Annotated in this window: 59 protein-coding genes and 1 pseudogene (1 of these 60 only partly in view); 28 read left to right on the plus strand and 32 right to left on the minus strand. The window is 72.1% G+C overall.

Translation table 11 applies throughout. The features are described from left to right. Positions 1–958 precede the first annotated feature (958 nt). Both AB0947_RS36445 and AB0947_RS36450 read left to right on the plus strand, forming a co-directional pair. Positions 959–1,405: a hypothetical protein gene (locus tag AB0947_RS36445; protein ID WP_366754671.1), complete on the plus strand. Its 447-nt coding sequence runs from the start codon at positions 959–961 to the stop codon at positions 1,403–1,405. A gap of 714 nt (positions 1,406–2,119) precedes the next feature. Next, entirely contained in the window at positions 2,120–2,605 is a 486-nt protein-coding gene (locus AB0947_RS36450; RefSeq protein ID WP_366754672.1) for a DUF4265 domain-containing protein, read from the plus strand. Between the two features lie 185 nt (positions 2,606–2,790). On the opposite strand, the gene AB0947_RS36455 is transcribed toward AB0947_RS36450, so the two are convergent. Then, positions 2,791–3,087, minus strand: coding sequence for a ribosomal protein L7/L12 (locus AB0947_RS36455; protein ID WP_366754673.1), 297 nt, complete (start codon positions 3,085–3,087; stop codon positions 2,791–2,793). Between the two features lie 29 nt (positions 3,088–3,116). Further along, positions 3,117–3,305, minus strand: a pseudogene (locus AB0947_RS36460) (site-specific integrase); the annotation flags it as partial. Positions 3,306–3,537: 232 nt separating this feature from the next. On the opposite strand from AB0947_RS36460, the gene AB0947_RS36465 reads away from it, so the two are divergent. Both AB0947_RS36465 and AB0947_RS36470 read left to right on the plus strand, forming a co-directional pair. Continuing rightward, on the plus strand, positions 3,538–4,029 hold the full coding sequence (locus AB0947_RS36465; RefSeq protein ID WP_366754674.1) for a GIY-YIG nuclease family protein: 492 nt from the start codon (positions 3,538–3,540) through the stop codon (positions 4,027–4,029). 634 nt (positions 4,030–4,663) lie between these two features. Then, a complete protein-coding gene (locus AB0947_RS36470; RefSeq protein WP_366754675.1) occupies positions 4,664–4,873 on the plus strand; it encodes a hypothetical protein in 210 nt (69 codons plus the stop codon). 83 nt (positions 4,874–4,956) lie between these two features. On the opposite strand, the gene AB0947_RS36475 is transcribed toward AB0947_RS36470, so the two are convergent. Next, positions 4,957–5,328 (minus strand): hypothetical protein, encoded by a 372-nt coding sequence (locus AB0947_RS36475; RefSeq protein ID WP_366754676.1) that lies wholly within the window; start codon positions 5,326–5,328, stop codon positions 4,957–4,959. 336 nt (positions 5,329–5,664) lie between these two features. Here AB0947_RS36475 and AB0947_RS36480 point away from each other — a divergent pair, with 336 nt between their 5' ends. Next, complete coding sequence (locus tag AB0947_RS36480; RefSeq protein ID WP_366754677.1) at positions 5,665–6,138, plus strand: carboxymuconolactone decarboxylase family protein; 474 nt, start codon at positions 5,665–5,667, stop codon at positions 6,136–6,138. A 17-nt stretch (positions 6,139–6,155) separates the two neighbouring features. Here AB0947_RS36480 and AB0947_RS36485 read toward each other — a convergent pair whose 3' ends face one another. Next, on the minus strand, positions 6,156–6,632 hold the full coding sequence (locus tag AB0947_RS36485; RefSeq protein ID WP_366754678.1) for a DUF2000 domain-containing protein: 477 nt from the start codon (positions 6,630–6,632) through the stop codon (positions 6,156–6,158). Between AB0947_RS36485 and AB0947_RS36490 the strand changes: the two genes are divergently transcribed. Continuing rightward, positions 6,631–7,428 (plus strand): AraC family transcriptional regulator, encoded by a 798-nt coding sequence (locus AB0947_RS36490; protein ID WP_366754679.1) that lies wholly within the window; start codon positions 6,631–6,633, stop codon positions 7,426–7,428. The two genes, AB0947_RS36485 and AB0947_RS36490, sit on opposite strands and share 2 nt — an antisense overlap. On the opposite strand, the gene AB0947_RS36495 is transcribed toward AB0947_RS36490, so the two are convergent. The 3 genes from AB0947_RS36495 to mshA all read right to left on the minus strand — a co-directional run bounded on the left by AB0947_RS36495 (position 7,407) and on the right by mshA (position 11,086). Further along, positions 7,407–9,056, minus strand: coding sequence for a glycosyl hydrolase family 28-related protein (locus AB0947_RS36495; protein WP_366754680.1), 1,650 nt, complete (start codon positions 9,054–9,056; stop codon positions 7,407–7,409). The two genes, AB0947_RS36490 and AB0947_RS36495, sit on opposite strands and share 22 nt — an antisense overlap. 154 nt (positions 9,057–9,210) lie before the next feature. Then, positions 9,211–9,711 carry a YbjN domain-containing protein gene (locus AB0947_RS36500; protein WP_366754681.1) on the minus strand — a complete coding sequence of 167 codons (501 nt, stop codon included), beginning with the start codon at positions 9,709–9,711 and terminating at the stop codon, positions 9,211–9,213. Further along, positions 9,704–11,086, minus strand: coding sequence for a D-inositol-3-phosphate glycosyltransferase (mshA, locus tag AB0947_RS36505; protein WP_366754682.1), 1,383 nt, complete (start codon positions 11,084–11,086; stop codon positions 9,704–9,706). The genes AB0947_RS36500 and mshA overlap by 8 nt, the downstream gene beginning before the upstream one ends. A 248-nt stretch (positions 11,087–11,334) precedes the next feature. Between mshA and AB0947_RS36510 the strand changes: the two genes are divergently transcribed. The 3 genes from AB0947_RS36510 (at position 11,335) to AB0947_RS36520 (ending at position 15,519) form a co-directional block, all read left to right on the plus strand. Then, positions 11,335–12,147 (plus strand): class I SAM-dependent methyltransferase, encoded by an 813-nt coding sequence (locus AB0947_RS36510; protein ID WP_366754683.1) that lies wholly within the window; start codon positions 11,335–11,337, stop codon positions 12,145–12,147. Positions 12,148–12,821: 674 nt separating this feature from the next. After that, on the plus strand, positions 12,822–13,925 hold the full coding sequence (locus tag AB0947_RS36515; protein ID WP_366754684.1) for an NlpC/P60 family protein: 1,104 nt from the start codon (positions 12,822–12,824) through the stop codon (positions 13,923–13,925). A 292-nt stretch (positions 13,926–14,217) separates the two neighbouring features. Then, positions 14,218–15,519, plus strand: a complete 1,302-nt coding sequence (locus tag AB0947_RS36520) for a fused response regulator/phosphatase (RefSeq protein WP_366754685.1) — start codon at positions 14,218–14,220, stop codon at positions 15,517–15,519. Positions 15,520–15,615: 96 nt separating this feature from the next. Here the strand turns inward: AB0947_RS36520 and AB0947_RS36525 are convergent, their stop codons facing one another. The 3 genes from AB0947_RS36525 to AB0947_RS36535 all read right to left on the minus strand — a co-directional run bounded on the left by AB0947_RS36525 (position 15,616) and on the right by AB0947_RS36535 (position 17,257). Beyond that, positions 15,616–15,963, minus strand: a complete 348-nt coding sequence (locus AB0947_RS36525; protein ID WP_366754686.1) for a DUF2516 family protein — start codon at positions 15,961–15,963, stop codon at positions 15,616–15,618. 109 nt (positions 15,964–16,072) lie between these two features. Then, positions 16,073–16,687 carry a hypothetical protein gene (locus AB0947_RS36530; RefSeq protein WP_366754687.1) on the minus strand — a complete coding sequence of 205 codons (615 nt, stop codon included), beginning with the start codon at positions 16,685–16,687 and terminating at the stop codon, positions 16,073–16,075. Between the two features lie 81 nt (positions 16,688–16,768). Next, on the minus strand, positions 16,769–17,257 hold the full coding sequence (locus AB0947_RS36535; RefSeq protein ID WP_366754688.1) for a helix-turn-helix transcriptional regulator: 489 nt from the start codon (positions 17,255–17,257) through the stop codon (positions 16,769–16,771). 129 nt (positions 17,258–17,386) lie between these two features. Here AB0947_RS36535 and AB0947_RS36540 point away from each other — a divergent pair, with 129 nt between their 5' ends. Continuing rightward, positions 17,387–19,756: an excinuclease ABC subunit UvrA gene (locus tag AB0947_RS36540; protein WP_366754689.1), complete on the plus strand. Its 2,370-nt coding sequence runs from the start codon at positions 17,387–17,389 to the stop codon at positions 19,754–19,756. A gap of 15 nt (positions 19,757–19,771) precedes the next feature. Here the strand turns inward: AB0947_RS36540 and AB0947_RS36545 are convergent, their stop codons facing one another. The 7 genes from AB0947_RS36545 to AB0947_RS36575 all read right to left on the minus strand — a co-directional run bounded on the left by AB0947_RS36545 (position 19,772) and on the right by AB0947_RS36575 (position 28,368). Beyond that, complete coding sequence (locus tag AB0947_RS36545) at positions 19,772–20,245, minus strand: HAD domain-containing protein (RefSeq protein WP_366754690.1); 474 nt, start codon at positions 20,243–20,245, stop codon at positions 19,772–19,774. A gap of 52 nt (positions 20,246–20,297) precedes the next feature. Beyond that, positions 20,298–22,352: an AAA family ATPase gene (locus tag AB0947_RS36550; protein WP_366754691.1), complete on the minus strand. Its 2,055-nt coding sequence runs from the start codon at positions 22,350–22,352 to the stop codon at positions 20,298–20,300. A gap of 50 nt (positions 22,353–22,402) precedes the next feature. Further along, entirely contained in the window at positions 22,403–23,023 is a 621-nt protein-coding gene (locus AB0947_RS36555; RefSeq protein ID WP_366754692.1) for a TetR family transcriptional regulator, read from the minus strand. A 9-nt stretch (positions 23,024–23,032) separates the two neighbouring features. Continuing rightward, positions 23,033–25,291, minus strand: coding sequence for an aminoglycoside phosphotransferase family protein (locus tag AB0947_RS36560; protein WP_366754693.1), 2,259 nt, complete (start codon positions 25,289–25,291; stop codon positions 23,033–23,035). Positions 25,292–25,480: 189 nt separating this feature from the next. Beyond that, positions 25,481–26,407, minus strand: a complete 927-nt coding sequence (locus tag AB0947_RS36565; protein WP_366754694.1) for a winged helix-turn-helix domain-containing protein — start codon at positions 26,405–26,407, stop codon at positions 25,481–25,483. A 339-nt stretch (positions 26,408–26,746) separates the two neighbouring features. Then, positions 26,747–27,403 carry an HAD-IA family hydrolase gene (locus AB0947_RS36570; protein WP_366754744.1) on the minus strand — a complete coding sequence of 219 codons (657 nt, stop codon included), beginning with the start codon at positions 27,401–27,403 and terminating at the stop codon, positions 26,747–26,749. An 86-nt stretch (positions 27,404–27,489) separates the two neighbouring features. Then, the gene (locus AB0947_RS36575) at positions 27,490–28,368 is read right to left on the minus strand and encodes a winged helix-turn-helix domain-containing protein (protein WP_366754695.1); all 879 of its coding nucleotides are present in this window, start codon (positions 28,366–28,368) and stop codon (positions 27,490–27,492) included. A gap of 130 nt (positions 28,369–28,498) precedes the next feature. Between AB0947_RS36575 and AB0947_RS36580 the strand changes: the two genes are divergently transcribed. After that, on the plus strand, positions 28,499–28,687 hold the full coding sequence (locus AB0947_RS36580) for a hypothetical protein (RefSeq protein WP_366754696.1): 189 nt from the start codon (positions 28,499–28,501) through the stop codon (positions 28,685–28,687). A 42-nt stretch (positions 28,688–28,729) separates the two neighbouring features. Here AB0947_RS36580 and AB0947_RS36585 read toward each other — a convergent pair whose 3' ends face one another. After that, the gene (locus AB0947_RS36585; protein WP_366754697.1) at positions 28,730–29,638 is read right to left on the minus strand and encodes a winged helix-turn-helix domain-containing protein; all 909 of its coding nucleotides are present in this window, start codon (positions 29,636–29,638) and stop codon (positions 28,730–28,732) included. Positions 29,639–29,970: 332 nt separating this feature from the next. Beyond that, on the minus strand, positions 29,971–30,573 hold the full coding sequence (locus tag AB0947_RS36590; protein ID WP_366754698.1) for an aerial mycelium formation protein: 603 nt from the start codon (positions 30,571–30,573) through the stop codon (positions 29,971–29,973). 161 nt (positions 30,574–30,734) lie between these two features. Here AB0947_RS36590 and dtd point away from each other — a divergent pair, with 161 nt between their 5' ends. Then, positions 30,735–31,160 carry a D-aminoacyl-tRNA deacylase gene (dtd, locus tag AB0947_RS36595; protein WP_366754699.1) on the plus strand — a complete coding sequence of 142 codons (426 nt, stop codon included), beginning with the start codon at positions 30,735–30,737 and terminating at the stop codon, positions 31,158–31,160. Here dtd and AB0947_RS36600 read toward each other — a convergent pair. Together AB0947_RS36600 and AB0947_RS36605 are read right to left on the minus strand one after the other, a co-directional pair. Beyond that, positions 31,157–31,357 (minus strand): DUF397 domain-containing protein, encoded by a 201-nt coding sequence (locus AB0947_RS36600; protein ID WP_366754700.1) that lies wholly within the window; start codon positions 31,355–31,357, stop codon positions 31,157–31,159. The genes dtd and AB0947_RS36600 overlap by 4 nt on opposite strands. Further along, on the minus strand, positions 31,339–32,181 hold the full coding sequence (locus tag AB0947_RS36605) for a helix-turn-helix transcriptional regulator (RefSeq protein WP_366754745.1): 843 nt from the start codon (positions 32,179–32,181) through the stop codon (positions 31,339–31,341). Before AB0947_RS36605 ends, AB0947_RS36600 begins: the two co-directional genes overlap by 19 nt. A gap of 167 nt (positions 32,182–32,348) precedes the next feature. On the opposite strand from AB0947_RS36605, the gene AB0947_RS36610 reads away from it, so the two are divergent. Next, complete coding sequence (locus tag AB0947_RS36610; RefSeq protein WP_366754701.1) at positions 32,349–32,750, plus strand: hypothetical protein; 402 nt, start codon at positions 32,349–32,351, stop codon at positions 32,748–32,750. Further along, positions 32,747–33,058: a hypothetical protein gene (locus AB0947_RS36615; protein WP_366754702.1), complete on the plus strand. Its 312-nt coding sequence runs from the start codon at positions 32,747–32,749 to the stop codon at positions 33,056–33,058. Before AB0947_RS36610 ends, AB0947_RS36615 begins: the two co-directional genes overlap by 4 nt. 107 nt (positions 33,059–33,165) lie before the next feature. On the opposite strand, the gene AB0947_RS36620 is transcribed toward AB0947_RS36615, so the two are convergent. The 4 genes from AB0947_RS36620 to AB0947_RS36635 form a co-directional block, all read right to left on the minus strand. Next, positions 33,166–33,453, minus strand: a complete 288-nt coding sequence (locus tag AB0947_RS36620) for a DUF1416 domain-containing protein (protein ID WP_366754703.1) — start codon at positions 33,451–33,453, stop codon at positions 33,166–33,168. A 43-nt stretch (positions 33,454–33,496) separates the two neighbouring features. After that, entirely contained in the window at positions 33,497–34,342 is an 846-nt protein-coding gene (locus tag AB0947_RS36625; protein WP_366754704.1) for a sulfurtransferase, read from the minus strand. Positions 34,343–34,464: 122 nt separating this feature from the next. Beyond that, on the minus strand, positions 34,465–34,545 hold the full coding sequence (locus AB0947_RS36630) for an Ms5788A family Cys-rich leader peptide (RefSeq protein WP_350751515.1): 81 nt from the start codon (positions 34,543–34,545) through the stop codon (positions 34,465–34,467). Positions 34,546–34,774: 229 nt separating this feature from the next. Beyond that, positions 34,775–35,512, minus strand: a complete 738-nt coding sequence (locus tag AB0947_RS36635) for a DUF2993 domain-containing protein (protein ID WP_366754705.1) — start codon at positions 35,510–35,512, stop codon at positions 34,775–34,777. A 132-nt stretch (positions 35,513–35,644) separates the two neighbouring features. Between AB0947_RS36635 and AB0947_RS36640 the strand changes: the two genes are divergently transcribed. After that, positions 35,645–35,908, plus strand: coding sequence for a DUF3099 domain-containing protein (locus AB0947_RS36640; RefSeq protein WP_366754706.1), 264 nt, complete (start codon positions 35,645–35,647; stop codon positions 35,906–35,908). Positions 35,909–35,935: 27 nt separating this feature from the next. Here AB0947_RS36640 and AB0947_RS36645 read toward each other — a convergent pair whose 3' ends face one another. Continuing rightward, the gene (locus tag AB0947_RS36645; RefSeq protein WP_171155039.1) at positions 35,936–36,298 is read right to left on the minus strand and encodes a DsrE family protein; all 363 of its coding nucleotides are present in this window, start codon (positions 36,296–36,298) and stop codon (positions 35,936–35,938) included. Positions 36,299–36,533: 235 nt separating this feature from the next. On the opposite strand from AB0947_RS36645, the gene AB0947_RS36650 reads away from it, so the two are divergent. Genes AB0947_RS36650 through AB0947_RS36660 form a run of 3 tightly spaced genes read left to right on the plus strand, consistent with a single transcriptional unit; the run spans position 36,534 to position 38,571 of the window. Further along, entirely contained in the window at positions 36,534–37,109 is a 576-nt protein-coding gene (locus AB0947_RS36650) for an FABP family protein (protein WP_366754707.1), read from the plus strand. A 49-nt stretch (positions 37,110–37,158) separates the two neighbouring features. Beyond that, positions 37,159–37,596, plus strand: coding sequence for a transcriptional repressor (locus AB0947_RS36655; protein ID WP_366754708.1), 438 nt, complete (start codon positions 37,159–37,161; stop codon positions 37,594–37,596). Positions 37,597–37,605: 9 nt separating this feature from the next. Next, a complete protein-coding gene (locus tag AB0947_RS36660) occupies positions 37,606–38,571 on the plus strand; it encodes a folate-binding protein (RefSeq protein WP_366754709.1) in 966 nt (321 codons plus the stop codon). A 26-nt stretch (positions 38,572–38,597) separates the two neighbouring features. Here AB0947_RS36660 and AB0947_RS36665 read toward each other — a convergent pair whose 3' ends face one another. The 4 genes from AB0947_RS36665 to AB0947_RS36680 all read right to left on the minus strand — a co-directional run bounded on the left by AB0947_RS36665 (position 38,598) and on the right by AB0947_RS36680 (position 42,332). After that, positions 38,598–39,794 (minus strand): serine hydrolase domain-containing protein, encoded by a 1,197-nt coding sequence (locus AB0947_RS36665; RefSeq protein ID WP_366754710.1) that lies wholly within the window; start codon positions 39,792–39,794, stop codon positions 38,598–38,600. A gap of 75 nt (positions 39,795–39,869) precedes the next feature. Continuing rightward, the gene (locus tag AB0947_RS36670) at positions 39,870–41,159 is read right to left on the minus strand and encodes a hypothetical protein (RefSeq protein ID WP_366754711.1); all 1,290 of its coding nucleotides are present in this window, start codon (positions 41,157–41,159) and stop codon (positions 39,870–39,872) included. A gap of 3 nt (positions 41,160–41,162) precedes the next feature. Continuing rightward, positions 41,163–41,417 carry a MoaD/ThiS family protein gene (locus tag AB0947_RS36675; protein WP_171155021.1) on the minus strand — a complete coding sequence of 85 codons (255 nt, stop codon included), beginning with the start codon at positions 41,415–41,417 and terminating at the stop codon, positions 41,163–41,165. Between the two features lie 66 nt (positions 41,418–41,483). Then, positions 41,484–42,332: an alpha/beta fold hydrolase gene (locus AB0947_RS36680; protein WP_366754712.1), complete on the minus strand. Its 849-nt coding sequence runs from the start codon at positions 42,330–42,332 to the stop codon at positions 41,484–41,486. 180 nt (positions 42,333–42,512) lie between these two features. Here AB0947_RS36680 and AB0947_RS36685 point away from each other — a divergent pair, with 180 nt between their 5' ends. From AB0947_RS36685 to AB0947_RS36710, 6 genes are all read left to right on the plus strand, one after another. Then, on the plus strand, positions 42,513–43,292 hold the full coding sequence (locus AB0947_RS36685) for a response regulator transcription factor (protein ID WP_366754713.1): 780 nt from the start codon (positions 42,513–42,515) through the stop codon (positions 43,290–43,292). A gap of 106 nt (positions 43,293–43,398) precedes the next feature. Then, positions 43,399–44,421: a LacI family DNA-binding transcriptional regulator gene (locus tag AB0947_RS36690; protein WP_366754714.1), complete on the plus strand. Its 1,023-nt coding sequence runs from the start codon at positions 43,399–43,401 to the stop codon at positions 44,419–44,421. A gap of 118 nt (positions 44,422–44,539) precedes the next feature. Continuing rightward, the gene (locus AB0947_RS36695) at positions 44,540–45,529 is read left to right on the plus strand and encodes a trypsin-like peptidase domain-containing protein (protein ID WP_366754715.1); all 990 of its coding nucleotides are present in this window, start codon (positions 44,540–44,542) and stop codon (positions 45,527–45,529) included. 25 nt (positions 45,530–45,554) lie between these two features. Next, a complete protein-coding gene (locus AB0947_RS36700) occupies positions 45,555–45,779 on the plus strand; it encodes a hypothetical protein (RefSeq protein WP_030653636.1) in 225 nt (74 codons plus the stop codon). A 127-nt stretch (positions 45,780–45,906) separates the two neighbouring features. Then, entirely contained in the window at positions 45,907–46,641 is a 735-nt protein-coding gene (locus tag AB0947_RS36705; RefSeq protein ID WP_189893656.1) for a response regulator transcription factor, read from the plus strand. Continuing rightward, positions 46,638–48,092, plus strand: a complete 1,455-nt coding sequence (locus tag AB0947_RS36710) for a HAMP domain-containing sensor histidine kinase (protein WP_366754716.1) — start codon at positions 46,638–46,640, stop codon at positions 48,090–48,092. The genes AB0947_RS36705 and AB0947_RS36710 overlap by 4 nt, the downstream gene beginning before the upstream one ends. Before the next feature lie 7 nt (positions 48,093–48,099). Here the strand turns inward: AB0947_RS36710 and AB0947_RS36715 are convergent, their stop codons facing one another. Next, positions 48,100–48,588, minus strand: coding sequence for a MarR family transcriptional regulator (locus AB0947_RS36715; RefSeq protein WP_366754717.1), 489 nt, complete (start codon positions 48,586–48,588; stop codon positions 48,100–48,102). 109 nt (positions 48,589–48,697) lie between these two features. On the opposite strand from AB0947_RS36715, the gene AB0947_RS36720 reads away from it, so the two are divergent. After that, the gene (locus tag AB0947_RS36720) at positions 48,698–49,633 is read left to right on the plus strand and encodes an NmrA/HSCARG family protein (protein ID WP_366754718.1); all 936 of its coding nucleotides are present in this window, start codon (positions 48,698–48,700) and stop codon (positions 49,631–49,633) included. Here AB0947_RS36720 and AB0947_RS36725 read toward each other — a convergent pair. After that, entirely contained in the window at positions 49,617–51,401 is a 1,785-nt protein-coding gene (locus AB0947_RS36725; RefSeq protein WP_366754719.1) for a bifunctional metallophosphatase/5'-nucleotidase, read from the minus strand. The two genes, AB0947_RS36720 and AB0947_RS36725, sit on opposite strands and share 17 nt — an antisense overlap. A 174-nt stretch (positions 51,402–51,575) precedes the next feature. Between AB0947_RS36725 and mshD the strand changes: the two genes are divergently transcribed. The 3 genes from mshD to AB0947_RS36740 all read left to right on the plus strand — a co-directional run. Then, on the plus strand, positions 51,576–52,502 hold the full coding sequence (gene mshD, locus AB0947_RS36730; protein ID WP_366754720.1) for a mycothiol synthase: 927 nt from the start codon (positions 51,576–51,578) through the stop codon (positions 52,500–52,502). 92 nt (positions 52,503–52,594) lie between these two features. Further along, the gene (locus AB0947_RS36735; RefSeq protein ID WP_366754721.1) at positions 52,595–52,981 is read left to right on the plus strand and encodes a GntR family transcriptional regulator; all 387 of its coding nucleotides are present in this window, start codon (positions 52,595–52,597) and stop codon (positions 52,979–52,981) included. Continuing rightward, positions 52,978–53,718, plus strand: partial view of an ABC transporter ATP-binding protein gene (locus AB0947_RS36740; RefSeq protein WP_366754722.1) — the 5' portion only. It continues 171 nt past the right edge of the window; the window shows 741 of its 912 coding nt (coding positions 1–741); the start codon lies at positions 52,978–52,980; its stop codon lies off the right edge, out of view. Before AB0947_RS36735 ends, AB0947_RS36740 begins: the two co-directional genes overlap by 4 nt.

The raw sequence follows: 53,718 nt of genomic DNA on the forward strand, positions 1-53,718 counted from the left end.
GGCGCGTTCGTCTACACGGCGGCCATCTCCGGCCTCGAAGGGAACTCCCCCTCCCCGGCCCCCTACGTCCACGCCTACAACGCAGCGGGCCAGGAGATCTACAACCAGCAGACGGAACCCACCGCCAAGCAGTAACACCCCTCGCCGCAAGCCCTCGCCGCGGCCCCGGCACCCTGCCCGGGCCGCAGCGACCACAACGACCACGCACTCCCCCCAAAACGCGGGCCCGGCACGTCCAGCCCTGCCCCCCATCCCCCTCGGGAGACCACTGCGAAGCTTCGGGCACCATGGCCTGTCACCACGGCGGTGAACCATCACATCCCCACCTCGTGACAACCCGACACCACACCACAAGACGTGGACCAGAACCTCTAACTGCGTGACAACCACGGCGGACAGTGACGAACGACGGCGGACGCATGCGGACTGTCGACACAGGTCAGCGGCACACTGCCCGCCGTTCAGCCCGCTGCCTAAGTTGCTTCGGGACGAAGAGGTCCTCAGCCAAGGCCCCCGCCGCCACGCTGCTACTGACGGGGCTTGCTCTGGTCGACGACATGGCAGCGTCGCTGAGGCCGGCGGGGGCGCGGCGAGGCACACGTGTGCGTAGTCGGTCAGCGCACCCGCCCTCGTGGCTGACTGTCGTCGGCTGAGGCTCAGACACTCCGGGGCTCCCAGCTCTGCCAAGGGACCTTCGAGGCGAAGGGACCGTGCCATACGGGTGCCAGATCGCGCGGGGAACCACGGGGAACAGCGGGAAGCTCCCCCGGTGCGACCAGGGCCCCAACACGGCTCCACCGCAGGTCAGCGCAGCAACCGCGGCCACAGAACCCGAGCTTCCCAAGCTGGGGTCCGATCGCTGCCCGATAGCCTGCTCCCCGTGCCGTTCGCTCAGGCGCCAACGGGCGCCCTCCAGCTGAAGTGGGAACTCCAGGACCATGGGTGGGCGAGGTGCCACATGGCCAATGACTCCCATCAGTCTTCGCTCGCAGTCAGCTACTGCACCGATGCGTTGGCGGATCTCGTGGCAGCTGCAGGAGGGCTGTACGGGCAGCAGCGCACGACCCGATTCTTCTTCGACGCCGAGCCGCAGGAAATCCGCTGGGTGCTCCGTGCAACGGGTGAACTGATCGACGTGACCATCTACGAGTTCCCCGATGTCTCGGTCAGCCCCGACCTACCGGACACCGACGGCACGGCGATCTGGCAGTCGACACACTCGCGTCGCCTGTTCTCCCACGCCGTGTTGAACGCCGCTCAGAATGTGTTCGCAGAGCACGGCGAGGCCGGCTATCAGGCCAAGTGGATGCTCCATCCCTTTCCCGTTGCTCTGGTCCAGGACCTCCGCAGACTGCATCTGCGTGACGACGCCTGCGGCCTGTCGCACGACCTCGCACATCCCTAGGCGAACGAGGGGTTCCTGACTTCCCAGGGCTCCCGCGGTGACACCCGATGTGAAGCCGCCGCTGCCCGAGTGCTGCCTGGAGCTGGTAGCGGGCCATGGCGCGAGGGTAGTGACGTCGATGTGAGCGATGACGCCACTTGGGCGGCGATATCCGTGACGCGCACTACCGACCCGCGTACGACGCAGCCGCGAACGTCTGCTCGGACATTTTCGACGCGATCCCCGTAGACCTTCACGACGTCGTACACGAGGCAGTCACGGCCGGATATGCAGCCGCACTGAGCGATCTCGAAGAAGGCAAGTTGGACGATCAAGTTCGAGAACGGTCCGAGATCAACGAGTGAGGCTCTGTTCCTCGGTTGAGTGGAAGCAGGAGAAGTGCGGTTGGCCGACGGACCGTGGCAGCTGCCGCAACAAGACGATGAAAGGCACGTCGCGTTGCTACCGCCACCAAGGTGACTGGACGAAGCGCGGCCAAGCCGAGCTGAAGAAGAAGGCGAGCAAGCGCCGCAAGAAGTAGGTAGGACTCGCGGGGTGAGTGTCCAACTGCGTGACAACGCCGCCGAACCTCGGTGGACGAGTGCGGACGGTTGCGGACCATCAGCGCAGGTGAGCGGTAGGCCAGCCCAAGGTCAAGGCTCCCTCCGATCGAAGAAGTCGCCGTTGAAAGAGGCCCCTCCGGGCAGCCTCGTTCGACGCGTGCATCCTGGCAGCATGAAGAATCCCGACGGCCCGTACGTGAAGGTGCACTTCCGGCTCGAGATAGAGGACGACTGGCCTCCGGCATCGGTGGAGAGCCTGTGGGCCGTCGACGAGGGAGACGGCACCGCACGGCTCGACAACATCCCCTGGTTCGTCCGAGGCATTGCCTGCGGGGACGTCGTGGCCACGCAACCCGACGAGGACGGGGTGCGATGGGCCGGCGAAGTGGTTCGGCGTTCGGAGAACTGCACCATCCGCCTCATCGTGCTCCGTGACGGCGGCTCGGGCCCGGCCCGGCAGAGCGTGATCAACGCGTTTCAGCAACTTGGCGTCGACGGCGAGGGCATAGAACGGTTCGGCATGGTGGCCCTGGACGTTCCGCCCACCGCTGATCTCGCCAAGGTGCAGAGGCTCCTCAACCACGGCGTGGCCGAGGACTGGTGGGACATGGAAGAGGGGTGTATCACCGCTCAGTGGCGAGCCGCTTCAGTCGGCTGAAGCCGATCACGTGGGCCATGGCTGGGCGACCTCTGGGCCACGGCGGATCGGTGTCCCGACCTGCAAAGGTCCAGCGTCTCAAGATCTCCGGCAACACCCAGGGCAAGAGCAAGTGATCACCCCCAGATAGGCCCCCTGCCTGCGGGTTCTCCGCTGGGAGGTGGCTCGTCGCTGTCTCTGGCCCGTCAGGGCGATGGGGCCGTGCGCCCTCCGGGCTCCGGCTCCTGTCTCCACTCCGCTCTGGCGCCGGCGCTTTGGAGCACAGCGACAGCGGATTGGGCCCTGTACGCCGACAGCCCGCCACGGAGGGTGACGGGCGCCTGGCGCGCCAGGTCCCGGCTGTGCCACAAGCTCTGCCCAGTCACCTTGCGCACCGCCAGGATCACATCCATCGCGCGGGGCCCGCAGTCGATGAGCACCACCTCGTGAGACGGATCGTCGCAGAGCACCGTGTAGTACTCGGTGGATTCCTCGTCGGACATCTCGCCCTCCTGCCTCAGCGAACGGGAGCTTATGCGCCCTCGAAGACGGCAGCCACGGCTTTTCGGGTGCGCTCCTGGCTGGACGGCATGAGGTGTGCGTACACGCGGAGGGTCAGGCCCGGATCCGAGTGGCCGAGGTACTCGGCGAGGGCCTTGATGTTCTCTCCGACATCCAGGAGCACCGAGGCGTAGATGCCGTTCTCACGGGACTCGGCGTACGACCCGCCCGGCTTCGCTCGGTGATCACGCCAGGCCGTTCGCCCAGGTCAGCGCACAGACCGGCCGCAAATAGTCGCAGCCTCCCAAGCTGATGTCGCGCAGTCACGTAGGCGAGGACGTTCTGTCAGCGGCGACCAGTAGCCTGCGACGATCAGTCGTCGCGCGCCTGGAGATGCCGTGGAAGCTACCGCTCTCGTCAGTCCCGATCGGTTGTGGTCGGCGCAGGAGGTCTTGGTTCGTCCGAGTCCTGTCCCGGCGGCGGCGGGAGTCTACGGGTGGCACTTCGAGCAGCCGCCCCACCCCGACCTGAAGGCCGGGCGCCTGCTGTACGTCGGTATAGCCCCGCGGTACATGGCGAACCGGGCCAGCACGCAGAACCTGCGCAAGCGGGTGTCCTATCACTACCGGGGCAACGCGGCCGGCTCGACGCTGCGGCTCACCCTTGGATGCCTGCTCGGACTTGAGCTGCGCCGTGTGGGCAGCGGCAAGCGGATGACCTTCGGCAAGGCCGGCGAAGCCACCCTGAGCCAGTGGATGGCGGACAACGCGCGGGTGTGCTGGATCGAGCGGAGCGAACCATGGGACCTGGAGTCACAGCTCATCACCCAACTCGACGTCCCGCTGAACCTCGACCAGAACCGCCACAACGCGTTTCACAGCCGCCTGAAGGAGCTACGGGCCCAAGCCCGTCAGCGAGCACGGGAGCTGCCCATCAGCTCATAGGCCATCGAACGGGCCACCGGACCGTTCTCTGGGCCGTCCCTGGGCCGCCCGAGGCCGCTCGACAGTGGCGCTCGACAGTGGCCAGGGAGACCAGTGACGACCACCGGCGTACGAGCCCTGGGCCTGACCAGCAAAGCCCAGCTCGCCAAGATCCCCGACAAGACCCAGGGCAAGAAGAAGTAACCCCGTTCGATCAAGCCCCTTGCCCGCGGGTTTCTCGCGGGCAAGGGGCTTGTCCCTGTCCCCGGCCTGCCCTGAGGCCACCCCCGGACCGCTCGGCGGATCCGCCGGACGTGACGGCGCCGGCCCGCCGCGGCTGCCGTCCCGCGACGATCTCCTCGGCCGCACCGAGGACCAGGTGCCACGGGTACTCACGCGGCTCGCCCTCCCCTGGCCGGTTGTCGGACCCCCGCCCCTGCGCATCCACGACGACCTCGCCACGTCGAAAACCGGCGGGCAGCCTTGGCGTCGTCGGCCCGCGTTTCCACAGGTCAACCGGCCAAGAGACCACCCCTCGGCCAGCCCGGCCTCTTCGCTCCATCACCCGAATGGCCCAACCTGGCGTGCCACCCACGTGGGTGAAGATCAGGCTGAGTAGTGCCCCAATCCAGGCAATCCGTGAAAGGGGAACCACATGCGCGTTCGACGCATCCTCGCCGCCGGCATCGCCACGGCGGCCCTCACCGGACTCGGCCTCACGAGCGCTGCCACCGCCATCGCCGCCCCCGCACAGGGTGCCCACTCCTACGTCACCCCTTCCGAGTGCAAGCAGGGCGGCGGGATGGCCGATCTGAAGGACAACCTCTGTAAGGGCGGGACGCACGACGGGGAGAAGGTCGACTAAGCCCCGGACACGGCAGACGGCACGCACCCGGCGCGGTTCCCGGCGCCGGGTGCGTGTTCGGCCTGCCTTCACATCGGTTCGGGTCACTTCAGTTGCGGTACGCAGCCGAACCAGTTCACCGCGTGCTCGTCCTTCGTGTAGCCCAAGCACCTCAGTGTCTTGTCGTGCAGGGTGCTGGTCCCGGCGATGTTCTCGTCCAGGTAGTCGGTCTTGTGGCGGGGCTGGACGAGGGTGTCGATGTCGATGACGTACCAGCGGTGCTTCTGCTCCGGGATGTCGCAGCCGTGGGCGGTGACGTTGCGGCTCGGCCCTTCGCTCCATATCGGGCGTTCGGCACGCTCGCAGTGTGCCTTCCCGGATGCGGCGGCGGTGCCGGCACCGGTGCCGAGCAGCGCCCCGGCACCCATGGCCACCACCGCGGCGGCGCCCAGCAGACGGTGCGGGATGCGGTTCATCAAGTGGTTCTCCCTGGCGGTCACGATGACGGGTCGGATACGGCGGGACAGAGACGGCGGGACAGGTGGGGTTGGACGGATGGGACTGGACAGAGACGGCGGACAGATAACGCGGGACCACGGTCACGGACGCGGGACAAACCGTCCGCTTCTGTGATCGTCACACCGGTTCCGGCGCCCGTCCTGGCGGGGAGCCCGCCCGTCCCACGTCCCGGTGACAAGCGTGGTGCCAATGCAGCAGGGGCAGTGACGCGGGTCACACGGGGGCGCGTCACATGCCCGGCCTCCCCTCCGTCAATGAGGTGCAAGCAGCCGCCATCGACCCCGGAGCACACCATGGACGCTCGGCTCGACCTCTTCGCCAGTCCCGTCGCCGGCAAGGTGTTCAAGCACTTCGCCGCCGCCGGCAAGGCGGTCACGGAGTCCTCGCTGCCCGCCGCCACGCAGGAGCTGGTGAAGATCCGCGCCAGCCAGATCAACGGGTGCGGGCCCTGCCTCGACATGCACACCAAGGAGGCCCTGGCGGCCGGGGAGACCCCGACCCGGCTGCACCTGGTCGCGGCCTGGCGTGAGGCCGGCGTGTTCAGCGACGCCGAGCGGGCCGCGCTGGAGCTGGTGGAGCAGGGCACCCGGATCGCCGACGCGGCCGGCGGGGTGCCGGACGAGGTCTGGGCGAACGCGGCCAAGCACTACGACGAGGAGCAGCTCGCCAACCTGGTCGTCCTCATCGCCGTGATCAACGCCTACAACCGCCTCAACGTCGTCGTCCGGCAGCCCGCCGGCGACTACGTTCCCGGCACGTTCGCCTGACGCACCGGAGGACGGCCTCACGGGTGCATGCGCGCGCCCTTCAGGACCTTGTCCACCGCGTTCCTCGGTCCGTACACCGCCAGGCCCACCAGGTCCAGCTCGGCGGTCGGGACGGCGCGGACGGCCGCGCGGTTGTCGCGGTCGTTGCCCGTGGTGAACAGGTCCGCCGTGAACACCGCGCACGGCAGGGCCCGGGTCAGCGCCCTGCCGTGCGCCGCCTTCAAGGTCTCCTTGGTGCCCTCGAAGACCAGCACCGGCTGGCGGAACATCGGCAGGTACGACACGCCGTCCGCGTCCTCGTACGGGTCGCCGACCACCTCGGGGAGTGTCGGGCCCAGGCCGCTGACCAGGAACGCGGTGACGTTCAGGCGCTGCCAGGGTTCCAGGTCCTCGCGCAGCAGCACGGCGATCTTCGTGTCGAAACGGATGGGTTCAGTGTTCATGGACTGAGACTCGCGGCCGGGTACCGGTCGCGTCTTGTACGTTTTTTGCATGGCCGCCGGTCAGGAACTCGTCAGCGCGTGGCGTCCCCGGGTGCCGGGCGTCACCGAGGTCTTCCACGCGCGCTTCACCGAGTACGCCTATCCGATGCACGTCCACGACGCCTGGACGCTGCTCATCGTGGACGACGGGGCCGTACGGTACGACCTCGACCGGCATGAGCACGGCACCCCGCTCGACACCGTGTCGCTGCTGCCGCCGCACGTGCCGCACAACGGCTCGCCGGCCACGCCCGGCGGTTTCCGCAAGCGGGTCGTCTATCTGGACGGCAGCCGGCTCGGGGAGGAGTTCATCGGGCCCGCCGTGGACTCCCCCGACCTGCGGGACCCCGTGCTGCGGCTGCGCGTCGGGCAGTTGCACGCCTCCCTCGCGCGGCCCGGGGACGAGCTGGAGGCGGAGAGCAGGCTGGCCCTCGTCGCGGAGCAGCTTCGGCTCCGGCTGCGGCGGCGCGCGACCGGGGGACGGCAGCACCGTCCCGTACTCGCCCGCAGGCTGCGGGAGTTGCTGGACGCGCGGGTCGTCGAGGGGGTCTCGCTGGAGGAGGCCGGCCGGTTGCTGCACGCCCATCCGGCGCACCTCATCCGGGCGTTCAGCGGCGCGTACGGCATCGCCCCGCACCAGTACCTGATGTCGCGGCGGGTCGGGCGGGCCCGGCGGCTGCTGCTGGACGGGGTGCCGCCGGGCGAGGTGGCCCCGGTCGCCGGGTTCTACGACCAGGCCCATCTCACCCGGCACTTCAAGAAGCTGGTCGGGGTGACGCCGGGGCGTTACCGGAGCAGGGCGCGCTGAGCCTCGTAGAGGTTGCGCGGGTGTACGGCGTCCGTGGTGCCGTACAGCTCCAGGCGGGAGTGCAGGTCGCCGGTGAAGTCGGGGACGTCGGTCTGGTCGAACTCGCGGACCTCGTTGATGCCGACGGTCGCCGAGTACGGGGCGAGGCCGTCGATCTTCACGAGGCCGGCGCGGCCGTTGGTGACCCGGATGTTCCAGTGGGTGAAGCGGGCGCCGAAGAGCGGGCCGGCGCTGGCGTCCCCGCCGTGGCGGCCGTTGTTGTTCACGGTGATGTCGGTGCGGACGTTGGCGAAGGGCAGGCCGCGGTGGCTGTCGAAGGTGCCCATCCGCATGTCGCCGCGCGACCAGACGTTGTGGGAGGAGAGTCCTTCGACGTTGATGCCGTGCAGTTGGGTGTTCGCGGGCGCGGGGACCGTGCGCTCCTCGATGGTGAAGTCCTCGACCAGGTTGTCGTGGGAGCCCTCGCGGCAGAAGTACGGGTGGTGCGAGCCCCGGCCGGCGACCCGGGTACGGCGCAGGGTGCAGGCGGAGGCGGCGACCAGGCCGAAGCCGTTGTCGACGTGGCGAACCGTGACGTCGTCCACCCAGCAGTCGTAGGCGCACTGGAGGACGACGCCGTTGTAACCCTTGTCGAGGAGGTGGGGGGACTGCGGGGTCTGCACCGCTTCCAGGGTCAGGCCCTCGACGCCCGATCCGGTCAGTTCCGGCACGTGCGTGGTCAGGCGCGGGTCCCACTCCGGGCGGAGGTCGAGGGGCAGGGGGCGTTCCAGGGTGACGCGCCGGCCGTGGACGCGGTGGACGCGGACGGGCCATTCGTAGGGGACGTACGAGGTCAGTTTCGTCTTGTCGTCCCAGACGTACGCCGCCGGGCCGGGGCCGTCGCCCGCCATGTGCCGCAGGAGGGTGTGGGCGGCGTCGTCGGCGAGGCGGAGCAGGACGAGCCGGCCGGGGCGGAGGGCGGAGGGGTCCTCGACCGTGACCGTCCACGAGCCGCGCTTCGCCGGGGCGACGGGGGTGAGGGTCGTCCACTCGTCGCGCCTGTTGCCGGTCCAGCCCTCGAAGGGCCAGGCCCGGTCCCTGATGGCGGCGGTCAGGGATTCCCAACGGGCCCTCGGGGCCAGCCAGATGAGGCCGCCCGCCCAGGACCAGGAGGACTTGTCGCCGCCGTAGCGGGAGCCGTAGACGCCGATCAGTTCGGTGAGGTTCTTCGTCGCGTACAGGGTCGTACGGCCGCTGCCGGCGCCGCGCAGCACGACGCCGGACTCGCCGAGGCGGATGACGTCGTCGATGCGGTAGGTGCCGGGCGGGATGGTGACCGTGCCACCGCCGGCCTTTCCGGCGGCGGCGATGGCACGGTTGATCGCGGGGGCGCAGTCGGTGGTGCCGTCGGGTACGGCGCCGTACGCGGTGACGTCGGCGACGACCCGGGGGCGGGGGAGGCGGCCCGCTCCGGCCCGGCAGCCCGCCCGGCCGATGTACGGGATCTGCGGGTGGGTGAGCGGGGTGTGGGTGAACTCCCGCCAGAGGTCGGGGGGTTCGGCTGCTCGCGCGGTGCCGGTCGCGGCGCCCAGGGCCACCGCGGTGGCGCCGGCGAGCAGGGTCCGTCTGGTGAGGTGCGCGTTGCTCATGTCCACCCGCCCCTTCGTCCTCCGGCGTGCACGCCGGTTGCCGATCCACGAAGTCGATTCATAAATATGAACCATGTTCAGGAATGCGTTGGCGGTGAGCATGCCACTGTGCCCGGCGGGCGGGAAAGGGGTCGTACGGAAGAAAAGCGAGACGTCAGTCCGCCGGGCGGTCGATCAGGTGCATGAACGCCTCCAGGTTGCGCGTGGATTCGCCGCGCGCCACCCGCCAGGCGTACTCCTTGCGGATCGAGGAGGCGAAGCCCAGCTCCAGCAGGGTGTTGAAGGCGCCGTCGGCCGCTTCCAGGACCTGGCCGAGGAGGCGGTCCACCCCGTCCGGGGTGACGGCGGCGAGCGGCAGCCGGGCGGTGACGTAGACGTCGCCGAGGTGGTCCACGGCGTAACTCACGCCGTAGAGCTTGAGGTTGCGCTCCAGCAGCCAGCGGTGGACGCCCGCCTCGTTCTCGTCGGGGTGGCGGATGACGAAGGCGTTGAGCGAGAGGGAGTGGCGGCCGGCGAGGAAGGACACCGTGGTGGACAGCTTGCGCGTGCCGGGGAGCGTGACCACGTAGTTGCCGGGCTCGGGGCTCTCCCACTCCAGTTCCGCGTCCCGGAAGACGCTCTCCAGGACCTGTCCGGCCTTCTCGACATCACCCATGGTGGGAGCGTACGCGACGGCGGTGGGACTGGGTCGCGGCCGTGTAGACGTCGGCGGTGGCGGCGGCGGCCGCGTCCCAGCCGAAGGACTGGGCGTGCCGGGCGGCGGCCCGGCCCATGCGCGCCGAGAGGCCGGGTTCGTCGGCGAACCGGCCCAGTACGCGCGCGTAGTCGGCCGGATCGTGTCCCTCGACGAGGAAGCCGGTCTCGCCGTCCCGCACGGCCACCGGCAGCCCGCCGACCGAGGCCGCGAGCACCGGCGTCCCGGACGCCTGCGCCTCGATGGCGACCAGACCGAAGGACTCGCTGTACGACGGCATGACCAGGACGGACGCGGCCCGGAACCAGTCCGCCAGCTGCTCCTGGCCGACCGGCGGGCGGAACCGTACGACGTCCGCGATGCCCAGCCGGGCCGCGAGCTTCTGGAGTCCCTCCGGCTTGGCGAGCCCGCTGCCGCTGGGGCCGCCGACGACCGGGACGAGGATGCGGGAGCGCAGCTCCGGGCGCTCGTCCAGCAGTACGGCCACGGCGCGCAGCAGGATGTCCGGCGCCTTCAGGGGCTGTATGCGGCCCGCGAAGAGGGGGATCAGGGCGTCCGGTGGGAGGCCGAGACGGGCACGGGCGGCGGCGCGGGCGTCTTCCACGCGGGCGGGCGAGCCGTCCGCCGGGACGTCACCCTTGGAGAAAGGGCGGAAGCGGTCCAGGTTCACACCGGGGTGGACGACGGCGACCTTCGCGGGGTCGGCGGCGTAGTGCTGGACCAGCTCGCCGGCCTCCTCCGCCGTGTTGGCGATCAGCCGGTCGGCGGCGGCCACGATCTGGGTCTCCCCGATGACCCGGGCGGCCGGCTCGGGGGTGTCGCCGTCGGCCAGGTTGGCGTTCTTGACCTTGGCCATGGTGTGCATGGCGTGCACCAGGGGCACGCCCCAGCGCTGGGCGGCGAGCCAGCCGACGTGGCCGGAGAGCCAGTAGTGGGAGTGGACGAGGTCGTAGTGGCCGGGGCGGTGACCGGCCCAGGCCTGCATCACGCCGTGGGTGAAGGCGCACAGCTGGGCCGGGAGGTCCTCCTTGGCCAGGCCCTCGTAGGGGCCCGCGTCGACGTGCCGGACGAGGACGCCGGGGGCGAGTTCGACGGTGGGCGGCAGGCCGCCGGCCGTGGCCCGGGTGAAGATCTCGACCTCGATGTTGATCGCGGCCAGCCGCTGGGCCAGCTCCACGATGTAGACGTTCATGCCGCCCGCGTCACCGGTGCCGGGCTGGTGGAGCGGGGAGGTGTGCACGGACAGCATGGCGACCCGGCGGGGCCTGCGGTACAGCCGCAGTCGCGTGCCGGCCGACGGGGAGCGTCGCCCGAGCCTGCTGACGTACTGGCTCACCTGGCGTTCCTCCTTGTTGCGGGCATGCCTGACGAGGGCCCACCTCGCCCTCCAAGCTGGTCCAACAGCGAGCGGGCGCCCGGCCATTTCCCCCCCCAGACGGCTTTGCCGAATCATTACCCATGATCGATCAACCGTTCGAACACGGTCGACGTCGGCGGCAGCGGGCCCGGCGGGGCGTGCGGAGGGGCCTCGCCCCCGTACAGCCCCGCGTCCCCGCGGGCCCCGGCACGCTTACCCTCGTACCCATGACAGCCCGCACAGCCACCCGGCCCGTCGGAGCCGTGACGCGCGGGACCACCAACCCCAACCGGCTCCGCCGCATGGACCGCTGGATCGCGGCCACGCACGGCGCCGAGCTGCGCCGCGCGAGCGACCCGGTGGCGATCGACCTGGGATACGGCGCCGCCCCCTGGACCGCCGTCGAGCTGCTGACCCGGCTCCGCGCGGCAGCGCCCCGCACGCGCGTCGTCGGCGTGGAGATCGAACCGGAGCGGGTGGCGGCGGCCCGGCCGTACGAGCGGGAGGGGCTGGCCTTCCGGCACGGCGGCTTCGAGGTCCCGGTCCCCGGGCGACCGCTGCTGATCCGGGCCGCCAACGTGCTGCGCCAGTACGACGAGGGCGAGGTCGCGGCGGTGTGGGAGCGGCTGTGCGCGCGGCTCGCCCCGGCGGCCGGCGGCTCGCGCGGCGGGCTGCTGGTGGAGGGGACGTGCGACGAGATCGGGCGGCGGCACGTGTGGGTGGCGCTCGGCCCGGAGGGTCCGCGCACGGTCACCTTCGCCACCCGGCTGGGCTCCCTGGACCGCCCCTCCGACCTCGCCGAGCGCCTGCCGAAGGCGTTGATCCACCGCAACGTCCCGGGCGAGCCGGTGCACGCCTTCCTGCGCGACTTCGACCGCGCCTGGGCCGCCGCCGCGCCCTACGCCTCCTACGGCGCCCGCCAGCGCTGGCTGCGCACCGTGCGGGACCTGAGGGCCGACTGGCCCGTCACCGACACCCCGGCCCGCTGGCGACAGGGCGAAGTGACGGTGGCCTGGACGGCGTTGGCACCCCGCGTCTGATCCCTACGCGACGCCCTGGGGTCGGGTCCGAGACGCCGGCGCGGGCGGTGATGCCCTCGGCGTGACCCGAAGCACCGGCCCCGGCCGTGACGCCCCGCGCTTGAGCCCTGCGCACCAGTCCCGGCGCCGACACCCTGGGGGCGGGTCCCGGCCACCGGCCCCGGCGCCGACACCCCGGACTTGAGTCCCGCGCACCGACCCCGGCCGCAACCCCCGGACGTGACTCCGAAGCACCAGCCCCCGCCATGACGCCCCGCGCTTGAGCCCTGCGCACCGGCCCCGGGGCCCTCCGATGCCCCGAACTTCACATCGACAGGCCCGCCAGTGACACCCCAGGCCCACTCCAACACCCCGACCCCACAGCCACACCCCCGGGGCGCCGGCTACGACGCCCCGAACCCCGCAGCACCACGAACCCGCCCCTCCCGACCCCGCCACCCCGAACCCCGCCCCCCCACCCCGCACCTGACCCCGTGTCGGATTCACCCGTTCGGGGTGCCGTGGGCGGAACGATCCCCGTGCGTCGTTCGTCACACCGGCGAGGAGATCGTCGTATCCGGCGATGAGCGGGGGAATCCCGGTTTCCGACGGCCTCTGTCGCTTTGCGCGCGGCCGTGGCACGATCCCTCAGACGTCCGTAAGTTACTGACGGTAAATCAGTTTGGGGGAGACGTATGGGACCGGGCAAGCGCGGCCTGCTCACGGCCGCCCTGACCGTGATCTGCGCGGTGACCGTCCTGTCGGCGCCCGGCACGGCGTTCGCCGCCCCCGAGCCCCCGCGCACCCCGTCGGGGACCCCCGCCCCCACGGCGTCCCCCGGACCGGCCGCGACTCCCGCGCCCGACAAGGATCTCGAAGAGGTCCGCGCGAAGCTCGACAAGCTCTACCACGACGCGGCCGTGGCCACCGACGCGTACAACGCGGCGGAGGAGAAGGCGGAGAAGCAGTCCGCCGAGATCGCGGCGCTGGCGAAGAAGATCGTCGACGGCCGGCGGAAACTGGAGGAGCTCAAGGACCAGGCGGGCGCCGCCGCCCGCGACCAGTACCGCACGGGCGGCCTGTCCGACACCGCCCGGTTCCTGCTCAGCGACGACCCGGGCCAGTTCCTGGACGGCGCCGGACGGGCGCTCCAGGGCCAGCAGGCGGCGCGGAAGCTGATGGCGGAAAAGGCCCGCACCCAGCAGGAGTTGCAGAACTACGCCGACGACGCCTCCGCCCGCTGGAAGGAGCTGGAGGCGAACCGCAAGGCGAAGGACGCCGCCAAGAAGAAGATCGAGAAGCAGATCGACGCGGCCGAGAAGCTCCAGTCCCGGCTGGAGAAGAAGGAGAAGGAGCGGCTCGCCGAGCTGGAGCGGGAGGCCGCGGCCAGGGCGCAGACCGCCTGGCTGGACACCGGTGCCCTCGGGGACGTCCACGGAAAGGCCTCCACGCAGGGCGAGAAGGCCGTGCAGTACGCCACCCGGCAGCTCGGCAAGCCGTACGTGTGGGGCGCCGAGGGCCCGGACTCCTTCGACTGCTCGGGCCTGACCTCCCAGGCCTGGGCGGCGGCCGGCCACCCCGTCCCGCGCACCTCGCAGGAGCAGTGGAAGCAGCTCAAGCACGTCGCGGTGAAGGACATGCGGCCCGGTGACCTCGTCATCTACTTCGACGACGCCAGCCATGTCGGGATGTACATCGGCGAGGGCTCGATCATCCACGCGCCGCGCCCCGGGCGGACGGTGACGATCGCGGGCGCCGGATCGATGCCGATCCTCGGGGTCGTACGGCCGGACGCGTGACCGGCCGCACACCCGCCGCGGGGCGGGTCATCTCCCCGGTGACGCGCGTCATGTGACCCGTCGCACGCCCGATCTCCCCCAAACTCCCCCAGGACGTGAGCTTCGTCATCCCGTACCGGCCGTCGGCGTGTCCAACTGCGGTACGGAAAGCGGCATATGACAGTGGCGGGCAGCGGAGCGACGCGGCTCACACCATTCCATCGGGGCGGTCCCAGCCGCTATGGTCCCGGTCGGTGGGTCGAGACCCCTCGACGCCGCCGTGCCCTCGGGGGGAGGGAAGGAACCCAGGACAATGCCCGTACCCGTACCGCGGCAGAGAGCGATCCCGGCCGTGGAGAGTGGTCAGGCGCAGGCCGCCCGCGCAGCCGGCGGCCCCCTCAAGGAAGAGGCCCACCGCGACGCCACGGCCGTGAACGGCACCGGCGCCACTCTCACCCTGCTGCTGATCGAGGACGATCCGGCCGGCTCCCCGGTCGTGCCCGACCTGCTGGACCCGGCCGGCAAGCCGATCCGCGTCCGCACCGCCCGCAACCTCACCGAGGCCGGGCGGCTGCTCACCGACGACGTCCACTGCATCCTGCTGGACCTGGCGCTCCCGGCGCCCGGCGGCAGCGACAGCGACGACGAGCTGGCCGTGCTCCGGCACGTCCTCCAGCTCGCGCCCCGGCACGCCGTGCTCGCGCTGACCGCCTCCGGCGACGCCGAGCGCGGCGCCGAGGCCGTGCGCGTGGGCGCCCAGGACTACCTCTTCCGGGACGAGCTGGACGGCCGGCTGCTCAGCCGCGCCATCCGCTACGCGGTGGAGCGGAAGCGGTCCGACACGGCCGAGCGGCGGCTCGCCGAGGGCAAGATGCGCGCGCAGGAGAACCGCCGGCTGGAGCGCGGCCTGCTGCCGACCCCGCTGCTGGAGGGCTCCTCGCTGCGGTTCGCCGCGCGCTACCGCCCCGGCCGGTCCCGGGCCCTGCTCGGCGGTGACTTCTACGACGCCGTCCGCACCCCCGACGGCACCGTGCACGCCATGATCGGCGACGTGTGCGGGCACGGCCCGGACGAGGCCGCGCTCGGTGTGGAGCTGCGCATCGCCTGGCGGGCGCTGACCCTGGCCGGGCTGTGCGGGGACGAGCTGCTGAACACGTTGCAGCAGGTGCTGGAGCACGAGCGCGCCGACGAGGAGATCTTCGCGACGCTGTGCACGGTGGACATCGCCCCCGACGGACGGCGGGCCGGCCTGTGCCTGGCCGGTCATCCGGCCCCGCTGGTCGCCCGCCCGGGCCGGCCGGCGCAACTGCTCCCCTACGAGAACAACGGCCCGGCCCTGGGGCTGCTGCCCGGCGCCCGCTGGCCGCGGATGCAGGTGGAGCTGGGTGCCGAGTGGAGCCTGATGCTCTACACCGACGGGCTGATCGAGGGCCGGGTCGGTGAGGGCGGGGAGCGGCTCGGTCAGGACGGCATGCTGGAGATGATCCGGCGGCAGCTGTCCGAGGGACTGCGGGGCGAGGAGCTGCTGCGGGCCGCGGTGAGCGAGGTGCGGGACCTCAACGGGGGTGAGCTGACCGACGACGTCGCGGTGGTGCTGCTGGACCGGACGCGGTAGGCGCGCTCCCGCCGTCCGGCGGTTCCGCGCCGTCGCCGGGTACGGGCGGCCCGGGGGCCGGCCCTGCGCACCCGGCGCTCCCGCGGCGGGGCGCCGTCAGCGGCCGCCGTTGTACGGGCCGTACGGGCCGTCGCTGCTGCTTCCGCCCCGGCGGCGGCCCCATCCGCGGCCGCCGCCCACCCGCTGGAGGGCGGGGCGGACGTCGACGAGGTAGACGATGCTCGCCACCGCGCCGGCGATGGGGAGGATGGACAGGAGCGAGAACAGGTAGCTGACCACGAGGGTGATGCCGAGGATGATCAGCCAGAAGACCTTGTTCTGCTTGTCGGCGGCACGGAAGGCGTCCTCGCGCCGGAACGCGGCGTCGAACAGCCCGAACGCGGCCAGGGCCATCAGAATGATCTTCAAGATGCCCAGGAAACCCGCGAAGCCCAACATCAGCATGCTGCCCACCGCCCGTTGATGACCGATCCCTGCTACGCCGCCACCGTACCCATAGAACGGGCCGGACACCCCAAAGGTGCCCGGCCCGGATCCGTCTCGTCGGCCATGGTCACTGGGCCGGCGGGATCGTCTTCTTCGCCGTGGTGGACGGGGTGGCGGTGGTCTTGCGGGGGGCCGGGGCCTTCTTCGCCGCGGACTTCCTGTCCGCGACCGGGTCGGCCTTCGCCTCGGCCGGCTTCGGCTGGTCGTCCTTGACGTCGACCGGCTCGGCCTTGCCCTCGACCGCGATCGCCAGGTCCTCGATCTCCTCGGCCGCCTCGCCGCGCCAGGTCTTCACGGCCTGCTCGCCGTGCTCGGCGACCCGCTCGTAGGTCTCGCGGGCCTTGACGGCGTACTCGGCGGCGACGCCGACGCTGCGCAGGGCGAGGTCCTGGGCGGTCTCGCCGAGCTTCTTGAGGTCGACGTCGATGGTTCCGATGAACTCGGTGACCTTGGCCTGAAGGGTCTCCTGCGCCTCCTTGGCGCGGGCGGCGGCCTTCTCCTGCACGGCCTTCGGGTCGGTGTTGCGCACGGCCTCGATGCGCGCCGGGGCCTCGGCGCGCAGCTGGTCGACCAGGGCCGGCACCTTCTTGGCCTGCTGGAACGCCAGGTCGGCGGTGCCGGCGGCGAAGTAGAACGGGGTCGGGTCGCTGAGGGTCTTGCGCAGGTCGTCGGTGATGGCCATGGTGAGGGTCCTCCCGGATCGGATTCGCGTTCGGCTGGGTGGGTGTGGTCCGCGGCGGGCGTCCGGAGCCCTGGTCCGGCGTCAGCCGGCCGTCCGCCGCGGGCCGGCGTCCATGTCACTTCCGGTGGCATCGCCGGAGCCGGCCGCAGGACTGCCGCCGCCGGTCCCCTGGTCCACGGGTCCGTCCCCGGGGCCGTCCTCCTCGGCGCGTTCGCCGATCCCGAAGCCGTTCTCCTTGCGGAACGACTCGTAGATCTGGAGCAGCACCTGCTTCTGCCGCTCGTTGAGCGTGGGGTCGGCGAGGATGACGGCGCGCGTCTCGACCTCGTCCCGGTCCCGTTCGGCGTCGAGGATGCCGGCGCGGACGTACAGCGTCTCGGCGGAGATGCGCAGGGCCTTGGCGACCTGCTGGAGCACCTCCGCGCTGGGCTTGCGCAGCCCGCGCTCGATCTGGCTCAGGTACGGATTGGACACCCCGGCGGCGTCGGCGAGCTGCCGCAGCGACAGCTGGGCGTTCCGCCGCTGTTCGCGCAGGTACTCACCGAGGTTGCCGACGTTCAGCGATGCCATGCCTCCACCTTGCCCACCCTCGCTAACAATTGCAAGCACCCGCTTGCAAGAGTGTGTCGTGTCACGGGTCGAGGAACGCGTCAGGAATGGAGAAGCGCCCCCCGGCGGGGCGCCGCTACGGTGGCCGGCATGGACGACGCCTTCGCACCGCACGCCGCCGACAGTCATGACCTGATCCGTGTGCACGGGGCACGCGAGAACAACCTCAAGGACGTGACCGTCGAGATCCCCAAGCGCCGGCTCACGGTGTTCACCGGGGTCTCCGGCTCGGGCAAGAGCTCGCTGGTGTTCGACACCATCGCCGCCGAGTCGCAGCGGCTGATCAACGAGACGTACAGCGCGTTCGTCCAGGGCTTCATGCCCACGCTGGCGCGGCCCGAGGTCGACGTGCTCGACGGGCTGACCACCGCGATCATCGTCGACCAGCAGCGGATGGGCGCCGACCCGCGCTCCACGGTCGGCACCGCGACCGACGCCCACGCGATGCTGCGCATCCTGTTCAGCCGGCTCGGCACCCCGCACATCGGCTCGCCCAAGGCGTTCTCCTTCAACGTCGCCTCGATCAGCGGGGCGGGCGCGGTCACCGTGGAGCGCGGCGGGAAGACGGTGAAGGAGCGCCGCGCGTTCAGCATCACCGGCGGCATGTGCCCGCGCTGCGAGGGCCGGGGCGCGGTCACGGACATCGACCTGTCCCAGCTCTACGACGAGGACAAGTCGCTCAGCGAGGGCGCGCTCACCATCCCCGGCTACAAGCCCGGCGGCTGGAACCACCGCCTCTACACCGAGTCGGGCCTCTTCGACCCGGACAAGCCGATCCGCACGTTCAGCCGGCGGCAGCTGGACGACTTCCTGTACCGCGAGCCGGTCCGGATGAAGATCGCCGGCATCAACATGACCTACGAGGGCCTGGTGCCGCGCATCCAGAAGTCGATGCTCGCCAAGGACCGGGAGGCGATGCAGCCGCACATCCGGGAGTTCGTGGACCGGGCGGTCACCTTCACCACCTGCCCCGACTGCGACGGCACCCGGCTCAGCGAGGCGGCCCGGTCCTCGAAGATCAAGGGGATCAGCATCGCCGACGCCTGCGCGATGCAGATCAGCGACCTGGCGGCGTGGGTGCGCGGCCTGGCCGAGCCGTCCGTCGCGCCGCTGCTGACCGCGCTGGGCGAGACGCTGGACTCGTTCGTGGAGATCGGTCTCGGCTACCTCTCCCTGGACCGGCCCGCGGGCACGCTCTCGGGCGGCGAGGCGCAGCGGACGAAGATGATCCGCCACCTCGGCTCCTCGCTGACCGACGTCACGTACGTCTTCGACGAGCCGACCACCGGCCTGCACCCGCATGACATCCGGCGGATGAACGACCTGCTGCTGCGGCTGCGCGACAAGGGCAACACGGTGCTGGTGGTGGAGCACAAGCCGGAGGTCATCGCGATCGCCGACCACGTGGTGGACCTCGGTCCGGGCGCCGGCACGGCGGGCGGCACCGTCTGCTTCGAGGGCTCCGTCGCCGGGCTGCGGGCGAGCGGCACGCTCACCGGGCGGCACCTGGACGACCGGGCGGCGCTGAAGAAGACGGTGCGCACGCCGACCGGGGCCCTGGAAATCCGCGGTGCCACCACCCACAACCTGCGGAACGTGGACGTCGACGTCCCGCTCGGCGTGCTCACGGTCGTCACCGGGGTCGCCGGTTCCGGCAAGAGCTCGCTGGTGCACGGCTCGATCCCGGCCCGCGAGGGCGTGGTGTCGGTGGACCAGGCGCCGATCCGTGGCTCGCGGCGCAGCAACCCGGCGACGTACACCGGTCTGCTGGAGCCCGTCCGCAAGGCGTTCGCCAAGGCCAACGGGGTGAAGCCGGCGCTGTTCAGCGCGAACTCCGAGGGCGCCTGCCCCTCCTGCAACGGCGCCGGGGTCGTCTACACCGACCTGGCGATGATGGCCGGGGTGGCGACCACCTGCGAGGAGTGCGAGGGCAAGCGGTTCGACGCCTCGGTGCTGGAGTACCGCCTGGGCGGGCGGGACATCAGCGAGGTGCTGGCGATGCCGGTGACCGAGGCCGAGGAGTTCTTCGGCGACGGCGAGGCCCGCACCCCGGCCGCCCACCGCATCCTGCGGAACATGGCCGACGTGGGCCTCGGCTACCTGACCCTGGGCCAGCCGCTCACCACCCTCTCCGGCGGCGAGCGGCAGCGGCTGAAGCTGGCCACGCACATGGCGGAGAAGGGCGGGGTGTACGTCCTGGACGAGCCGACCACCGGTCTCCACCTCGCCGACGTGGAGCAGTTGCTGGGCCTGCTCGACCGGCTGGTGGACGCCGGCAAGTCGGTGATCGTCATCGAGCACCACCAGGCGGTCATGGCGCACGCCGACTGGATCATCGACCTCGGTCCCGGCGCCGGTCACGACGGCGGCCGCGTCGTCTTCGAGGGCACCCCCGCGGACCTGGTCGCGGCCCGTTCCACCGTCACCGGCGAGCACCTGGCGGAGTACGTGGGCGCGTGAGGCGCGCACGCCGCGTCAGTGTGCTTCCAGCCACCGCTCCAGCGCGGCGAAGTCGGCCTCCGTCAGGCCGTACCGGTGGTCGACGCGGTACGGCAGGGTTGGGGCCGGGTGGTGGGCGGCGAGCCAGGCGCGGTCGGCCCCGGTGATCTCGTCGTCCACCCAGACGAAGGGCCGGCCCGCCGCCCAGCGGGCCAGCGGCCGCGTCTTCCAGTGCCGCGGGCCCGGCGGCTCGTCCGCGTCGGGCCACCGCACGACCGGCAGCGGGGGCAGGCCCAGCCACGGCGCGAGGCAGTCGTTGGCGTCGTCCGCCCACGTCGTCGCCCACACCAGCTCGCAGCCCAGCGCCGTCAGCCTCGGCCCCAGCGCGGGGTCGACGCGCGGCAGCAGCGGGTGGCCGGCGGGCACCGGCGGGCCGTCGTGGAGCGGGTAGGCGTGGTCCGCCGCCCCGAAGGGGAGGAGCGGGCCGTCGACGTCGAGGAAGAGCAGCATCACCCTTCAGGTTCGCCCCCGGGGGCACCGGCCGTCCAGGGGCCGCCCCCGGTCAGAACGGCAGCGGCCGGCTGTGAACGACGTCCAGCCGGGACACCGCCCGGGTGAGCACCACGTACAGCCGGTGGGCGCCGCGTTCCTCCGCCTCGGCCACGGCCGCCGGTTCCACGGCGACGACGTGGTCGTACTCCAGGCCCTTGACCACGCTCGCGGGGACGACGGTCAGCCGGGCGCCGGGGGTGCCGGGGCCGGCCGGGGCGAGGCCGGCCCGGTCGAGCGCCGCCCGCACCCGGCCGGTGTCCGCGTCGGCCGTGACCACGCCGACCGAGCCCTCCCGGGCGAGGGCGTCGCGCGCGGCGGCCACGGTGGTGCCGAGCAGGTCCTCGGCGGGCCGCAGGGTCAGTTCCCCGTCGGTGCGCAGGGAGGTGGCGGCGGGCACGGCGACGTCGAGGCGGGCGAGCAGCCGGTTGGCGAGCGCGAGGACGGCCGCCGGCACCCGGAACCCGGTGGTCAGCGGGACCACGGCCGCGTCCGGCCGGCCGAGGTGGCGCAGCTGGACGGGCCAGTCGCGGGCGGCCCACGGGGTGGTGCCCTGGGCGAGGTCGCCGAGGACGGTCAGGGAGCCGAAGGCGGCCCGGCGGGCGATGGCCCGGCACTCCATCGGCGACAGGTCCTGTGCCTCGTCGACGACGAGGTGGCCGTAGCCCTCGGGGTGTTCGACGAGCCCGGCGAGTTCGTCGAGCAGGACCAGGTCGGCGGCCGACCAGCGGGCCGACTTGTACGAGCGCGGCGGCCGGGACCAGGGCAGTGCCGCCTGCTCGTCCGGGTCGAGCAGGTTGTCCGCCGCGCGGGCCAGCGCCTCGCCGCCGGTGAGGAGTCCGGCGAGGACCTCCTCGGGCCGGACCTTCGGCCACACGCTGTCGAGGTGCTCGGTCAGCGGCCGGCAGCGCTCGACGCGGCGCACCCAGGAGGCGGGCAGCACCCCGGAGCGCCGTTCGGCCCGGTCGCGCAGCAGCCGCACCACCCGGGTGCGCACCCGCTCCCGTCCGACGGCGTACGGCGGTTCCTCGGCGCGCACCTGGGCGACCAGACCGGCGAGTTCGGCGGCGGAGACGCGCCAGCGGTAGGAGCCGTCGGGCACGACGAGGTCGGTGGCGCCGTCGGTGGTGACGCGCGCGTACAGCGCCCGGCGCAGCACCTCGGCCATGCGCGGGTCGTGCTTGACCACGGCGGTCCTCAGCGGGTCGGTGCCGGTGACCGGGTGGCGGGCGATCTCGTCCAGGAGGGTGGACTGCCGATAGCCCCCGTCAGTCGCTCCGCGACGGGCGGTCTCGCCGAGGGAGGGCAGCACCTCGGCGATGTAGGTGAGGAAGGTGCGGTTGGGGCCGAGGATCAGCAGGCCGGAGCGCTGGAGCCGCTTGGGGTGGGTGTACAGCAGGTACGCGGCGCGGTGCAGGCCGACGGCGGTCTTGCCGGTGCCGGGGGCGCCCTGCACGCAGACGGAGTCGGTGAGGGCGGCGCGGACGAGGTCGTCCTGCTCCGGCTGGATGGTCGCGGCGATGTCCCGCATGGGGCCGACGCGGGGCCGTTCGATCTCGCGGGCCACGATGTCGCTGGTCCGGGACTCGCCCCGGCCCAGGTGCTCGTCCTCCAGGCCGGTGAGGCCGGCGGAGTCGCCGCGGCTGCCGGGCGCCCAGCCGAACCGGCGCCGGACCGCCACGCCCTGCGGTTCGCGGGCGCTCGCCTGGTAGAAGGCGCGGGAGACGGGGGCCCGCCAGTCGACGACGAGCGGCGGTGCGGCCGGGTCCTCGGTGATGCGGACCCGGCCGACGTGGTAGCTCTGCCCGCCGTGTCCGGGGGCGTCGTCGGCGAAGTCGAGCCGCCCGAAGAACAGCGGGCCCGGCGGGAGTTCGCGCAGGGCCTTGGCCTGGCTGCGCAGCCGGCGGCCGAGGACTTCGGCGTCGGCTCCCGAGGCGGAGACGTCCTCGCCGATGACGACCTGTTCGGCGGCGCCCTCGACCATCGCGGCGAGGGCCGTGCGGCAGGTGTCGTGGTAGGCGCGCTCGGTGTGCAGGGCGTCCGTGAGGGCGGGGTCGAGTGACGTCATGGCGTCAGCGTACCGCCACAACGTTACCGAGTTACATTTCTAACCGAGTATCACTCCAGGTCCCGGCCCCGCGGCCCCGGCAGCCCCTCGGCCAGCCGCCGGAACGCCCGCTCCGCCGCCGCCACCGCGTCCGGCGCCACCTCCGCCACCGGCTCCCCCGCCGCGATCCGCCGCCAGTTGTCCAGGGCGAGGACGCGCTGCACGGCGATGATCTGCGCGGCGGCCAGCCGTGCCTCCAGATCGCCCCCGAGCGCCTGCGCGAGCGCCGCCTCCGACCGCTCCTGGTGGGCGTACGCCCGCGCCACCAGGGACGGGGTGCCGTAGAGCAGGCGGTGGAAGGCGAGCACACCGGGGTGGTCGTTCAGCCCGGTGACCGGGTCGCGCCGCTCCAGGCCCGCGAGGAAGTGCCGGCGCAGCGCGTCCACCGGGTCGGCCGCCCCGGCGGCCACCCGCGCGGCCTCCGTCTCGTGGTCCGCGATCCGGTGCAGGACCAGGTCCTCCTTGGCCGGGAAGTACCGGAAGAGGGTCGGCTTGGAGATGCCGGCCGCGGCGGCGACCTCCGCCACGGACACCGCGTCGAAGCCCCGCTCCAGGAACAGCCGTACGGCGGTGTCCGACACGTCCTGGTACATCCGCTGCCTCTTGCGCTCGCGCAGGCCCATCTCACCCATGGGGCGAGCCTACGCAGGGCCGTCCGGACCGGTGCGCAGGCCCAGCGCGCGGGTGAGGTAGGGATTGGACCGGGGCGGGATGGTCAGGCCCAGCGACGCGGTGGCCGCCGCCAGGGTCATCGCGTACGAGTCCAGTGCCCGGCGGACGTTGGGCGCCTCCCGGCTCGCTCCGGTGACCAGCCGGTCGAGGTCGACGTACGCCGAACGCACCGTCTCGATCCACCGGTACACCCGCCAGTCCTGACGCCAGTTCCGGGTGCACTCCCGTGGCAGGCGGCTCTCCCAGCGGCGGAACATGCGGTCCCGGATCTCCGGCCGGGTGGGGGTCAGGTGCATGTGCCGGACCAGGTCGTAGAGCGGGTCCCCGACCAGCGCCATCTCCCAGTCGATCAGGGTCAGCGCCAGGCCGTCGTCCCGGCGCACCAGGTTCCAGGGGTTGAGGTCGCCGTGCAGCAGGGCCGGGGTGCGGCGGGTGAGCCGGTGCCGGCCGAGGATCTCGCGCAACCGGGGCGCGCCGGGCAGCCCGAGGAAGCGGGCCAGCTGCTGCGACTCCTGGGGCAGACCGGCGACGAGCAGGACGAGCTGGTCGCTGAGCCAGTCGTAGAAGTCCAGGCGGACGGCGACCGGATCGAGCTGGGCGTGGTCGACCTCGGTGAGCGCGGCGAGCTGGTCCACGAGTCCGTCCGCCTCCTGCGGAAGCAGCCCGTGGACCGGGTGGGCGGGCTTGCGGCCGGGATCGCGCGGACCCTCGTAGGTGTGGATCGCGAAGCGGTCCCCGGAGTACGCCCGGTTGCCGGAGTGGCTCTCCCCCAGCGCCAGGACCCTGGGCGCGGCCACCGCCGCCCCGGACTGCTCGATCGCCCGCAGCACGGCGTGCTCGCTGAGGAAGCTGCGTTCCAGCCGGCGGGCGTCCGCCACCTTGCGCCGCACGACGACGGGGCAGCCGGTGCCGGGAGCCCACACCACCGTGTTGAGGTGCACCGTGCCCTTGAACACCCGCTCGGCCGGGGCCGCGCCCTCCAGGAGCAGGGCGTCCCCGACGGCCCGGCGGGGGAAGCCGGGGTGCTCCGGGACGCGCCCGTCCGGCTTCCAGTCGATGGCCCGGGTGACCCGCCCGCCGCGCCCGGTGCCGCCCCGCCACACCGCGTCGCCCGCCGCGGCCCGCCAGCGGTAGAGGATGCCCTCGATCTCCCGCTCCCCGGGCACCTGGCCCAGGCGCAGCGGCTCGGCGGCGAGCTCCAGGGCGCGGTGCACGCGGGCCGTCGCCTCGTCCAGGCTCTTCTGGTCGAAGGCGTCCTGGAGGGACTGCGCCGCCCTCATCACATCGGGGTACACCGACTGGGCCCGCTCGAAGGCGAGGTAGTGGGGCAGGTCCCTGGCCACCCCGTTGACGGCGGCGGGCCGGACCGCCTGCACGGCGTGCGCCCAGGCGTCGACGACCTCCTTCTCCTGGTGGTCCGGGTAGCGCATCCGGACCAAGTGGGTGGCGAGGTCGTGCAGCGGGTCGCCGTAGCTCGCCAGCTCCCAGTCGACGCAGATCAGGGGCGGGTCGCCGCCGTACGACATGATCACGTTGTCGCGGTGCAGATCGGCGTGGAGCAGGCTGTACGGCCGGCGTGCCATGGCCGGGACGCGTTCGGCCAGCCGCACCAGCGCGTCCTCCGGGATGCCCAGGGCGGCGAACAGGCCGCCGAACGCGCTCCAGTTGGGCTGCCGGATCTGCAGGTCGGCCATGCGGGCGAGGGCCTGGAGGAAGCCCTGGCTGTCGGTGTAGTTGCGCGGCCACAGCGGCGGCAGCGGCGGCAGCGTGGCGCTGCTGCGCACCTGGGCCGTCTCGGCGAGCAGTCCCGCCAGCGCTCTTATCAGCAGGCCGTCGACCGGCTTGCCGTCGCCGCACACGCTGGACAGCGGTACGCCGTCCACATAGCTGTGGATGGCGAAGCCGTCGCCCTCGGCGAGGCACTCGGGCACGTTGGGCAGCACGCCGTTGACGGCCCGCAGGATCGCCGACTCGTTCTGCCAGGTGCGGATCACCACCGGCAGCGCGCCCTTGCGCCGCACCCGCACGGTCACGGGGACGCCCGGCTCCCGGCCGAGCAGCCGGGCCACCGGCTCGGACAGCGGGACCACGTAGTTCTGGTTGTGGAACCCGCCGCTGGCCGCCCCCTCGGCGGCGGCGTACTCCAGGAACGTCTGGAGGACGGCCTGGCTCCGGGCTCCATCGGCGCGGCCCCCGGTCGTGTCGAGGGGGACGGGAGGTGCGCCCACTGGCCGCTCCGGAGGTTCGATCGCGCGAGAACACGAAAAGGGGAAGGCTGGGGAAACGGTAAGTCCGCTTGGCGGGCGGCACGACCGGGCGCCCAGCCGAGTAGCCCAACGGTGGTCTGACACTCACCTGTGCGGGGTCGTCCGAGGCCGGCTCGTCGCCATCCCTCGCGCAGGGATCCGAGCGGTCGCTCAGCCTGCCTGCGCGGATGCTATCGCATGGGCACGGGCCTCGTCGGTGAGCAACGTCCACACTCCCTCGAACCAGCCCGTCATCTTGTCCACGAAGGTGGAGCCCGGGGAGTCGGGACGGCCGTCGCGGACGTGGTGGGTGAGCGTGGCGCCGAGACCCAGGACGTCGACGGCGTCGATCTCCTCGCCCGTCTCGAGCATCACCGGGCGCTCCACCGGCGTGTAGGTGCCGTGCAGCACCTCCTCGCCGTTGATGACGTACAGCTTGAACGACGGGGCGAGGGAGACGTGCCGGAACTCGTACTCCACCGACTTCACCAGCTTCTCGGTGCGCAGTTCGCCGAGGACCTTGTGCAGTGAGGCGGTGTGCCGCTCGGTGATGCCGCGCAGCCGGTCCAGCAGCCGGGCGTCGTCCGCGGGGTCCTTGCCCCGCGGGTAGGGCAGCAGTTCGATGACGGACGGGGACGGGAGCACCATGCGCAGCGCGATGCGCTCCGGCGCGATGATGCGGGCCCGGATGCGCTCGGCCTGCGCGTGGATGTGCGTGTCGAGGCTCTCGGAGGTCAGGGTGTAGATGTCCAGCGTCACCTCGTCGCGCTCGAACGCCTCGGCGATCAGCGGGCCCAGGGTCATCGGGTGCCGGGACCGGCTGGCCCGGGGGGCGGCCGAGTGGATGCGCTGGTTCCTGACGACCCGTGAGCGCTTGCCCTGCTGCGACTCGATCCAGCCCTCGTTGCCCAGCTCCGTCAGCACCCGCTGCACGGTGAACCGGGAGACCCCGAACTCCTGCGCGAGCGCGTTCTGCGAGGGCAGCTCGGTGCCCAGCGGGTAACCGCCGTCGGCGATCCGCACCCGCAGCTCGTCGGAGACCCGGCGGAACGCCTTGCCGCCGGCCTCGTCGTCCTTCCCGCCCGTCCTGCCCGTCACAGCCGGTACGTACCTCTGGCGGGCCTGCGGCAAACACCGGCAACCAGTCAACCAGTCAGGTCAACTTGCTTGTTACAGGATCTAGTTGACAGGGAATGCAGCAACAAGCAGTCAACTTCATCAGTCAACAGGCAGGACCTGAGCGGTTGACTGATCAGCGGCGGTGTACGGGGGTGGCGGCCTTGACGGTCCATGTGCTCGGGATGGACGTGCGGATAGACGACCTGGTCCAACTGGCCTTGTGGGGCATCGGTCTGCTGACGCCCCTCACCGCCTGGGTCCGCGGGTGGACACGGCGCCGGCGGGCGGCCGGGCTCCCGGGGCCGGCGCGGGCCGCGGTCACCGGCGGCGCAGCGCCAGCAGCAGGGGTTCCAGCGACCCGACGACGCACTCGGCTCCGGCCTCCCGCAAAAGCTTCCCCTTCTGTTCGTTACGCGCGTACCCGAGGAACGGCACGCCGGCGTCGCGCGCGGCGGTCAGGTCGGAGGGAGAGTCACCGATCATCAGGGCGTCCGAGGGGGCGGCGCCCATCGCGCTCAGGGCCCGGTTCAGACAGTGCGGGTCGGGCTTGAGCAGGTGCAGGTCGGTGGTGCGGCCGTAGATGTGGGGGCTGAAGCAGGCGGTGAGGCCCCGGGTGTCGAGGTAGGCGCTGACCACCCGGGGGGAGTTGTTCGTGGTGATGGCCAGGCGGGAGCCGACCGCGGTCCAGGTGCGGATCAGCGGGTCGGCGTAGGCGGTGGGCAGCGCCGACGCGGCGGCCCGCAGTTCCTCCTTGGTGAGCCGTGCCTCCAGTTCGGCGACGAGGTCGCTGCCGGGGTGCCGGCGGTCCACGGCGCGCAGCACGCCGTGCGGGTCCATCGCCTCGCGCTCGGCGTCGTCGAGCAGGCCGTGCAGTCCACGGCCGGCCAGCCACTCCACCAGCCCGGCCGCCACCCGCTCCGCCTTGTGCCCGGCGAACAGCCGGCAGATGGGCCCGTCGAAGTCCCAGAGAACCACGCGGGCGCGGCGCAGCAGTTCCCAGGGCTGTGTGGCCGTGCCGGCCGCTGTACCGGTCGTCGTGTCAGTCGTCGTCTCTGTGGTCACTAGGAGAGTGTCAGGTCCGTGGAGATGGTTTCCCAGAGGGCGTCGAACCACTTCTGGGACTGTTCCACGAACGCGGCGTCCCGGCGCCCGGTGCGCTTCTCGAAGGAGAAGAGCAGGGACTCGGAGCCGAGGGTGTCGTACATCTCCAGCGTCCCGCTCTCGGTGGGCTCCTCGCGGCGCGTGACCATGTAGTACGCGTACAGCGCCTCCGCGCCGTTGAGCAGGTACAACTTCGCCGGCGGGGTGAACGGCAGCGCCCGGAAGGCGACGTGGACGTCGATGTCGTGGGTGCCGCGCAGGGCCTGGAGGTTGTACTGGAGCACCTGCCCCTGGGCGTTGCGCATCGCCAGCCACCGCTGGTGGACGGCGTCGTCGTCGCTGCCGGCGTCGACCGATACCGGGAAGGCGAGGTTGATGTCCCGGGACGGCAGCAGGATGCGCACGTCGATCCGCTCCGGTCGCAGCCGGCCGTCGTGGATCAGGCGCAGCGGTTCGCCGAGGGCGGGGATCAGGCTCTGCGCGGTCAGGCAGACGGCGTCGATGCGCACGTGCGGCGCGGCGAAGGCATCGGTCAGCCGGGGCGCGAGGGCCACCATGGTCGGCTGCGGCTCCTCGCGCGCGGGGCCCGGTTCGGCGACCCGGGGCGGGCTGCCCTTGCTGACGTTGCTGAGCAGTCCGGCCTCCTGGAGCACGCGCAGGGCCTGACGTACGGTGCCGCGCTCCACGCCGAACTCCCCGGCCAGCTCGGCCTGGGTGGGCAGCCGCTCGCCGACGCGGAGGGCACCGCTCCGGATGCGTTCGCGCAGGGTGTCGGCGATCTGCTGGGCCGTGAGCCGCCCGCTGCCATTCACTGCCACGTTCTCCTGGGTCACGACCAAACGCTACAACCCTGCACCGTCTACGGGGAGTTGTTGAAAAGTTGTTTGCGGATAGGTGCCAAGTGGGGACAACTTAATCAGAGTTGGTCGCCAACTTGGTCAAGTTGGCAGACCGAAAGGGGGAACGTCCATGCCTGTCCTCGCGCTCCTCTCCGCCCTCCTCGTGGTCGGCTCCGAGCAGCTCGTCCAGTGGCGGTTCGGCGGCGCCGGCCTCGTCGGCCTGCTCCTGCTCACCGTCGGTGTCAAGGCCGAGAGCCCGGCCGTCAGCTCGGCCGGCGCGGTCCTGCTGGCGGTCCTGCTGGCCGGTCCCGCGCTGTGACGCCGGCCGGGCAGGCGCGGGGCGCCGGCGCTCGGTGCCGGGCTACGGCGTCAGCGCCAGGTCCGAGCTGATCGTCTCCCACAGCGCCTCGAACCACAGGCGGGACTGCTCCACGAACATCGCGTCCCGCTGTCCGGCCCGCCGCTCGAAGGCGAACAGCATGGACCGGGTGCCGTCGGCGTCGTACAGCTCCACGTGCTCGTGCTCGATCTCCCGCTCCCGGCGCCCCAGCGTGTAGTACGCGAACAGCGCCTCGGAGTCGCCCAGCAGGTAGAGCTTGACCGGCGGGGTGAACGGCAGCGCCCGGAAGGAGACCCGGACGTCGATCCCGTGCGTGGTGCACAGCGCCAGCAGGTTCTGCCGCAGCACCAGGCCCTGGGCGTTGCGCTGGGCCAGCCACCGCCGGCGCAGCAGACCGCCGTCGTCGGCGCCCACCGGCGTCGGGAAGGCCAGGTCGATGTCGCGGCTGGGCAGCAGCAGCCGCACGTCGATCTTGGCCGGTTTCAGCCGCCCGGCGTGGATCTGCCGCAGCGGCTCGCCGATCGCCAGGGTGAGCGAGACGGAGGTCAGGCAGAGGGCGTCGATCCGCACGTGCGGGGCGGCGAAGGCGGCGGCGACGCGCGGCGCGAGGCCGACCATGGTGGGCTGCGGCGGCGCGGCGGGCCCCGCCGGGGGACGCCCCGGTCCCGGGACCGCCGCCACGGTGGCCGGGCTGCCCTTGGAAACATCGGTGAGCAGATGCTCCGACGCCAGGATGCGCAAGGCCTGCCGCACCGCGCCGCGTTCGACCCCGAACTCGTCGGCCAGCTTGGCCTGGGTGGGCATGCGCTCGCCCGGCCGCAGCACACCGGACCTGATCCGGCTGCGGAGTTCGTCGGCGATCTCGCGGTGGGACGAGCGGTGCCGCTGGGGCCTCGTCCGCCCACTGGCGGAGGCGTGCTCCGGGTCCACAATCGAACAGTACAACTTCCCGCCAACTTGCGGCAGTTCCCCGACGGCTGGTTATAAGCCGCTTTCCAGCGGACATAAGTACAGTGAAGTTGGCAACCAACTTGCGGGACATGGTCGGACTTCCCAGTGGTTGGCCGCTCGGGTTCCCTTCCGGAGGGGAGCCGGGAGCCCGGACAGGGGACGGCCGCCGGAGCGCACAGCCACAACTGAACAGCGACATCTGAATACCGACATCGCACAGCCACAACTGAACAGCTCGCTACGGATGCAGAGCACGCGGAGGGAATCACCGCAGACAGGGCGCCGACCTCGCACGAGGCGGCGCCCTTTCGTCACATCAGCAGGTCGTCCACCTGGGCCTCGCCCTCCCGGTACCGGCGGGCGATCTCCCCGCTGCAGTCGTCGGCCGTCCGCTGCAACCGCTGGCGGCGCCGCGAGACCTCCTGCTCGTAGCGGACCAACCGCCCCATGGCGGCGCTCAGTTCCAGGTCCGTACGCGCCGTCAGGTCCGACAGCTCGACCTCGGCGAGCATCTCGGCGGCCAGTTGCCCGTACTCCTCGTTGTGCGGGGTGCCGAGCGTGACATGGCGGGCCGAGGAGCGCTGCCGGGCCGGGGCGTCCTTCAGGATCTCCGGGAGCCGGTCGACCACGGAACCGTCCGCCGGCGCCGGCACGGACGCCCGGCCGCGCCGTCCCAGCTCCGCGCGCAGGATGTCGATTCGCCCCTGGAGCAGCCGCCGCACATAGCTGAGGTCCGCCTCGTCGCGCTGGGCGTCCCGGCGCAGGGCGCGCACCTCGGGAAGGCTCAGCCGGGCCAGGTCGTGCTCGGCAGGCTCGGCGGGCAGAGCAGGGCCCGCGGAGCCGTCGGCGCGCTGGACGGGCGGCCGGTACGTCGCCTGCGTCCCCAGCCGCCCGCTGGTACTCGGTGTGCTCATCGTGCGTGTGACCGTCCCCTCGACCGGCGTGTGGGAAGCATCGTGCCACCCCAACCGACCGCAATGTGACCGAGTGCGCGCGAACGTCCCCAGATGGGCGGTAAGAGATCCATAGTGGACCCCGTGCGGGCTAGTGCGGGACACCGGGCATGATGGTCCGCATGCGTGCGGTGGTGCAGAGGGTGGACGGCGCGAGCGTCGTCGTGGACGGCGAGACGGTGGGCGCGATCGAGGGCGAGGGGCTGTGCGTCCTCGTCGGGGTGACCCATGAGGACACCAAGGAGAAGGCGGCGCAGCTCGCCCGCAAGCTGTGGACGGTCCGGATGCTGCACGACGAGAAGTCGTGCAGCGACATCGCCGCCCCGCTCCTGGTGATCAGCCAGTTCACCCTCTACGGCGACGCCCGCAAGGGCCGCCGCCCCACCTGGAACGCGGCGGCCCCCGGCGACGTCGCCGAGCCCCTGGTCGACGAGGTGGTGGCCCAGCTGCGCGCCCTGGGCGCGACGGTGGCGACGGGCCGCTTCGGCGCCCAGATGAGGGTGACCCTGACGAACGACGGTCCGTTCACGGTGCTGCTGGAAATCTAGCGGGCGTTCCCCTTGACCCCGCCCACGAACGCCGACCAGGCCTCCGGCCCGAAGACGAGGGTTCCACGGGCGGGGGCCTTGCTGTCCCGGACGGGGACGAGGGGGAGGCTGTCGGCGACTTCGACGCAGTTGCCGCCGTCCGAGTTGCTGTAGCTGCTCTTGCGCCACTTCACGTTGCTCAGGTCGATGGCTCGCACGGGACTTCCTCCAACATCCGCAGGATGAATTTGTGCGACTCCGCCGGGGAGAGGGCTTGGTCGCGCACCGCATCATATGTGCGGTGGAATCGCTCAACCTGGCTTAGCTCCTCGATGAGTTCACCTCGCACGTCGTTTTCGACGTATGCCACGGTACGGCCGCCCGGCAGCCTGAGGAACATGACGTCGGTGCTGTCCAGTCCGTGCAGCCCGGCACCGAACGGCAGCACGTGGAGGGCGATGTTCGGCTGCACCGCAGCCTCCGCCAAGTGCTCCAGTTGCCCCCGCCACTGCCGTGGGTCGCGCAGTGAGTTCCGTAGAACCGCTTCGGAGAGGAGGACGCGGAACGGGGGTGGGTCGCCCCCCTCCAGCACCGACCGCCGTCCGGTGCGCGCCTCCACTTGCTGGTCCAACTCCTCACCCCTCAGGCCACCCGCAGCCAGTGCTTCGCGGGCGTACCCGACTGTCTGGAGGAGCCCCGGCGGTCTGCTCACCGAGTACTGCCACAAACTGATCGCCTCGGCTTCCAGCAGCATGTACCGCCGGTACTGCTCCTTGAACTGCGTCGGGTCCGCCACCGCCAGCTCCCACAGCGTGACCAGCAGCCCCGGCGTTCCGTAGAACTGGTCCAGCGCCTGGACGACCTCGGGTCCGCCCAGGGTCTGCCCGCTCTCCATCTTGCTGAACTGGGACGCGTCCCAGCCGACCTCCTTCGCCAGGTCCCGCAGGCTCAGCCCCCGTTCGCTCCGCAGGCGCCGTAACTCCTCGCTGAACCGTGCCCTCGGCTCCTGGCTCCGTCCCGTGACCACCAACCGCTGTGGCATCGCGCTCCTGTTGAATTTGTTGAATGTGGCGGGCCCCGCGTTGAATTTGGCCCGCTCAGCAGCCGGGACGCCGTTTCCGTGCGTCATGCTCTTGAACACCACCGAACACGCAGCGTAGCCGCCTCTTCGCGCTGCGCACACGCGTTCTTGGAAAGGAGCAGGCCGTGATGACGACGACGCCCGAGTCCCACGAGCCGGGACGACTTCTCTACGACCCCGCCACCGACAGGGTCGGCGAGTACCGGGACCGGGCCGGCCCCTACGTGATGCTGCGCCCCGTCGGCGGCGGGGCGGAGTGGCAGGCCGATCCGGAGAAGGTGCGTCCGGCCACGGACCGGGAGCGGATCGGGGCGGGTGTGCGGGCCGTCAACCAGCGCGCCAGGGGCGTCCCGTCGCTGCCGCCGCCCCTGGACGAGGCGAGCCGGCCACCGCGCCCCGTGCCGGGCTGTGCCGCCTGTCTGGAGCTGGCGGAGCGGCGGGAGGCGGCGCGGGTGGCGTACGACCGCAGCGCCGAGACCGACGCGAACGTGCTGCTGCGCCAGCACCAGCGGACGGAGCACCGCGCATGACGGCCGAGCGGGGCGGTCTGCCGTACGAGGAGTGCAGGCGGTGGCAGCGGGAGAACCCGGCGCCACGGAACCGGGCCACGACCCTGCCGGCCTACGCGCTGCCGCCCTTCCATCCCGCGTTCGCGCCCGATCCGCGCCCCGGGGTGCGTGGTGCGCCCGACGTCCCCGACCCGGGCCCCCCGCCCGGCCCCGGACGCCGTCCCGGGCGCCGCGCGCCCGAGGGTGCGGCCGTCAGCGGTTTCCTCGCCGCGCTCCGCGTCGGCGCGCTGCTCGCGGCGATCGGGCTCGCGGCGGTCCGGCGCTGCTGACGCGGGCCCGTGCACAGCCGAAGGGCCGCACCCCCCATTGGCGTCCAACCCGGGGGATGCGGCCCTCAGCCGTCACTGAGCCCGTCACAGGCCCTCCAGCGGTCCGCTCAGACCGCGATGGCGACCTCGGCCAGGCCGCCCTTCTGGGCGACGACCGTGCGGTCGGCGGTCGCACCCGGCACCAGCGCCCGCAGCGTCCACGTGCCCTCGGCCGCGTAGAAGCGGAACTGGCCGGTCGCGGAGGTGGGCACCTCCGCGGTGAACTCGCCGGTCGAGTCGAGCAGTCGGACGTATCCGGTCACCGGCTCGCCGTCGCGGGTCACCTGGCCCTGGATCGTGGTCTCACCGGGCTTGACCGTCGAGGCGTCCGGGCCGCCGGCCTTCGCTCCACACATGCGTTTCTCCAGAGGGGTCTCGGTCCGACCAGAAGGTCGGGGGTTACTTGGCGGCGCCGAGCTCGATCGGCACGCCCACGAGGGAGCCGTACTCGGTCCAGGAGCCGTCGTAGTTCTTGACGTTCTCCACGCCCAGCAGCTCGTGCAGCACGAACCAGGTCAGGGCCGAGCGCTCACCGATGCGGCAGTAGGCGATCGTGTCCTTGGCGAGGTCCACGTTCTCGGCGGCGTAGAGCTCCTTGAGCTCCTCGTCCGACTTGAAGGTGCCGTCGTCGTTGGCGTTCTTCGACCACGGGATGTTGCGGGCGCTCGGCACGTGGCCCGGCCGCTGCGACTGCTCCTGCGGCAGGTGCGCCGGGGCGAGCAGCTTGCCGGAGAACTCGTCGGGCGAGCGGACGTCGACCAGGTTCTGCGAGCCGATCGCGTTCACGACGTCGTCGCGGAAGGCGCGGATCGAGGTGTCCTGCGCCTTGGCCTTGTAGTCGGTCTTCGGGCGCTCGGGGACCTCGTCGCCGGCGACCAGCTCACGGGCGTCCAGCTCCCACTTCTTGCGGCCGCCGTCGAGGAGCTTGACGTTCTCGTGGCCGTACAGCTTGAAGTACCAGTAGGCGTACGACGCGAACCAGTTGTTGTTGCCGCCGTAGAGGACCACCGTGTGGTCGTTGGCGATGCCCTTCTCCGACAGGAGCTTCTCGAAGCCCTCCTGGTCGATGAAGTCACGGCGGACCGGGTCCTGGAGGTCCTTGGTCCAGTCGATGCGGATCGCGTTCTTGATGTGGTTCTTGTCGTAGGCGGACGTGTCCTCGTCCACCTCGACGATCGCGATGGTCGGGTCGTCCAGGTGCTCCTGGAGCCAGTCGGCGTCGACCAGGACGTCGCTGCGGCTCATGCTCTTCTCCTCCGGGGCAGTCGCGGCGGGGCGTGCGAGTAGAGAGGGGCGCGCTCGGTGCCGAGCGGCGCACGGATGCCCTGGCAGCAGGGCGGGTGAGACGCGGGAGCAGGGGCTTCCGCTCAGAAGGGGCGACAGAGCATGGCGGCAACGCGGCACAGGTCCACTGCCCGCCGCTTCGTGAGATCCGCCTGTCGCTTCATGGGCTCGATCGTAGGGACGTCCGGGCGGGCGTGTCACCGGTGTGTCACATGGCGAGACGGGATCGTCCGAATGGCGGGATGCGCATGCCCCCCGAACAGCGTTCGACGGCCCCCTGGCGCTCGCCCAGGTCATCGCATCTGCGCTACGGACGTGACCGTCTCGCCAGTCGGACAGGGCCGGTCACTGCCCTCGCCCGGTCCGCCGGCGTCCGTCTCCGCCGGCGTCCGACTACCCCGCCAGCTTGACGTCCGAACCCTTCACGCTGATCCGCACGCCCTTCGGCGCGGCCTCCACCTTGTCCAGCTTGATGCCGCCGGGCAGCTGGTCGACGGCCTGCTGGAAGTCGGTGATCCGGCGGATGCGGTCCTCCGCGATCGCTGCGGCGCCCAGCTGCGGCAGCGAGTCCGCGTGCACCTCGACCTTGTTGTTCACCACGGCCACCGAGCTGAGCACGGACACCGTCTGCTTGACCCCGAGGGCGGGGACGGTCCCCTGCACCGCGACCTTGATCTTCCCGTTGCCGCCGTCGGAGAGGCCGACGACCCGGGCCATGACGCCGGGCGCCACCTCGGTCGGCTCGGACTTGGCCGTCTTCAGCAGCTCGGCGTACGAGATCGACGCCGTGCCGGTCGCGGTGGACGCGGTGGCCGAGCTGTAGTCGCCGGAGAACTCGACGCCCTTCATGTCGGCCTTCAGGTCGTCGATCCGGATGGTCTGGCCGGGCTTGCCGGTGGCGGCCCGGTAGTCCTTGATGCCGACCTCGACGTCGTCGAGGGAGCCGCCCGCGAGCTGGGTGAGGAACGGGAAGCCCTTGATGTCCACGCTCGGGGTCGAGGACAGGTTCTGGGTCGCCTTCAGCTTGTCCGCGGCCTCGCCCTCGGCGAAGTGCACGGCGACCCGGTCCACGATCACGAAGAGTCCGCCCAGGACCACGACGAGGATCAGGAGTATTCGCAGGGCGCGCATGTGGTGGTTCCCCTGGGTCGGCGACGGTGTTCGTGAATCCGGTACGGACACGCCACGGTAACCCCGCCGGGCCCGGTCGCAGGGAATTTGTGGATCAGTTGTGACAGGCCGCGCCGGACCTACAGTGGACGTATGTACGCCCGGCGTCGGCACGTCTACTTCGCCATGATGGGGACCTGCATCGGTCTCTTCGTCCTGGCCTGGGGGGTCATCCGCATCTGGTCGGTGCCCGCGGCCGTCGGCATGTGCGTGCTGGCCATGGTCATCCCGCCGGTCGCCGCGATGATCGCCAACCGCCGGGGCCCGGAGGACCGCTGGTGGGACGACCCCTCGGGCGACCCGCAGTCCGACGAGTGGTGGGACGAACTGGACGGCAAGAAGCGCCCGCGGCCCTAGGAGCGCCGGCGGCCCCGCGGGGAGGGCTCAGTAGACGAGCGCCTGCGTGTCCTCCGCCAGTGCCTCCTGCACGAAGACCTGCGCGCCCGCGATCCGTACGCCCTCGACGACGTCCTTCTCCGTGATCTCCCGGCGGGCGGCGCACTGCGTGCACAGCGTGACGCGTCCGGCGGCGAGGACCGACTCCAGCAGATCGGGCAGCGGCGCGGCGTGCGGCAGCTCGAACTCGGCGGCCCGGCCCGGCAGCGCGAACCAGGACGACTCCCCGGTCAGCCACAGCGAGACCTCGACCCCGCTGGCCACGGCCACGGCGGCCACCGTGAACGCCTGCGAGCACCGCTCGGGGGCGTCCGCCCCGGCCGTCACCTTGATCACGAGCTTCTTCGCCATGCGGGAAGCGTAGCCCTCGGCGGCGCCGCCCCTCGCAAGGAGCGCCCCGGCCCGGCCGCGTAAGCTGGGCTGCGGCTCTGTCGTCCACCCACCCTCGCTCAAGGAGCACCCGTGGAAGCATTCTTCGAAGTCCTGCTGGTCCTGGTCTGCGTCGGCGTGCTCGCCTTCGCCGGTCTGACCGTGAAGAAGCTGTTCCAGGGCCAGCGCTGATCCACACCCACGAAAGCCTCCGCTCATGATCGAGATCCCGTCCGACCTGCACAAGGACCTCGTCCCGCTCGCCTTCCTGCTCGGCAACTGGGCCGGCGCGGGCGTGCATGACTTCCCCGGCTCGGAAAAGTGCAACTTCGGGCAGGAGGTCAGCTTCACCCACGACGGCCGGGACTTCCTGGAGTACCGCTCCCGCACCTGGGTGCTCGACCAGGACGGCAACAAGGTCCGCCCCCTGGAGACCGAGTCCGGCTTCTGGCGCATCCGCCCGGACCGCAAGGTCGAGGTCACGATGACCCGCGACGACGGCGTGATCGAGATCTGGTACGGCGAGATGGCCGACAAGAAGCCGCAGATCGACCTGGTCACGGACGCCGTCGCCCGCACCGCGGACTCCCGGCCGTACAGCGGCGGCAAGCGCCTCTACGGCTACGTCAAGAGCGACCTGATGTGGGTCGGCGAGAAGCAGACCCCCGAGGTCCCGCTGCGCCCCTACATGTCGGCCCAGCTGAAGAAGGTCGTCACCCCGGAGGACGTCGAGCGCTGGGCGAAGGCCCTCCCCGACGACCTCCCGGACGACGGCATCGCGTTCTTCAAGTAGGCCGTCTTCGTCCGGTGGCACCGCGCCCGGTGGCTCTAGACTCGTCGGTGTGGTGAGCACCGACTGGAAGAGCGACCTCAGGCAGCGCGGCTACCGGCTGACGCCTCAGCGGCAGCTTGTCCTGGAAGCCGTGGACACCCTCGAGCACGCGACCCCCGACGACATCCTCGTGGAAGTGAGGAAGACGGCGTCGGGGGTCAACATTTCCACCGTCTACCGCACGCTGGAGCTGCTGGAGGAACTGGGCCTGGTCAGCCACGCCCACCTCGGGCACGGCGCCCCGACCTACCACCTCGCCGACCGCCACCACCATCTGCACCTGGTGTGCCGGGACTGCGACGACGTCATCGAGGCGGACCTGGACGTGGCCGGGGAGTTCACGGACAAGCTGCGCCGGCAGTTCGGTTTCGACACCGACATGAAGCACTTCGCGATCTTCGGCCGGTGCCGGGACTGTTCCCTGAAGGGTTCAAGTACCACGTCGTAGGCTTGCGGTATGAAGAGCCCCCTGCTGTCCCTGCCCGGCGCCGTCCCCGCCGAGGGTGTGGACGAAGGTGTCGCCGCCCACTACGGCGACCTGTTCCGCGAACAGCGCGCCCTCGCCGACGGCGCCGGTTTCGTCGATCTCTCGCACCGCGGTGTCGTCACCGTCAGCGGCGAGGACCGGCTGAGCTGGCTGCACCTGCTGCTCACCCAGCACGTCAGCGAACTGCCCGTGGGAGAGGCCACCGAGGCCCTGATCCTCTCCGCGCACGGGCACATCGAGCACGCCCTGTACCTGGTGGACGACGGCGCGACCGTCTGGGCCCATGTGGAGCCCGGCACCCAGGACGCGCTGATCGCGTACCTGGAGTCGATGAAGTTCTTCTACCGGGTGGAGGTCGCCGACCGTACCGCCGACATCGCCGTGGTGCACCTGCCCGCCGGTTCCATCGCCGACGTCCCGGACGGGGTCGTCGTGCGCGAGACGCCGTACGGCCGTGACCTCTTCCTGCCCCGGGCCGGCCTGGAGGAGTTCGCCGCCTCCCACGGGCCCGCCGCCGGGCTCCTCGCCTACGAGGCGCTGCGCGTCGAGCAGCACCGGCCCCGGCTGGGCTTCGAGACCGACCACCGCACCATCCCGCACGAGCTGGGCTGGATCGGCACGGCGGTGCACCTGCAGAAGGGCTGCTACCGCGGGCAGGAGACCGTCGCCCGGGTGCAGAACCTGGGCAAGCCGCCGCGCCGGCTGGTCTTCCTGCACCTGGACGGCAGCGACGTCCATCTCCCGGTCCCCGGCACGGAGATACGCGTTGCGGACGACGGCCCGGAGGGCCGCAGGGTCGGTGTCGTGACGACGTCGGTGCGCCACCACGAGCTGGGGCCGGTCGCGCTGGCACTGGTGAAGCGGAACGTCCCGGTCGACGCGCGGCTCCTGGCCGGGGAGACGGCGGCGGCCCAGGAGGTCGTGGTCGAGCCGTAGGGCCTTTCGCTCGGATCGCGGCGGGCTCAGGCGGTGAGCACGCCGGCGACCCGCTCGACCATGTCCTCCCCCGCGTTCAGCGCGGTCGGCGTATAGGACAGCACGAAGCGCGTCGACAGGTCGGGCGTGGCGAACGCACGGGTGCGGTAGCCGTAGGTCTCGCCGGTCTTCCCCCAGAAGGTCGTGCCGTTCACCGTGGCCGCCTGAAGGCCCATGCCGTAGCGGGCCGGGGTGCCGTCCAGCATGGGCACGGCGGGCAGGGTGACCATCTTGCGCAGGGCCGGCCCCGGCAGCAGCACCCCGCCGAACAGGGCCTCCTGGAACCGGAAGAGGTCGTCCGCGGTGGAGACCAGTTCGCCCTCGCCCCAGGCGGCGGACTGGTCGTAGACCGTGACGTCGCGCAGGCTCCCGTCCGTCATGCGCAGGAAGCCGTGGACGGACGGGCCGTGCAGGCGGGGGTCGCCGCCCGGTATCCGGGTTCCGGTCAGTCCCAGGGGCCGCAGGATCCGGGAGGCGATCACCTCCCCGTAGGGGCGCCCTGTCAATTCCTCGATCAGGAGGGCGAGGAAGACGTAGTTGACGCCCCGGTACTCCTGCGCGTGGCCGGGACGGAACTTGAGGCGGTCCCGCGTCACCGTGGCGACCAGGGCCCGCGGTGTCCAGTGGTCGAAGCGGTACCGCAGGACCGCCTCCGGTGTGCCGAGGTCCGGCAGGCCCCGGTGGTCGGGCAGCCCGCTGGTGTGCTGGAGCAGATGCGCCACCTCGACGCGCTGGAAACGGGCGGGCAGGGCGAGGCCGGGGAGGCAGTGCGTGATCGGGGCGTCCAGGTCCACCCGGCCCTCCGCCCAGAGCTGGAGCACGACCGTGGCGACGAGGGCCTTCGTCACGCTGCCCGCGCGGAAGCGGTCGTCCGCCCGGACGGACCGGCCGCTCACCGGGCCGGCCGTGCCCGCGGTGCCGTACCAGCGGCTGCCCCGCCGCTCCACCAGCAGCTGGGCGGCGGTCGCCTCCGGATGCGAGAGATCGCTGATCGCGGCGCGTAAGGCGGCGATGTCGAGCGGGACGGGACCGGAAGCGGTGGGGTCCGGGGCCGTGCGGTCCGGAGCCGTGGGGGCGGGCGCGATCGGCGCGGCCGTCGCCGGGGCGGCGAGGCCCGCGGTGGCGAGCGACAGGGCGGTGGCCGCGCCCATGCCGGCGAAGGCGCGTCGGGAGAGGGAAGTCATGGGAACGATCTTTCTCCCGCCCGCGCGCCGGGACATCGGGGATGCCCCCGAAGCGACCCTGGGCCGCCCCCGACCTCAGCCCAGGGCGCGGCCCAGGACCCACACCACCGGTGCCGCCGCCGACAGGGGCAGGGCCACGCCGGCCGTGAAGTGGACGAAGCGGGACGGGTAGTCGTAGCCGGCCACCCGGTGGCCGATCAGGGCGCACGCCCCGGCGGCGGCGCCCAGCAGCGCCCCCTTCGTGCCGAAGCCGGTCATGCCGCCCACGGCGATCCCCGCGCCCGCCGCCGCGAGCAGCGCGACCACGACCGACACCGGGGTCGGCAGGGGCAGGGCACGGGCCAGGACCGCCACCGCGACGGCCGCGGCGCCGACCGAGACCGCGTGCGCGTCGACGGCCAGGTACCCGGTGGCCAGGACCGCGAGCGCCGCCGAGGCGACCGTCGCCATCAGGCCGTACATCCGCTCGTCCGGCGAGGCGTGCGAGCGCAGCTGGAGGACCAGGGAGAGCAGCACCCACAGGCCGAGCGGGCCGAGGATGGCCACCAGGGCGTGGTCGCGGCCCGCCGCGAGGACCGCGACGTCGGACGTCAGCGCGCCCGCGAAGGCCAGCGCGATGCCCTGCCGGGCCGGCCACATGCCGTTCAGCCGGAACCAGCCCGCCGCCGTCACCGCCTGGAGCACCACCAGCGGCACGGCCAGGGCGTACGAGGCGACGGGGGCCGCCGCGGCGAGGAGCAGGCCCAGCACGGCGGTGAGCAGCGCCGGCTGCATGCCGGGCTCGATGATCGGGGAACGGCCCTCCAGTCGGGCCCGCTGGGCGTCGGTGATCCGCGCGTTGCCGGCGAGGGTGGCGGGGCCGTAGGCGGGCCCGGCCTCCGGTTCGGCCGGGGACACGGGCGCCGCCGGTGCGGGGGCGGGCGCCGGTTCGGGGCTCGGCGCGGACGCGTACGTCCCCGCCCCCGTGTGCGCTCCTGCGTGCGCCCCCGTGTGCGTCCCGTCGTACGCCCCCGGGTACGGCTGCCCGGCGTACGGCTCCCCGTACTGCTGCTGGGGCTGGGACTGGGACTGGTGGTACTGCGGCTCCTGGTAAGCGTGCTGCTGGTGTCCCTGCTGGGGGTACCCCGGCTGCGGATACCCCGCCTGCTGGTACCCGCCCTGCTGCTGCTCCTGCCGCGGCAGGTACGCCGTCTCCGCCGCCTGCACCGGCGCGTGCGTCTGCGTCTCCCAGGTCTGGCCCTGCCACTGCTGGGTGAGCTCCGGGTCGTGGCCGGGCTGCCCGTGGTGCGGGTCCTGCGCGGGCCACTGCTGCTGGTAGGGGTCGTAGCCCTCGTAGGGGCCGCCCTGGTACGGCTGGTTGGTCATCGCTCACCCTCCTGCGAACGGCGGGAGCACCTCGACCGTGCCGCCCTCGGCCAGCCGTACCGTCTCATGCGCGCGGGTCCCGACGGGGTCGCCGTCGACGAGGAAGGAGCATCGCTGCAGCACGCGGGTGAGTTCGCCGGGGTGCCGCGTGCGCACGGCGGCCAGCGCGCCGGCCAGCGTGTCCGCCTCGTACGGCTCCTCGGCGACCTGGGCCGCGGCCTTGGCGGCGGCCCAGTAGCGCACCGTGACCTTGGGCATCTGAATCCTCAATCGACGGCAGGGACAGGAACAAACAAGAGAACGATAAGGACAGTGTGGGTCAGGCTAGCCCGCCGCCGTCACCGACCAGTCCCCGATCCGGGCCATCAGGGCGTCGTCCGCCGCGTTCTCCGCGTGGCCCATGCCCGGTACGACCCACAGGCCGGCGTGCCCGCCGGCCGCCTCGGCGAGCATCCGGGGGTGGTCGAGCGGGAAGTAGCCGTCGCGGTCGCCGTGGACGATCAGGAGCGGCGTCGGGGCGATCCTCGGGACCGCCTGCACGGGCGGGAGCGGGACCGGGTCCCAGTCCCGGTGGTGGATGCGCGTGCGCAGGCCGTAGCGGCCCACCAGGCGGCCCTCGGGGCGGGTGACCAACCAGTGCAGGCGGCGCATGGGGGCCGTGCCCCGGTAGTACCAGCGGGCCGGCGCGCTGACGGAGACGACGGCGTCCGTGCCGCCGTGCAGCGCCGCGTGCCGCAGGACCACCGAGCCGCCCATGGAGAAGCCGACGGTCACCACGCGCGCGTGCCCGAGAGCGCGGGCCCACTCCACGGCGGCGGCGAGGTCCAGCACCTCCTTGTCGCCGACCGTGGACCGTCCGCCGGAGCGGCCGTGGCCGCGGAAGGAGAAGGTGACGACGGCGCCGTAGCCGCGCAGGACGCCCGCCACCCGGCGCACGTGCGGGCGTTCCACGTCCCCGGTGAAGCCGTGCGCGATGACGAACACCAGGTCACCGGAGGCCGGCCGGGAGGCGTCCGGAGGGGTGTCGTACCCGGCGGACGGCGGATCGTATACGGAATCGATCGGAATTCCGTCGGCGGTGCGCAGAAACGTCCGGATAGGGCTCTGTCTGCCTGTCTCGGAATTCGGACGAACGGTGGAACGTGCCCCATGACCTGCCGGACGGTTGCTCATGTGGGCTATTCTGCTGGGCAGAGGACTCGGGCAGCGTAGCCCCCGGGTCCTTTTGTGCTTTCGGAAGCGTTGTATACGAAGCGGGAAACCTCAGGTGACCGCCGGTGTACGGGGCCTTCGGGATCGCAGAGCAGTACCCGTCCGCACTGTCCTCGCAGGGACCGAGGAGGAACCAGACGTATGAGTTCTCTGCTGCTCCTGACCAACGCCCTCCAGCCGTCGACGGAGGTGCTCCCGGCCCTCGGCCTGCTCCTGCACAACGTGCGGGTCGCCCCGGCGGAGGGGCCCGCCCTGGTCGACACCCCGGGCGCCGACGTCATCCTCATCGACGGCCGGCGCGATCTGCCCCAGGTGCGCAGCCTCTGCCAGCTGCTGCGGTCCACCGGCCCCGGCTGTCCGCTGCTCCTCGTCGTCACCGAGGGCGGCCTCGCCGCCGTCACGGCCGACTGGGGCATCGACGACGTCCTGCTGGACACCGCCGGTCCGGCGGAGGTCGAGGCGCGGCTGCGGCTCGCCATGGGACGCCAGCAGATCGTCAACGACGACTCGCCGATGGAGATCCGCAACGGCGACCTCTCGGTGGACGAGGCGACCTACAGCGCCAAGCTCAAGGGGCGGGTCCTGGACCTGACCTTCAAGGAGTTCGAGCTGCTGAAGTACCTCGCCCAGCACCCGGGCCGCGTCTTCACCCGCGCCCAGCTGCTCCAGGAGGTGTGGGGCTACGACTACTTCGGCGGCACCCGCACGGTCGACGTGCACGTACGGCGGCTGCGCGCCAAGCTCGGCCCGGAGCACGAATCGCTGATCGGGACCGTCCGGAACGTCGGTTATCGATTCGTTACACCGGAGAAGCCCGACCGGTCCGCCGAGGAGGCCAAGGCCAAGGCGAGCCGGGCAAAGCCGGAGGATGCGGACGCGCCCGCCGTCCTGGAGGGCACCGAGGTCCACGCCGAGGCCTAGCCGGTCCACGGCGGACGCGTGAGGGCACCCGGGCGGGGCACCGCCCGTGCCCGGCCGCCCGTGATACGCCCTGCCCACGGCGGGTCAATCCGCGTAGACTCCGCGCGTGGCCAAGGTGACTCGGGATGACGTGGCACGGCTGGCTGGAACCTCCACAGCCGTCGTCAGTTATGTCATCAACAACGGACCCCGGCCGGTCGCCCCGGCAACGCGCGAGCGCGTCCTCGCCGCGATCAAGGAACTGGGGTACCGGCCCGACCGGGTCGCCCAGGCGATGGCCTCCCGGCGCACCGACCTCATAGGCCTCATCATCCCCGACGCCCGCCAGCCGTTCTTCGGCGAGATGGCGCACGCGGTCGAGCAGGCCGCCTCGGAGCGCGGGAAGATGGTCCTGGTCGGCAACACCGACTACATCGGCGAGCGCGAGGTCCACTACCTGCGTGCCTTCCTCGGTATGCGCGTCTCGGGCCTGATCCTCGTCTCGCACGCCCTGAACGACCTGGCCGCCGCCGAGATCGACGCCTGGGACGCCCGGGTGGTGCTGCTGCACGAGCGTCCGGAGGCCATCGACGACGTGGCCGTGGTGACGGACGACCTGGGCGGCGCCCAGCTCGCCGTGCGCCACCTGCTGGAGCACGGCTACGACTACGTCGCCTGCATGGGCGGCACGGCGCAGACGCCGGCGGTCGGCGACCCGGTCTCCGACCACGTCGAGGGCTGGAAGCGGGCCATGGCCGAGGCGGGCCTGTCCACCGAGGGCCGGCTGTTCGAGGCGCCGTACAACCGCTACGACGCCTACCGGGTGGCCCTGGACGTCCTGTCCGGCCCCCACCGGCCGCCCGCGGTCTTCTGTTCCACCGACGACCAGGCCATCGGACTGCTGCGGGCCGCCCGCGAGCTGCGCATCGACGTGCCCGGGCAGCTCGCGGTGGCCGGCTTCGACGACATCAAGGAGGCCGCGCTCGCCGACCCGCCGCTGACCACGGTCGCCTCCGACCGCTCGGCGATGGCGCGGGCGGCGGTCGACCTGGTGCTGGACGACGGGCTGCGGGTCGCCGGGTCCCGGCGCGAGCGGCTGAAGACGTTCCCCTCGCGGCTGGTGCTGCGCACGAGCTGCGGCTGCCACTGATCCCGGGGGCCTTCCCGAAGAGGCCCCCGATCCCTCTTTATATCGGGCAAACGCGGTTCTGCCGGGCTTCTCAGGCGGCACTCAGGAAGCTCTCATGGTCGCGGGGGACTCTTTTGTCATGACCGAGAGCCAGGGCACTTACGAGCAGCCGCACTCCTACTCCGCTCCTGTGAACCCCGAGTGGCCGCCCCCGCCGCCGTACCAGCCGGCGACCGCGGCCCCCGAGCCCGGGAAGAAGCGCACCCGCGGGCCGATGGGCCTGCTCGCGGCGGTGGCGATCGTCGCGGCGGCGGTCGGCGGCGGTACGGCGTACGCCTTCCAGGAGCTGGCGGGCAAGGACACGGTGGCCACCGCCGGCAGCACCACCACCGTGGTGCCGTCGAGCAAGAAGGGCGACGTCGCCGCCATCGCCGCGGCGGTCAGCCCGAGTGTGGTCGAGATCAACGCGACGCTCCAGAACGGCTCCTCCACCGGCTCCGGCGTGATCATCACCTCGAACGGCGAGATCGTCACCAACAACCACGTCGTCTCCGGCGCCACCTCGGTCAAGGTGCGCACCAGCGACGGCAGGAGCTACACCGCCGAGGTCGTCGGCACCGACAGCTCCAAGGACCTCGCCCTGATCAGACTGAAGGGCGCCTCCGGCCTCAAGGCGGCGGCGCTCGGTGACTCGGGCGGCGTCCAGGTCGGCGACACGGTCGTCGCGATCGGCTCCCCCGAGGGCCTGACCGGCACGGTCACCAGCGGCATCGTCTCCGCCCTGAACCGGGACGTCACCGTCTCCACCGACGAGAACCAGGGACAGAGCCAGGACGGCGAGGGGCAGTGGCCCTTCCAGTTCGGCGGCCGTGAGTTCAACGGCGACACCGGCTCGTCCACCACCACCTACAAGGCCATCCAGACCGACGCGTCCCTCAACCCCGGCAACTCCGGCGGTGCGCTGATCGACGCGAGCGGTCACGTCATAGGCATCAACTCCGCGATGTATTCCTCCGCCTCGCAGGCGTCCTCGTCCTCGGACGCAGGCAGCATCGGCCTCGGCTTCGCCATCCCCGTCGACACGGTGAAGTCCGACCTGGCCAAGCTGCGGGCGGGCTCCGACAGCTAGCAACACCGAGTGCAAGGAGCAGGTCATGATCAAGCACGTCCCCCACCGGTTCAGTGAGCGTGGTCCGGCCGGTCTCACCCTGGCCCTGTCCATCGTGTCCGAGCTGCACGTGCCCGTCCCGGCGCCCCGGGCCCCCGAGGTGGCCGCGCCCGTCACGCCGGTCCCCCAGCTGATGGGCCTGCGCACCTCCGCCGCCCGTCCGCACCGCCGCAAGGTCCCGCTGCACCGCCTGAACACGGTCCGGGTCTGACCTGCGCGCGTGTCCCCGGCTCCCGGACATGGGACGCTGAGAGACACCGGCCACGGCCGGGAGGCCCCCACCCCCGGCCGGAAGGCACCGGCCGGCCCACCCACCGCACCCCGAGGAAACGCGAGCGATGAGTCCCGCCGAAGGCGACCGTGACCCCCAGCGCATCCTGATCGTCGACGACGAGCCGGCCGTGCGCGAGGCCCTCCAGCGCAGCCTCGCCTTCGAGGGGTACGGCACCGAGGTCGCCGTCGACGGCGCGGACGCCCTGGAGAAGGCCACGGCCTACCAGCCCGACCTGGTCGTGCTGGACATCCAGATGCCGCGCATGGACGGGCTGACCGCGGCCCGCCGCATCCGGGGTGCGGGGGACACCACCCCCATCCTCATGCTCACCGCCCGCGACACCGTCGGCGACCGCGTCACCGGCCTGGACGCGGGCGCCGACGACTACCTGGTCAAACCGTTCGAGCTGGACGAGCTCTTCGCCCGCATCCGCGCCCTGCTGCGCCGCAGCTCCTACGCGGCGGCGGTGTCGGCCGAGGCCCAGGCGGACGAGGCGCTCACCTTCGCCGACCTGCGCATGGACCTCGCGACCCGGGAGGTCACGCGCGGCGGCCGGCCGGTCGAGCTGACCCGCACGGAGTTCACCCTGCTGGAGATGTTCATGGCACATCCGCGTCAGGTGCTCACCCGTGAGCAGATCCTGAAGGCGGTGTGGGGCTTCGACTTCGAGCCCTCCTCCAACTCCCTCGACGTCTACGTCATGTACCTGCGCCGCAAGACCGAGGCCGGCGGCGAGCCGCGCCTGGTGCACACCGTGCGCGGGGTGGGTTACGTCCTGCGGCAGGGCGGCGCCGAGTGAGGCAGCTGGCGCGCCGGTACCGGGCGCTGCCGCTGCGGGCGCGACTGGCGATGCTGGTCGCGGCGGCGGTGGCGTTCGCGGTGGCGGCGGTCTCGGTGAGCTGCTGGTTCCTCGTGGAGCGCAAGCTGTACGACCAGCTCGACGAGGACCTGCAGAAGTCCCTGCGGAACACGACGCAGACGGACCAGTTGCAGTTCACCCTGGACAACTGCACGGACACCCCGCAGGCCAACAGCTTCCTGCTGCGCGACCGGTACTCCCAGCTGGTCACGGAGGACGGCAAGGTCTGCCTGTTCGGTGCCGCCTCGGGCCGGATCAGGATCACCCAGGCCGACCGGACCGAGATCAGGAACCTCGACACCAGCATCCTGTACTTCCGCAACGGCAGCGACGACGAGGGCAACGAGCTGCGGGTGCTCACCAAGCCCGTCGGCGGCACCTCCACCCCGAGCGGCGGGCGCGGGCCCAACGTCGGCGTGCTCATCGCCGTACCCCTCAAGAGCACGCAGAAGACCCTCAACGACCTCGCCCTGGTCCTCCTGCTCGTCTCCGCCGTCGGTGTCGTCGGCGCCGGCGCCGCGGGCCTCGCCGTCGCGCGGGCCGGGCTGCGCCCCGTGGACAAGCTCACCGAGGCCGTGGAGCACGTGGCCCGCACGGAGGACCTGACCATCCGCATCCCCGTGGAGGACGTCAGCGAGGACGAGGTGGCCCGGCTGTCGAGGTCGTTCAACTCGATGACCGCGTCGCTGGCCAGCTCCCGCGAGCTCCAGCAGCAGCTGATCGCGGACGCGGGCCATGAACTGCGCACGCCCCTGACCTCGCTCAGGACGAACATCGAACTGCTCACCCGCAGCGAGGAGACGGGCCGTCCGCTCCCGCCCGAGGACCGCAAGGCGCTGCTCGCCTCGGTCAAGGCGCAGGTGACCGAGCTGGCCGCGCTGATCGGCGACCTCCAGGAGCTGTCCCGTTCGGAGGGGCAGCACGGCGAACGCGTCCAGCTGGTCGCCCTCCAGGACACCGTCGAGGCGGCGCTGCGCCGGGCCCGGCTGCGCGGCCCCGAGCTGTCGATCACCGCGGACCTGGAGCCCTGGTTCGTGCGGGCGGAGCCCTCCGCGCTGGAGCGGGCGATCGTCAACATCCTGGACAACGCGGTGAAGTTCAGCCCCGAGGGCGGCACGGTCGAGGTGCGGCTCAGCGAGGGTGTGCTGACGGTCCGCGATCACGGCCCCGGCATCGCCGAGGACGAACTGCCGCACGTCTTCGACCGGTTCTGGCGCTCCCCCAGCGCCCGCGCCCTGCCGGGCTCGGGCCTCGGCCTGTCCATCGTCGCCCGTACGGTCAAGCAGGCGGGCGGCGAGGTCTCGCTGGCCCTCGCCGAGGGCGGCGGCACGGTGGCGACGGTACGGCTGCCGGGGGCGCCGACCCCGCCGCCGGAGACACCGGCCGGCTGATCCGTACTCAGTCCGGCCGGGGCATGGCGCGCAGCCGCTGGACCTGGGTGTGGCCGAGGTCGCGGGACCGGCGCAGGTGCCGGGTGATCGCCCGCAGTTCGTCCTCGCTGTGGTCGTCCAGGAGGGTCTGCCAGGTCCGGCCTAGGTCGTCCCACAGCGCGGTGACGCGGGTGAGGCGCTCGGGGACGGGGGTGACCAGCACGCGGCGGCGGTCCTGCCGGTCGGGGGTGCGGGTGACGTAGCCGCCGCGTTCCAGCCGGTCCACCAGACGGGTGGCCGAGCCGGTGGTGAGGCCGGTGCGGTCGGCGATCTGCCGGACGGTGAGCGGTTCGGGCTCGGCGGTCAGCAGGCTCAGGCACTGCACGTCGGTCGGGTGCAGGCCGAGGTGGTCGGCGACGGCCTGGTTGAACAGCACGTAGGCGGCCAGGTAGCGCCTGGACTCCACGGCCAGCTCCTCGTACAGGCGGGCCCGGTCGGGGCCGGTCGCGTCGGTCACGGGGTCTCCTCGCCGAAATCACTGCGCGGCGCAGTAACTCATGCCCTAGTCTGCTGCGCGACGCAGCCAATGCGTCGCGCAGCAATCTTAGCGATCCAGGGGGACACCCATGCTCACCATCGCCGTCACCGGCGCTACCGGCGCCCAGGGCGGGGCCACCGCCCGCGCGCTGCTGGCCGCCGGCCACCGTGTCCGCGCGCTGACCCGCCGGCCCGGCTCACCCGCCGCCGAGACGCTGCGCACCCTGGGGGCCGAGGTCCGCCGCGCCGACTACGACGACGCCGGGTCCCTCGCCGCCGCCCTCGCCGGCGCCGACGCGCTCTTCGCGGTGACCACCCCGTTCGGCACCGACACCCGGACGGAGACCCGGCAGGGCACGGCCCTCGTGGACGCGGCGGCCGGGGCCCGCCTCGGCCATGTGGTCCTCACCTCCGTCGCCCACGCCGACCGGGGCACCGGCGTCCCGCACTTCGAGAGCAAGCGGGCCGTCGAACAGCACCTGCGCGCCTCCGGCCTGCCATGGACGGTGATCGCCCCGGCCGCGTTCATGGACAACTACGCGAGCGGCTGGACCCTCGACGGGCTGCGCACCGGCGTCTTCGCCTGGCCCATGCCGGCCGACCGGCCGCTCACGCTCATCCCGGCCACCGACATCGGCGCGTTCGCCGCGCTGGCCCTCCAGCGCCGGGAGGACTTCGCGGGCCGGCGCGTCGACATCGCCTCCGACACGTGCACCCCCGCGCGGATCGCGGCCGTCCTCAGCACCGCACTGGGCCGCCCGGTCGCCCACGCGCAGCCACCCCTCCCCCAGGTCCGCGCCCGCTCCGCCGACCTGGCGGCGATGTTCGCCTACTTCACCGACACGGGCCTGGACGTCGACGTCACCGGTCTGCGCCGCGCCCACCCCGAGATCGCCTGGCACTCCTTCGCGGACTGGGCCGCCGAGCAGGACTGGCCGGCGCTGCTGGGGGGAGGGGCCCCGGGGCTCCGGCCCTTGTCCACAGCTGTGGACAAGGGCCGGGGCCGTCCTACTGCACGACCGTGATCCGGTCCGTCTTCGGCGGTGCGAGCGGGGACGTGGCCGACGAGTTGGCCGTCAGGTACTTCTCCAGGGCCGTCAGGTCGTCCGCGCCGACCAGGTCGCCCGTGCCCTGGCCCAGCGTCGGGAAGCCGTCGCCGCCGCCGGCGAGGAAGCTGTTGGTGGCGACGCGGTAGGTGGCCGACGGGTCGATCGGGGCGCCGTTCAGGCGGATCGAGCCGGTGACCACGCGGTCCGCGCCGGACTTGGTGAGGTCCAGGGTGTAGGTGAGCCCGGCGGACGGCTGGAGGATCTTCGGGGCCGCCGCGTTGGCGCCGCTGACCTGCTCCTTGAGGACCTGGACCAGCTGGGCGCCGGTGAAGTCCTGGAGGTTCACGGTGTTGGCGAACGGCTGGACCGTGAAGCCCTCGGCGTAGGTGACCACGCCGTCGCCCTCGGAGCCCTTGGCCGCGTAGGTGAGGCCGGCCCGGACGCCGCCCGGGTTCATCAGCGCGAGGCTGGTCCTCGGGTCCAGCTCCCGGCCGTGGGCGAGCTGGGCGTCGGCGATGAGGTCGCCCATCGGGGACTCGGTGCCGCTGTTGTTGACGTCGGCGGAGATGTACCCGATGGGACGGTTGCCGATCGGGGCGGCCAGGGTGTTCCAGCGCGAGATCAACTCGGTCATGTCCGGCGCCCTGGGGACGTCCCGGGTGACCACGTGGTTCGCGGACTTCACGGCCGTGCGCGCGATGTCACCGGTGCGGCGGTCGTACGTCAGCGTGGTGTCCGTGTAGAGGCGGCCGAAGGAGGACGCCGAGGTGACCATGCGGGGGCGGCCGGACGGGTCGGGGATCGTGCAGACGTACGCCTGGTGGGTGTGGCCGGTGACCAGGGCGTCCACCGCCGGGGTCACGTTCTTGGCGATGTCCACGATCGGGCCGGAGATGCCGCTGCCGGCGCCCGGGGAGTCGCAGTCGTAGTTGTAGGAGCCGGACGCCGGGTAGCCGCCCTCGTGGATCAGGGCCACGATCGACTGCACGCCCTGGCGCTGGAGCACCTTGGCGTACTTGTTGATGGTCTCGGCCTCGTCCTTGAAGGACAGGCCCTTGACGCCGTCGGCGGAGACGATGCCGGGGGTGCCCTCCAGCGTGACCCCGATGAAGCCGATCCTGACGTCCTTCTTCTTCCAGACCCAGTACGGCTTCAGGATCGGCTTGCCGGTCTTGTCGTCCAGGACGTTCGCGGCCAGGTACGGGAAGTCGGCGCCCTTGAACCGCTGGTCCGTGTAGCAGCCGTCCGTGGGGTGGCAGCCGCCGTTCTGGAGCCGGGCCAGTTCCCTCGCGCCCTCGTCGAACTCGTGGTTGCCGACCGAGGTGACGTCCAGGTCCAGCTTGTTCAGCGCCTCGACGGTGGGCTCGTCGTGGAAGAGGCCCGACAGCAGCGGGGAGGCGCCGACCAGGTCGCCGCCGGCCGCGGTGACCGAGTAGGGGTGGCCGGCGCGGGCCTGGCGGAGGTGGGTCGCGAGGTACTCGACGCCGCCCGCGTCGACCGTCTTCGCCGTGCCGTCCGGCTGGAGTTCGGTGACCCGGCCGGAGGAGCCGGACGGGGGCTCCAGGTTGCCGTGCAGGTCGTTGAAGGAGAGCAGCTGGACGTCCTGGTAGCGGTCCGGACGGTGGTGGCTCTCGTGCGCGTCGGCCGGGAGCGCGGCGGTCAGCGCCGCGGCCGTGGCGAGCGTGGCTGCGCTCGCGAGAAGGGCGTACGTACGACGTCCGGTGCGCCGGGGCGCGGCTGGCATGGGACCCCCCTGTGGGTCGGCTGTGCTGGCTCGGCGCAGCCTAGGGTCAACGCGCGTAGCACGACAGGGGGTTCATGGTTACATCCTGGTTTCCCTTTGCCCATGTCTTTACCGGTGCGCCCGCCTGGCCGATGTGCCGGGAATTCGCCCCGGCCGCCCCGTACCCTCGTACGCATGAGCAGCGACGACACCGTACGGGGCTTCCCCGCCCGCTCCATCGAGACCTCCTCCGCGCTCACCCCGGACCGGGCCGAGGCCGTGCTGCGCCTGCTCGGTGAGGCCGCCCGGACCGACGGGCAGCAACCGGTGTCCGAGCAGGGCCGGCTGCAGCTGCGCGGCGGAACCCGCGAAGGCGTCTCGCACCTGCTGCTGTCCGTCGACGGCGAACTCGTCGGCTACGCCCAGCTGGAGGACACCGACCCGGTGGAGGCGCCGGCCGCCGAACTGGTCGTGCACCCCGCCCACCGTGGGCACGGCCACGGCCGGGCGCTCGGCTCGGCCCTGCTCGCCGCCTCCGGCAAGCGACTGCGGGTGTGGGCGCACGGCGGGCACCCCGCCGCCCGGCACCTCGCCCAGGTGCTCGGCCTGACCCTGTTCCGCGAACTGCGCCAGATGCGGCGGTCGCTGACCGATCTGGAACTGCCCGATCCGGTGCTGCCGGAAGGCGTGACCGTGCGCGCCTTCGTGCCCGGCAAGGACGATGCCGCCTGGCTCGCCGTGAACGCCGCCGCCTTCGCCCACCACCCGGAGCAGGGCACGCTGACCCAGCGGGACCTGGACGACCGCAAGGCCGAGCCGTGGTTCGACCCCGCCGGGTTCTTCCTCGCCGAGCGGCGCGGCGAACTGATCGGCTTCCACTGGACGAAGGTGCACGCCGAGGAGGGCCTGGGCGAGGTGTACGTCCTCGGGGTCCGGCCCGGCGAGCAGGGCGGCGGCCTCGGCAAGGCCCTCACCACCGTGGGACTGCGCCACCTGGCCGCGCAGCAACTGCCGACCGCGATGCTCTACGTCGACGCCGACAACAAGGCGGCGGTGTCGGTGTACGAGCGCCTGGGCTTCACGGTCCACGAGACGGACCTGATGTACCGCACGGAAACCTGACATACCAGCACCAGAGGGGCGGTCGCCTTGACGACCGCCCCTCTTTTGCATCACCCTTTCACTACTCAATTAGTGAAAGGGGGTTGTTTCCGATGGTCGAGTACCGCATCGACCGGCACAGCGGCGTGGCCACCTACGTGCAGATCGTCCAGCAGACCAAACAGGCACTCCGGCTGGGCCTGCTGCGGCCGGGCGACCGGCTGCCCACCGCGCGCGAGGTGGTGGAGGCCACCGCCATCAACCCCAACACCGTCCTGAAGGCCTACCGCGAACTGGAGCGCGAGGGCCTGGTGGAGGCGCGGCGCGGCCTCGGCACCTTCGTCAGACGGTCCCTGGGCACCACCCCCGCCGACTCGCCCCTGCGCGGCGAGCTGGAGCAGTGGGCGGACCGCGCCCGCGCCGCCGGACTGGAGCGGGACGACGTGGCCGCACTCTTCACCGCCGTACTCGACACGCACTTCCAGGGAGAACCGACATGAGCAGTGACATCGCGTTGCGGGCGGAGGCTCTGGGGAAACGGTTCGGCCGCCGCGGGGGCTGGGCGCTGCGGGACTGCTCGTTCCGGCTGCCCGCCGGGCGCGTGTGCGCGGTCGTCGGCCCCAACGGCGCCGGCAAGTCCACCCTGCTCGCCCTGGCCGCCGGGCTCACCGCGCCCACCGAGGGCAGCGTCACCGTCCTCGGCACCACACCGGCCGCCGCCCGCCCCCGGGTCGGCTTCATCGCCCAGGACAAGCCGCTGTACCCGCAGCTCACCATCGCCGAGACGCTGCGCATGGGCGCCGACCTCAACCCCGGGCACTGGGACGCGGACGGCGCCTCGCGGGTCGTCGCGGGCGGCGACCTCGACCCCGAGGCCCGCGTCCGCTCCCTCTCCGGCGGGCAGCGCACCCGGGTGGCGCTCGCCCTCGCCCTCGGCAAGCGGCCCGAACTGCTGCTCCTGGACGAGCCGATGGCCGACCTGGACCCCCTGGCCCGGCACGAGCTGATGGGCACGCTGATGGCGCAGGCCGCCGGGTACGGCACCACCATCGTGATGTCCTCGCACGTCGTCGCCGAGCTGGAGGACTCCTGCGACCACCTGCTGCTCGTCGGCGGCGGCCGGATCCGGCTGTCCGGCGAGATCGACGACCTGCTCGCCGCCCACCGGAGGGTGAGCGGCGCCGCCGCGACGACCCCGCTGGACGCGCACACCGTGGTCGAGTCCCGGGTCACCGGC

The sequence above is a fragment of the Streptomyces sp. NPDC047841 genome, assembly GCF_040704085.1.
Lineage (GTDB): Bacteria > Actinomycetota > Actinomycetes > Streptomycetales > Streptomycetaceae > Streptomyces > Streptomyces argyrophylli.

Coding starts and splice junctions, on each gene's coding strand:
- AB0947_RS36445 (WP_366754671.1), top strand. CDS start 959: ATGGCCAATGACTCCCATCAGTCTTCGCTCGCAGTCAGCTACTGCACC.
- AB0947_RS36450 (WP_366754672.1), top strand. CDS start 2,120: ATGAAGAATCCCGACGGCCCGTACGTGAAGGTGCACTTCCGGCTCGAG.
- AB0947_RS36455 (WP_366754673.1), bottom strand. CDS start 3,087: ATGTCCGACGAGGAATCCACCGAGTACTACACGGTGCTCTGCGACGAT.
- AB0947_RS36470 (WP_366754675.1), top strand. CDS start 4,664: ATGCGCGTTCGACGCATCCTCGCCGCCGGCATCGCCACGGCGGCCCTC.
- AB0947_RS36475 (WP_366754676.1), bottom strand. CDS start 5,328: ATGAACCGCATCCCGCACCGTCTGCTGGGCGCCGCCGCGGTGGTGGCC.
- AB0947_RS36480 (WP_366754677.1), top strand. CDS start 5,665: ATGGACGCTCGGCTCGACCTCTTCGCCAGTCCCGTCGCCGGCAAGGTG.
- AB0947_RS36490 (WP_366754679.1), top strand. CDS start 6,631: ATGGCCGCCGGTCAGGAACTCGTCAGCGCGTGGCGTCCCCGGGTGCCG.
- AB0947_RS36485 (WP_366754678.1), bottom strand. CDS start 6,632: ATGCAAAAAACGTACAAGACGCGACCGGTACCCGGCCGCGAGTCTCAG.
- AB0947_RS36495 (WP_366754680.1), bottom strand. CDS start 9,056: ATGAGCAACGCGCACCTCACCAGACGGACCCTGCTCGCCGGCGCCACC.
- AB0947_RS36500 (WP_366754681.1), bottom strand. CDS start 9,711: ATGGGTGATGTCGAGAAGGCCGGACAGGTCCTGGAGAGCGTCTTCCGG.
- AB0947_RS36510 (WP_366754683.1), top strand. CDS start 11,335: ATGACAGCCCGCACAGCCACCCGGCCCGTCGGAGCCGTGACGCGCGGG.
- AB0947_RS36515 (WP_366754684.1), top strand. CDS start 12,822: ATGGGACCGGGCAAGCGCGGCCTGCTCACGGCCGCCCTGACCGTGATC.
- AB0947_RS36520 (WP_366754685.1), top strand. CDS start 14,218: ATGCCCGTACCCGTACCGCGGCAGAGAGCGATCCCGGCCGTGGAGAGT.
- AB0947_RS36525 (WP_366754686.1), bottom strand. CDS start 15,963: ATGCTGATGTTGGGCTTCGCGGGTTTCCTGGGCATCTTGAAGATCATT.
- AB0947_RS36530 (WP_366754687.1), bottom strand. CDS start 16,687: ATGGCCATCACCGACGACCTGCGCAAGACCCTCAGCGACCCGACCCCG.
- AB0947_RS36535 (WP_366754688.1), bottom strand. CDS start 17,257: ATGGCATCGCTGAACGTCGGCAACCTCGGTGAGTACCTGCGCGAACAG.
- AB0947_RS36540 (WP_366754689.1), top strand. CDS start 17,387: ATGGACGACGCCTTCGCACCGCACGCCGCCGACAGTCATGACCTGATC.
- AB0947_RS36545 (WP_366754690.1), bottom strand. CDS start 20,245: ATGCTGCTCTTCCTCGACGTCGACGGCCCGCTCCTCCCCTTCGGGGCG.
- AB0947_RS36550 (WP_366754691.1), bottom strand. CDS start 22,352: ATGACGTCACTCGACCCCGCCCTCACGGACGCCCTGCACACCGAGCGC.
- AB0947_RS36555 (WP_366754692.1), bottom strand. CDS start 23,023: ATGGGTGAGATGGGCCTGCGCGAGCGCAAGAGGCAGCGGATGTACCAG.
- AB0947_RS36580 (WP_366754696.1), top strand. CDS start 28,499: ATGCCTGTCCTCGCGCTCCTCTCCGCCCTCCTCGTGGTCGGCTCCGAG.
- AB0947_RS36590 (WP_366754698.1), bottom strand. CDS start 30,573: ATGAGCACACCGAGTACCAGCGGGCGGCTGGGGACGCAGGCGACGTAC.
- dtd (WP_366754699.1), top strand. CDS start 30,735: ATGCGTGCGGTGGTGCAGAGGGTGGACGGCGCGAGCGTCGTCGTGGAC.
- AB0947_RS36605 (WP_366754745.1), bottom strand. CDS start 32,181: ATGCCACAGCGGTTGGTGGTCACGGGACGGAGCCAGGAGCCGAGGGCA.
- AB0947_RS36610 (WP_366754701.1), top strand. CDS start 32,349: ATGACGACGACGCCCGAGTCCCACGAGCCGGGACGACTTCTCTACGAC.
- AB0947_RS36615 (WP_366754702.1), top strand. CDS start 32,747: ATGACGGCCGAGCGGGGCGGTCTGCCGTACGAGGAGTGCAGGCGGTGG.
- AB0947_RS36620 (WP_366754703.1), bottom strand. CDS start 33,453: ATGTGTGGAGCGAAGGCCGGCGGCCCGGACGCCTCGACGGTCAAGCCC.
- AB0947_RS36625 (WP_366754704.1), bottom strand. CDS start 34,342: ATGAGCCGCAGCGACGTCCTGGTCGACGCCGACTGGCTCCAGGAGCAC.
- AB0947_RS36630 (WP_350751515.1), bottom strand. CDS start 34,545: ATGAAGCGACAGGCGGATCTCACGAAGCGGCGGGCAGTGGACCTGTGC.
- AB0947_RS36635 (WP_366754705.1), bottom strand. CDS start 35,512: ATGCGCGCCCTGCGAATACTCCTGATCCTCGTCGTGGTCCTGGGCGGA.
- AB0947_RS36640 (WP_366754706.1), top strand. CDS start 35,645: ATGTACGCCCGGCGTCGGCACGTCTACTTCGCCATGATGGGGACCTGC.
- AB0947_RS36645 (WP_171155039.1), bottom strand. CDS start 36,298: ATGGCGAAGAAGCTCGTGATCAAGGTGACGGCCGGGGCGGACGCCCCC.
- AB0947_RS36650 (WP_366754707.1), top strand. CDS start 36,534: ATGATCGAGATCCCGTCCGACCTGCACAAGGACCTCGTCCCGCTCGCC.
- AB0947_RS36660 (WP_366754709.1), top strand. CDS start 37,606: ATGAAGAGCCCCCTGCTGTCCCTGCCCGGCGCCGTCCCCGCCGAGGGT.
- AB0947_RS36665 (WP_366754710.1), bottom strand. CDS start 39,794: ATGACTTCCCTCTCCCGACGCGCCTTCGCCGGCATGGGCGCGGCCACC.
- AB0947_RS36670 (WP_366754711.1), bottom strand. CDS start 41,159: ATGACCAACCAGCCGTACCAGGGCGGCCCCTACGAGGGCTACGACCCC.
- AB0947_RS36675 (WP_171155021.1), bottom strand. CDS start 41,417: ATGCCCAAGGTCACGGTGCGCTACTGGGCCGCCGCCAAGGCCGCGGCC.
- AB0947_RS36680 (WP_366754712.1), bottom strand. CDS start 42,332: ATGAGCAACCGTCCGGCAGGTCATGGGGCACGTTCCACCGTTCGTCCG.
- AB0947_RS36685 (WP_366754713.1), top strand. CDS start 42,513: ATGAGTTCTCTGCTGCTCCTGACCAACGCCCTCCAGCCGTCGACGGAG.
- AB0947_RS36695 (WP_366754715.1), top strand. CDS start 44,540: ATGACCGAGAGCCAGGGCACTTACGAGCAGCCGCACTCCTACTCCGCT.
- AB0947_RS36700 (WP_030653636.1), top strand. CDS start 45,555: ATGATCAAGCACGTCCCCCACCGGTTCAGTGAGCGTGGTCCGGCCGGT.
- AB0947_RS36705 (WP_189893656.1), top strand. CDS start 45,907: ATGAGTCCCGCCGAAGGCGACCGTGACCCCCAGCGCATCCTGATCGTC.
- AB0947_RS36720 (WP_366754718.1), top strand. CDS start 48,698: ATGCTCACCATCGCCGTCACCGGCGCTACCGGCGCCCAGGGCGGGGCC.
- AB0947_RS36725 (WP_366754719.1), bottom strand. CDS start 51,401: ATGCCAGCCGCGCCCCGGCGCACCGGACGTCGTACGTACGCCCTTCTC.
- mshD (WP_366754720.1), top strand. CDS start 51,576: ATGAGCAGCGACGACACCGTACGGGGCTTCCCCGCCCGCTCCATCGAG.
- AB0947_RS36735 (WP_366754721.1), top strand. CDS start 52,595: ATGGTCGAGTACCGCATCGACCGGCACAGCGGCGTGGCCACCTACGTG.